Genomic DNA, 57,671 nt, shown 5'->3' with positions numbered 1-57,671 from the left:
GTTCGCACTCTCTTTCAACCTCCCTGTTGCGTGTTACGCGATGTACCGAAAGGAGAATATCGATAAGGGGGACCACCAGTCATATCGATAAAACCTGGAGAAAAACCTTTACCAGCAAAATAGGCGATGGCCTGTCTCATTTTCGGCAACAAGACCGACAAATGTCCAATGGGCCCCTCCGCCACAAACCCGTTGTTGAAGTAGACGTCTGCATCTCCATCATGGCTCACGTGTAGTTCGGAGACATTTTGCAAATCCAACAGCGGTAGATGCGCGATTTGCTCACACAAGAGCGAAACCGCAGGGGAAACCGTCGATCCTAAAGCCGGGTGGTCATTACTGGCAGTAATCAGTGGAAACGAAACAGCGGTAGTCGGAGTCGTTGACGTGTAGACGTCGCCATCATTGAGCAAATTATAGAATCGACCGTTCGCCATGTAAACTGCTACTACGTGTTTTTCTGCGACACGGATAAGAACTTTTCCGCTCCACCAGTCGGTGTGCACGGAGGCCGACTCCACTAACACCAGCGAGTGAGCCAAATCCCGCGACACAGAGCGCGCATTGACCTGCCACAGCGACATTCCTTTAGACAATCCGGAGTGGGCAACGACACTTGCCGAGGGAATGCCGCGATTGCCCTCCACGACAATCTGGCGAACTCTCGTGATAGGCGATTCCAGAGCAATCACCACGCCCAAAAACAGAAAAAAACCAACGACCAACTTGCGATTTCGAGACTTGCGACGAGCACGCTCCGCTTCCTCGAATCGAACATCGGCACGCGCCAAAAGCTTGTCCCTCCAATGAAAAGGCGGACAAACCGCCTTCCTCATCTCGATACCTGCGTACGAATCACGTCTGCCCCAAGCATGGACAATTGACGGTCGAGAAACTCATAACCGCGGTCAATGTGCTGGAGCCCACGCAACTCTGTCAGGCCTTCCGCCGCCAGTGCCGCCACGACCAACGCGGCACCTCCCCGCAAATCGGTCGCACAAACCGTCGCCCCGGACATCTTAGACACGCCCCGAACCACAGCGGTTCGCAGGTCTACAGAGATATCTGCACCCATGCGGACCAATTCGTCCACATGTTTATACCGCGCTTCAAATACATTCTCTCGAAAGACACTCGTTCCTTTTGCCAGAGCCGAGAGACTCATGAACGGCGCCTGCAAATCCGTCGGAAAACCGGGAAAGGGCTCAGTCCGAATGTCGACCGCAGAAAACTCGTCTGACATTTCGCACGCTATTATATCACGCAACACTCTCAGGTGTAACCCAGATTCTCGCATTTTGCCGAGAACTGCCATCAGATGAAGTGGTTCGACATTGCGCAGAACCACGCTCCCACGCGTCACGGCGGCGGCCAAGAGCAACGTTCCGGCAACAATCCGATCGGGAATGACACGGTGGCTTGCCCCAGACAGATGATGCACGCCATGAATCACCATTCGATGTTCGCCAGCCCCCGTGACCACGGCGCCACACGACTGCAAGAAACGAGCGAGATCGACAATTTCTGGCTCGCGCGCCGCATTTTCTATCACCGTCTCACCGTCTGCCAGAACGGCGGCCATCATCAAGTTTTCCGTCGCACCGACACTCGGAAAGTCAAGTGTCAATTCGGTCCCCACCAAGCGATGGGCGAAGCAGCGAATGTACCCATGACGCTCTTCAATGGAGGCACCTAGCTCGCGCATCCCGCGCAGATGGTAATCAATCGGACGCTGGCCAATGACACATCCTCCAGGCTTAGAAACTCTCACTTCGCCAAAGCGGGCGAGTAGCGGCCCCATCAGAAATATCGACGAACGCATCTTCTGCATCAACTCATCAGGCACGTTTGTTGACGAAATGTCCGTTGCATCGACTTCCACCAGACCAGCACTCACAAACTCCGCTTTCGCACCGAGCCGGCGGAGGATCTCCAGCATGACTCGCACATCTTCCAAATCCGGAACATCATCAATTCGCGTCACACCACGCACCATCGTGGTGGCCGCAAGGATCGGCAGGGCCGCATTTTTAGCACCGCAAACGCGCACCTCACCTTCGAGAGGAATACCCCCACGAACCTGGAACACATCCACGTTCGTCACCCCCCTTTTTCCGTTTCCCCAATAATCCGAACTTCCGTTTCCAGTTCTAATCCGAAACGTTCCCGAACGACTTCTTGCGCATGGTGAATGAGCCACAGCACGTCACTCGCCCGAGCGGCACCTCGGTTGACGACAAAGTTTGCATGTTTGTCGGAAATTTGTGCGTCTCCACAGCAAAGGCCCTTCAACCCTGCCATTTCAATTAACTCTGCGGCATGGGCGTTGGCTGGGTTCCGAAAGACAGACCCACAGTTTGGAAGAGATAACGGCTGCGTGGCAGCACGCCGACGCGACCAAGCTTTAATTTGATTCGCCATGTCCTGTTTGTCTGCCGGTTCCAATTGAAACTGCGCGCGCACGACGATACCAGGTTCGTCTTTGAGGCGGCTGTACCGATACGCGAAAGCCAAATCTGAACTCATCCACCGCCGCACTTCGCCAGAGCCGTCCATCACATCCGCCCAATCCAACACTCGCGATATCTCGCTTCCGTGCGCCCCCGCGTTCATCATCACCGCGCCGCCAACAGACCCTGGTATGCCCGTCGCAAACTCGAGTCCCCCAAGGCTGTCGCGTACCGCCAACCCGGCCAGCGATACAATCGACCGCCCAGCCAGAGCCGTCAACCTCGAGCCGGACACGGACACCTCGGAGAACTGGTCGTGGAGTTTAATCACCAATCCGCGCAGTCCTCCGTCCTGCACAAGTAAATTGGAACCTCGGCCGATCACGGTCCACGGCACGCCAAACTGGCCAGCCAGCCGAACCGCTCGCGACAGTTCCTCAACCGTTGACGGCAGCACAAAATAATCGGCTGGTCCGCCAATGCGCCAGGTGGTGTGCCGCGTCATAGACTCGTTGAGCAAAATGCGGCCAACGCCAGCTTCCGTCAAAGCACTTTCAAACGTCCTTCGGTTCATGTTGACCTCCACCTATTCCCCACTTGCCTTGGCCCATTCCCCGTGAGGCATCCTATGCGCCCTGCGCCGTTTGGTGCCTGCTCTTGCGACAAGGAGGAAAGCTTGTACTCATGGTTTGACAAGTCACAAATGGGCTCACGCGTTCATCCACGCGAGTAGCCACGGGCCATCCTCAAAAAAAGAGAAAAGCGCGGGGGCTGCCCGCGTTTGCTGAGCCTGCAATCAATATTCTGTCAAAAAGTATAAAGTGGATAAACGAAAGGATCAAAGCCAGAATGCTTCCATCTGTCAAGACCGCTTGGAGGCTGCTTCCATCTGTCAAGACCGCTTTGAGGCCGCTTCCAGCACCACACTCGCCAAGCGGTCGACAGCGTCCGGCGTGGCTAACTCGAGGGCCGCCGCATGCGCCTGTCGCCAATGTGACGATGACAGATAGTTCGCTACCGCATTCCATAAGGTGGGGGCGGTCAAGTCTTTTTCCAACAGCATCGTCGCGGCGCCATGTTTCACGAGCCGCGCCGCATTCGGTTCTTGATGATTGCCTGTCACATATGGAGAGGGAATGAGCACTGCAGGAATACCGAGGGATGCCACCTCTGCGACCGTCCCTGCTCCCGCACGCGTCACAACCACATCCACTTGGGGAAGGAGGGCCGGCATGTCGTCGACGAACGGTACCAATTGCACATTGTCGGGTAAGTCGGACCGCTTTGCCAGTTGCTCCATTTCGGAGTAACTAGCTTGCCCTGTGACGAGAATAAGTTGCACGTCAGGGCGTTCCGGAAGCTTCAAAGCAGCCATCTGCAAAACCGTCTGATTGACCGTCTGCGCACCACGACTGCCACAGAAGACGAGAATCACTTTTCGCCCCGGTCGCAGACGATACAGTTGTCGGGCCGCGCTGCGCCGCGCGTCGTCGGCGAGGCGAATTTCACTAGCACGCGGATGTCCGGTCAGAACCACTCGCCGAGCCGCTTTAAAGGCCCTCTCCGAACCAGGAAGCGCCACCGCCATCACGGTAGCGCGGCGCGCGCAGAGCAGATTCGTCAAACCCGGCTGCGCGTTTCCTTCCCAGACAACGCTGGGAATGCCCAACCCATGCGCCGCAAAAATGACGGGCAAGGTGACATAGCCACCTGTTCCGAGTACGACGTCCGGACAAAAGTTTTTGAGGATCCGCCGCGCTTCGAGGTAACCACGCACCGTTTGAAAAGCGGTCCGGAGCGCCGAGAGAGACAACTCGCGCCGCAGTCCTGCAGCGTGAATGGCCATAAAAGGAAGTCCAGCGCGCTGGACAATGTCTCGCTCCAAGCCGCGCTCCGTTCCAACGTACAAGACTTCAGACGCATCGTTCGTATCTTGATGCAAGTAGTTCCACACCGAGAGCGCAGGGTAAATGTGTCCCCCTGTCCCTCCGCCTGTCAATAAAATCCTCACGCCAAACCCCATCCTCGCATTTCACTGGGCGCACCTAGCCACGGATTTCTCTGCGCTTTGGCGCTACTGGAAAGACTGCTTGCTTCGATACATTCAACACAACACCGATGCCCGTGAGCATAAGAGTAAGCGATGAACCACCATACGACAAGAGCGGCAGTGTAATTCCAGTCGCTGGAATGCTACCTGTGACCACGCCGATATTGATTAAAACCTGAATGGCAATCATGCCGGTAATCCCAGCTGCAAGCAGCGAACCAAATGCGTCTTGCGCATAAATGGCCGTTCGAAATCCGCGCCATACTAAGATTCCAAACAAGAGAAGGACCATGACCCCACCTATCAAACCGAGTTCTTCGCCGAGGATGGAGAAAATAAAATCTGTTTGCGGTTCGGGAAGATACAAGAATTTCTGATGACTATGGCCGAGTCCTAGACCAAGAACACCACCTGACCCAATGGCATAGAGGGACTGAATGATTTGATAGCCCTCTTTGAGTGGATACTTCCATGGATTCAAAAAAGCGGTGACCCGGTCGAGCCGATACGGAGCGGCGGCCACCAGAGCTACAAATCCCAGTAAGCCCACGGCGGCCAGATACAGCAGATGGCGTATTCGCGCGCCAGCGGCAAACAAGAGGACGACTGCCGCACCAACAAGGACTACAGATTGCCCCAAATCCGGTTCCAACATAATTAAGAAAACTGCGGTTAAAGAGAGCAACAGAGGCGGCAACAGACCGCGCGTAAAAGACTCCATACGGTCGCCCGCGTCTGCCAAGTAGTGGGCCAAGAAGAGAATGATGGCGAATTTCGCCAACTCAGAAGGTTGAATGCCGAACGAGCCAATGCCAAGCCAAGCGCGGGAACCGCCTCGGACCGCACCAATTCCAGGAATCAACACCACGCCGAGAAATACGAAGGCGAGAAAGGCGAGCTTGGGAGCGATGGCGCGCAGGCGATGGTAGTCTACGTCGGAGAGCCAAAGCATAGCGGCCACGCCAAGCAGCGCCCATAGAAATTGGCGCTTTGCGTAAAAAAACGGATCGCCAAATTTACTGGCAGACAGGACGGAAGAGGCGCTGTGCACCATCGTGATGCCGATGCAAAGAAGAACGAGCGTCGTCACAAGAAGCGTCCAGTCGGCTTGAAACAAACTTTTACGGCGTTCGGACGAAGTCAGCACAGAAACTAGCGACCTCCTTCCAACCACGGCTCAAGTTTCGAGCCAGGCTGTCCTAGGGTGACGCTATAATCTATGCACCGCTTCTTTGAACATGCTCCCGCGTTCCTCAAAGGATGAGAACATGTCCCAGGACGCACAGGCTGGCGAGAGGAGAACGGTCTGACCCGATTCAGCAACCGACTGAGCAGCGAGAACTGCTTCCGGAATCGATGTGACGCAGCGAATTTGTGGCACACCAGCCAACTCGCAGACCGCGGCTAGGGAGTTCTGGCTCTGTCCAAGCAAAATCGCAGCTTCGACTTTGTTTTGCAGTGCGTCTACGAGCGGACTAAAGTCTTCACCGCGATCCAAGCCACCAGCAATCCAGATGACACCGCTCGCAAAAGCAGCCAAGGACGCCAGCGCAGCTTGAGAGTTCGTCGACTTCGAATCGTTATAATACGACACGCCAGCCACCGTGCGAACATACTCAAGGCGATGCTCCACGCCGCGAAACTCCCGCAGAACAGCAACAATCGACTGCGGGTTGACGCCGAGCATCAGCGCTGCAGCTGCCGCTGCCGCACAATTTTCAACGTTGTGGCGACCGACCAACCCAATCTCTTCAATCGGAAGTAGACGCAGCGTCTCCCCGTTGCGACGAGCGAACAGCGTGTCATCCCGAACAAAGACACCATCACCGTCTAATGCGCGCGAAGAAAATGGAAACACCCCTGCGGCAATTCGATTCGCGCCTTCACGCAACTCATCAAAATCCCAGTTCATAATCGCCACGTCATCGGACGTCATGTTTGCAAAAAGGCGCCATTTCGCCGCTGCGTAAGCTTCCCGAGAACCATGATAGTCAAGATGTGCCGAGTAAAGGTTAAGAAAAACTCCCAGGTGTGGGTGGAATCGCTCCGTGCCCATGAGCTGAAACGAAGAGACCTCCAAAACCAGCGGCTGGTCGGCCGTCATGTCGTCTACCACGGCAGCTACTGGCAAGCCAATGTTCCCGGCGACCACGGGTTGGCGACCCTCGTGGCGAAGCATCTCCCCAAGCAGAGTGGTGGTCGTCGTTTTTCCGTTCGATCCGGTGATGGCAGCCACAGTGACCTGCTTATCCCACAGAGCCACCTCAACCTCTGTATAGACTGGGATACTGCGTTCCATCGCCAGTGCAATCAGTGGCATTCGATAGGGAATACCTGGATTTTTGACAATAAAGGCAATGGGCTGGTCAAGCAGGTCCAGCGGATGCCCCCCGTAAACCCCGTCACACCCAAGCGTTTCAAGATGGCTCGCTGCGGGCTCACAGGCAGAACGCTCACGCTGTTCGTTGACCAAGACACGGTAACCGCGCCGCAGCAAAAGTCTCGCAATGGCTTCCCCACTTCGCGCCAGACCGACCACCAAAACGAGTGGTTGTCCGGTTGCTGCTGCTTGTCCACTCAAATCCGATATGTCTTCCCGCATGACCCTCTCTCCCTCCACACTGCCTAAATCCATACATCTTGCCTGAGGTCAATCTCTATACTCGACCCGTAGAAACTCAGCATGACTGGTCATCCTAATCGAGAAAACAAGGCAAGTGTGCCAAAAGCGGTGAGAAATGTGGCTAGCCAAAATCCAAGAACCACTTCCCATTCGGACCAACCGAGCAATTCAAAGTGATGGTGAAGTGGGCTCATTCGAAAAATGCGGCGGCCAAAGGCTTTGAATGAAGCGACCTGCAAAATGACAGACAAGGTCTCCACGACAAAAATCAAGCCAAACAAGACTAGGCCGAGTTCCGTATGTGTCAGGACGGCAACCATCGCGAGCGCGCCGCCAATCGCAAGACTTCCTGTGTCTCCCATAAAAACGCGCGCTGGATGTCGATTGTGTACGAGAAAGCCAAGCAGAGCACCGACCATCGAAGCACAGAAAATGGCCACGTTGTATTCCGTGTGCCACATAGCATAAATAGCATACGCAATGAAGACAATGGCCGCACAGCCTGCCAACAGTCCATCCAGTCCATCGGTCAAATTGACACCGTTCGAGGTGCCAACTAGAACAAAGAATAAAAACAACAGATAGAAGATGCCCATCGGAATCACCACGGTCGTGAACGGTACAGAGACGGAAAAACCGTCAAGTGACCGCCCGCGGACGTACCACATGACCACAAAGACGACGACCGTGACCGCGGTCTGCCAGAACAATTTTTGGCCCGCCCGCAGTCCTAAATTGCGCTTTTTCACGACTTTGATGAAATCGTCTGCAAAACCAATCAGACCAAAGGCGACTGTAGTGAACAAAATCAACAAGACGTCGACATTCGTCGCAGCAAAGCGCAGCGTCGTCAAAATCACGGCGACGACAATAAGAATGCCGCCCATGGTTGGCGTCCCCGACTTTTTTTGGTGATGCTTGGGCCCTTCATCGCGAATGCTTTGCCCAAATTTCAAACGATGCAAAAAAGGAATGCAGATGGGACCGAGCAGTGCCGCAATCGCGAACGCTGCCAGCGCGGTCAAGAGAAGCGCACGAAAATCCACCTAGGTCGCCTCCTATGCGTCTTGCCGCTTGGCCAGAATGGCTGCGCGAGCTTCTTCGCGATCGTCAAAATGAATTTTCGTTCGACCTAAAATTTGATAGGTTTCATGACCCTTTCCAGCGATGAGTACCACGTCTTTGGCACTCGCCAACGAGACGGCGCGGGCAATGGCCGTCTTTCTGTCAACGAGGCGTTCATGGGGCACGTTTATGCCAGCCTCCATGTCGTCGAGAATCCGCTCCGGGTCTTCGGTCCGCGGATTGTCGCTCGTCAATATGACGAGGTCACTATAATCGCCCGCTATCTTGGCCATGATTGGCCGCTTGGTCCGGTCTCGGTCTCCACCACAGCCAACAACAGTAAAAACACGCGCTTCAGCAAATTCGCGCACGGTTTGAAGCGCATTTTCGAGGCTGTCCGGAGTGTGTGAGTAGTCGACCAGAACCGTGAAGTCCTGCCCGGCGACAACCCGTTCAAAACGCCCTGCCACGCCCGCGACGGTTTCCAAAGCGGCCGCTGCATCCGCCAGCGGAATGCGCAGAGAAAGGGCAGTTGTCAGCGCCGCGAGCGCATTGTAGACATTGAATCGACCTGTCAGTTGCAGATGTACGTCCGCTTCACCAGCAAACGATTCGACCCGGAAAGACACACCTTCAGCGCGCACCAAAACGTCTTTTGCCATCACATCGGCGAGTTGCAAAATACCGTAGGTGAGCACTTCCTGAACCGTCTGGCGGCGATAATCGTCGCTTGCCTCATCGTCGGCATTGAGCACGGCCACTGGGCACTGTTCCAGATTGTCGGGAAACTGATTGCCAAGGCGCGAGAACAATTTTGCCTTGGCCGCTTTGTATGCCTCCATCGTCCCGTGAAAGTCGAGGTGGTCTTGTGTCAAATTCGTGAACACCGCCGTTTGAAAGCGAGTGCCTGCCAGACGACCTTCTTCGAGCGCGTGCGAAGACGCCTCCATGACGACGTGAGAGCACTTCGCATGAACCATCTCGGCAAGCATCTTCTGCAAAGCGATGGCATCCGGCGTGGTATTCGTCAACTCCGTCGTCTGCTCACCAACGCGCTTGCCAATCGTGCCAATCACACCGACAGTTGCACCACGAGTTTCTAAAATTCTCGCAATCAACTGCGTGGTCGTCGTCTTGCCGTTGGTCCCCGTGACGCCGACCACAGACAGTCGGTTGGACGGGAAGCCATAAAAGACGGTTGCGAGCTTGGCACTTGCCGCTCGCGTGTCCGGCAGTACGACTTGCGGCACTGGCAAGCCAGGCAGTTCTGTCTCCACGACCACAGCGCTCGCTCCCGCACGCACGGCATCTTCCACGTATTGGTGACCATCCACTGTATATCCACGCAGTGCAACGAACAAGGCTCCCGGCGTAACCTCCCGAGAATCTGCCGTAACTGCCGTAATTTCTGGATTCCCCTCGCCTATGACGCGCACTCGAACAAAAGGCACCAACAATTCCCGCAAGCGCACACAAAAACCTCCCCTAACTGCCTGCATCTAACCCACTCTATTCTATCTTGCTCTGTCAATTGCGAAAGCTGCGATGGCTAGAGCGCCGTTCAATTGGCAGACGCCGGCGGTTCATCGCCGAGAATCAAACGCACCGTCGACCCCTCTGGCACTCTCGATCCACCAGACGGAGCTTGAGCAACCACGTATTTCCCCGACCCGACGAGCGTCGTCTTGATTTGAGAACTATTCGAGATGGCCAACGCTTGGGCCTGCTTCAACGTCAAACCAACAAAATTCGGAAGACTGACAGGTATGACGTCGCCCCAGCGCAGTCGTTTTGCAGGTCCCTCGTTACTTTTCGGAACGCCCATATGCGCCAAGCTGTCCGCGAGAATACGACCGACAATCGGCGCCGCAATCACGCCGCCAAAGACGGGTTGATTCTTGGGCCGCGGATAATCAATCGCAATGTACGCGACCAACTGAGGATTGTTTGCAGGCGCCATGCCGATGAACGAAACAATGTAATGCCCGCTCTCGTATCGCCCATTTTTCGCCACTTGCGCTGTGCCTGTCTTACCCGCCACCCGGTAGCCGTCAATATAGGCTCCGCCGCCCGATCCGTTGGCGACCACGCTCTCCAGCGCCCCCCGAACTTCCGATGCTACCTGAGGCGTGATGACTTGGCGCACCTCTGTCGGCTTCGTCTCGTCGACCACTTGGTGATTCACTGGGTTAATAATATCTTGCACGACATACGGGCGCATGAGTTTGCCACCGTTCGCAATGGCCGACATCGCCATGACCTGCTGAATCGGAGTGACCGACACACCTTGGCCGAAAGAGGTGGTCGCGAGTTCGAGTGGCCCTACTTTATTGAGCTTAAAAAGGATTCCATTGCCTTCGCCCGGTAAGTCGATACCAGTCTTCGAGCCAAAGCCAAATTTCTTGATGTAAGAGAACAGAGAATCTTTTCCGAGTCGCTCTCCTAGAGCAATAAACCCGGGATTGCAGGAGTTCTCGACGACATTCAGGTAGCTTTCCGACCCATGTCCACCCGCTTTCCAGCAGCGTATGCGGTGCCCTGCCACCTCGTAATAACCCGGATCGTAAAACTTATCGCTGAGATTCACTTTGTGCTCTTGAAGGGCTGCGGACAGCGTCACAATTTTGAAGGTACTGCCGGGTTCAAACGTTTGCCAGATGGCGAGATTGTGATTATACGTAGATGCCGGGTAATTACGCCAATCGGCCGGATTGAACGTTGGATAATTGGCCATCGCCAAAATCGCACCCGTGCGAGGATTGGCTACAATCGCCGTCACCTTATCTGGATTGTACTCCGCAACCACGCGCTCAATCTCGCGCTGCACGTACTCCTGAATGGACTTGTCGATGGTGAGTTGAACGTCATCCCCGTTGACAGGCGGCAAAAAGTCATCGCCTTCTCCCGGCATGCGCTGACCTTTGTTGTTGGCATAATAAAGAATCGCCCCGCGCTTGCCGGACAGCACCTTGTCATATTCGCGCTCAATCCCCGTCAGTCCTTGACCATCGCCACCGGTAATTCCTACCACAGACGCAGCGAGATCGGCATAGGGATAGACGCGCCGACCTTCTTCAGTGAGATAGATGCCCGCGAGTTTTAGAGAGCGCACCTGTTCGGCTTTAGCATCGGTGAGACGGCGCCCGCCAGGATTAATGTAAACCATGGATGCCTTTTTTTGTAACTTGGCCAAAATTGCATCCACCGGCATTCCTAAGATGGGCGACAGCGCCTTGGCAGTGGTCACCTTGTCGGAAATTTGAGAGGGTACGGCCAGAACGGTCAACGCGGTCGCCGTATAGACAATCGCCTGTCCGCGACTGTCCAGAATGCTTCCACGAACGCCTTGGACGGGTATGTTCCGACTCCACAGTTCGCGCGCCTGGCGGCCGAGCCAGTTGGCTTGAACGACTTGAATATACATCAACCGACCAACGAGACCTCCAATGGCGAGTAGGAGACAGAGCAAAAGCAGAGATAGTCTACGTCGAATGAGTCTCGGAGTAACGCGCACGTTCCTCTCCTCCCAGCCTGTTTCATCGGCACTATCCTATGCGGACAATCCCCAGACTAGAAGAGAGAGCACTAGGTCGGCGCAGAGTCAGTTGGAAGAAGAGGCAGGAATCTGTAGCGGATCGATATATTGCATATGGTATTTTTTAGCCAATGCAAGAATGCGCGAGGGCCGCTCCAACGTGTCAACTTGAGTGCGCAAACTTGCATTGTCCGCGGACAGTTGTGCAATTTTTGTCTGCAGACCGACGTTTGCGTAGGTCAAGCTGTACGTCTTGGCACCCTGTCCTGAAATCAGCCACATGGCGACCAACGCAATGCTGACACAAAGAATCATGCTCGCAATGTTGCGCGACATTTTCATGCCCACTGCGGCATTTTGCGGCCGATGGACACGCCCCTGTTCTGACTGTCTCTGCGTTGCTGGACGCTCCACTGGTACCGCCATCTGTCTTGCTACCGACATTCTGTCATCTCCTCTGCGCTTTTCCTATGTGTCACTGCGCCCGAGCGCATCCGTTACAATTTTTCTAGAACGCGTAATTTGGCCGATCTCGCTCGCGGATTTTCCGCCACTTCTCGCTCGCTTGGAACGATGGCTTTGCGTGGCACCAGTTTCGCCATCGGCTGGCGTCCACAGCGACAAACGGGGAAATCTGGGGGGCAAATGCAGCCTTCTGCAAACTCGCGGAATAGGGACTTGACCATCCGGTCTTCCAAGGAATGGAACGAAATGACAGCGAGTCTACCGCCGGATGAGAGTACTTGAAACGCTCCACGAACTCCCTCTTCCAATGCCTTCAACTCTTCGTTGACGGCCATGCGCAGTGCCTGAAATGTTCGCCGGGCCGGATGTGGTCCGGTGCGCCGAGTGGCCGCAGGAATGGATTCCTTGACAATTTCCGCAAGTTCTTTTGTAGTCGTCAGCGGCTTCTGACTGCGTCGTTCGACTATGTTGGCAGCAATGCGCCGGGCAAATCGCTCTTCGCCATACTGGAAGAAAATTTGTGCCAACTCGTCTTCCGGCAATTCTGCCAACAAGTGCGCGGCCGTCACGACTTGGCGCCTGTCCATGCGCATATCTAGAGGGCCGTCTTCACGGTAGGTAAAGCCTCGTTCCGTCACGTCAAATTGAGGAGAAGATACACCCAAATCAAAAACAATGCCATCTGCTGGAGAAAAATCCGTGGAACGAGCAACCGACTCGATGTGCCGAAAGTTCGTGCGCACCAGTTCGAGACGGTCGGTGAATTCATGCAATCGGAGATTTGCTGCGGCCAGGGCTGCGTCATCTTGGTCCAACCCAAGAACTCTGCCCGTCGGCGCCGAAGCTCGCAACAACTGCTCCGTGTGACCGCCGCCTCCAACAGTGCAATCGATAAACGTGCCACCATCGGCGGGCTGCAGAGCCGTCAAGGTTTCCTGCAGCAGGACCGTCTCGTGAACAAACACGGTGGCTGGACCCCCTTGCAAAGACTGAAATGTGGTCTAAAACTCCAAGTCCGTCAATTGTTCTGCCAACTCGGCAAATTGGCTTTCTGCAACGTTGGCATAGGGGGTCCACCGTTCTTGACTCCACACTTCAACGCGGTTCGAGACACCGAGGACAACGCAATCTTTCTGTAAACCAGCGTGCTCTCTCAGCACCGAGGGAACCAATACTCTCCCTTGCTTGTCCAATTCACACTCGCTGGCACCAGAAAAAAACATTCGAACGAAAGAGCGGGCATCCGCACGAGTCATAGGTAGAGACTTCAACTTTCTTTCTATCGTCTCCCATTCCGCCGCTGGGTAGACAAAAATGCAACCGTCTAAACCGCGCGTCATGACAAACGTTCCATTCAGATGGTCCCGAAATTTACCGGGCATGGTGAGACGACCTTTGTCATCGAGCGCATGCTGGAACTCGCCCATAAACATCCGTCGTCACCCACCCATCCGACCCCACTTTGACCCACTTTACACCACTCGCCTATTGTTTCGTCTCCCGTTAGCAGATTCCTGCTTCATTTCCCAAAAGTTTTTCAGAAATTTGGTCCGCCAAAAAACAAGGCCCAGCGCAAAAAGAATCGCGCTGAGCCTTGCGGGAAATATGTCGAAATGCCCCTGTAGTCGTCAATCGATCAGAGCGAGATATCGTACACTGGAGGAACTTGTCGATAATCGCCCCAAGCTGGTAGTTGACTGAGTGCCCGTGTCCCGATGCGCGACCACGCATTGAGCGGGGACAGCCGGCGTTCGGCGGCATGGCCATCCGTCCACAACCAGCGTTCCACACTTCTCAAGCGATGAATCTGTTGCGCCTCCGTGGCCTCCACCAGCCGCGACAATTTGTTGACAAGGCCGCGCATCTGGTCTTCGTGGCGCACCTTAGCCGACTCCAGAACGCCTGACAACTGTGGTTGCAGCGCTGGCCAGGCCGTTGCAATCGCCTCCAGCTGTTCGTGAAACAGCGAACGGAGAACTGCCACTTGAGCTTGCATCTTGTCCACTCCCGCCGTGGCGAGGTGTTTCTCCACCAACTCGGAAATTCCTTTGTGGTCATTGGCCGATATCCGCAACTCTGTCAAACATTCGGCCACGGCCGATGGAAACAAGTTCATCCGCTGACGCAACAGCAGTGGCGGCAACCGTCTTCCGAAGGCGTGAAAGATGCCTCGAGCCAATGGATAATAGGCTAACTCCGATGGCCCGCCTACGTACGCCAAAGTCGGCAGTAGATGGTCTTGGATGACCGGCCGCAACAACACGTTGGAACTGAAGTGCGTGGCTTCGTCGAGTGCCTCCGCAATGAACTGTGCGCGACGTTTTGACAGCGACAGGTGGCGCGTCTCCAACATGTCTTCAGACGTTTTTTGCAAAACATAGCGATGTCCGTCGCGGACGTAGAAAACATTCGTGTTGGTCTTGTCTTCCAAAACTTCGGGCACATATCCAGCCTCGCGGACGGCGTGATAACACTGCGTCAATTCAGCGCGAACGTCGTCGTTTCGCTTCAACGTCTCCGCAAATACTGGTCCCACCAAGGTGCGCAATTCTGGCAGACACGGGTCGAGTAGCACCAATCCCCGGGAACCGAGCAATTGCACCATCGTTCGTGCGAACCAGGTAGACAAGGTGTCTTCCAGAGACCACTGCGCGCGAAGCGTCGCCATCATCTCCGTCTTGTACTCCGCCTGAGGCAGACGAAGATAGGCCTCGTCCAAGGCCGATTCAACGGCATCTCTCGTCAAAGGTGTATGGTAAACCATCCGATGCAATTCTGGTCGCATGGCCAAACGAATACGGCGCACGGAAAGCTCAGAATCGAGGATGAATGTGTGGTTGACTTCAGCCCAGTCGTGGTCTTCCGAAGCCACCCAAAAGACAGGGACTACAGGCCGCGCCAGTTCCTTTTCCAGTTGTTCCGCCACTCCGATAACGGTCAACGCTTTGGCAAGAGAATAGAGCGGACCTGTAAACAGTCCCGCTTGTTGACCCGTCACCAGTGCGACTGCCCGCGGATCGGCAAGTCGATGCGCATTCGCTCGACTTTCTTCGGGAGCAGAAAGCGTCTCTGCATAACGAACCAAGGTCCGCGCCAAGCGCTCGCGATGATGCTGAGAAAACTCTCCTTCCAACCACTCTGCTCGCGTCTCATAAGTTTGCAACTGGCGTGGGTCTTGTCCATCGTAGAGGTCACTCACGCTGGCAAATTCGGTAACCTGCCTATCTGTCAAACGATTTCCCGTCAGTTCTTGGCGAACTGTACAGTCCAATGTCCCTCGCCCCTTCACTTCACTCAATGTTCACCGAGAACCGTCCTTTTTCACATCTGATAAGCGCCATCTGCATCAATGTTGCGGGTATGCACGAGTATACGGCTTGGGCGGATGAATCGGGCGATGCAAAGCGATGGCTGCATCATGTCCCCAAGTTTTGTTGCGCAGAAATCCTCGCGCGACCGACACCAAATCGACTTGCCCCGACTGTACCAAATACTCACTCAGTTCAACGTTATCCAGCATCCCAACGCCACCCACACAAATGTCTGCCTCACGCCGAATCTGCGCGGCGGGCGCAATCTGATACCCCGGATAAACCGCAGATGGCATAACGGGAACGTTCCCTCCAGTGGACACATCCACTAAGTCCACCCCAGCATCCCGAAATCCACGGCAAAATTGAACCATCTCCGCCATGGAGTAGCCATTGTCCACATATTCTACCGCAGACACTCGCAAAAACAGCGGCATAGTGCTCGGAATGACCGCGCGAATGGCGGAGACCACCTGCAACGGAAAACGAAGGCGATTCTCGACAGAGCCGCCATATGCGTCTGACCGCCGATTGGACAGAGGCGACAAAAATTGATTCAGGAGGTAACCATGCGCCGCGTGTATTTCAATGACATCGAATCCAGCGGCGACCGACCGCTTTGCTGCAGACGCGAACGCCTGAACAGCCTCCTCAATATCCTCTTCTGTCATTGCCTCCGGAATCGCATACTTCTCACTAAAACGCACAGAGCTCGGCGCCACGATGGGTCCATCCACATCTGCCTTGCGCCCCGCATGATTGAGTTGTATGCCCATCATCGTCCCTTGGCTATGGCCAAAGTCGACGATGCGTAAAAGTCCCGAAACGTGGTCGTCGCTGTACAGTCCGAGGTCCTTTGTGGAAATGCGACCCCGTGCTTCCACAGCCGTGGCTTCCACAAAGACCAAACTCGCGCCGGACATCGCTAGTGAACCATAGTGAACAAGATGCCAATCGGTCGATACACCGTCCTCTAAGGCCTGATATTGGCACATGGGCGAGACAACAATGCGATTCTTTAACGTCATGCCGCGAAATGAAATTTCATCAAACAACGCAGCCATCTGCGACACTCCCTATCTTCGAATTTGAAACACAAGTCTTCTCAAAGCACTCAACAGATGCCCTTACAAGACAGAACACACCAGCCTATCATACCTTCTCAGTCCACTAAAGTAAAATAAGCGACCTGCGGAACAGGTCGCCAATCAAGCAGTCGTATTTGAAGAATTCCATTCCCAACATAGCCAATTGGCCCATGAAGGTTATGCTATGGAACACGGTGGTCGGCAGTCGAATGGCACGGCGAGACGGTCTTCACTCAGACCGGGTAGACCGCATGCTTGCGGCGTGGTGGCGACGCGACTTTCGTCTGATAAGCAGCAAGACGGGTTGCCAGTACGCCGCGCAATTCTTCCGGTTGAACTATGTCGTCAATCACGAGTTCTGCCGCCAATTTATAGAGGTCGATATCGGCGCGATACTCCGCACGCTTTTGTTCAATGAACGCTCTGCGCTCACTCTCTTCCAGTTCCTCAATTTTGTTGCTATAGACAGCGTTGACTGCCGCTTCCGGTCCCATGACCGCAATCTGCGCGCTCGGCAACGCGATGCAGACGTCCGGTTCAAAGGCGGGTCCAGCCATCGCATAGAGACCTGCCCCATAGGCTTTGCGGACGATCACGCTGATCTTCGCCACAGTTGCCTCAGACATAGCCGCAATCAATTTGGCACCGTGTCGGATAATGCCAGCACGCTCGACTTTCGTGCCAATCATGAACCCCGGTACATCCGCGAGAAACAGAAGAGGAATCGAGAACGCATCGCAGAGTGCAATGAACCGCGCCGCTTTATCGGCCGAGTCGACAAACAGTACGCCTCCCTTGACACGCGGCTGGTTTGCAACAATGCCGACCACATGCCCGTCCAACCGGGCAAATCCGGTCAAAATTTCCGGCGCAAACAACTTCTTTATCTCAAACCAAGAGTCTTCATCGACAATGCGGGCAATCAGGTCAAGCATATTAAACGGCGCATTTTGGTTCGCCGGGATGATGTCAGACAGCGTTTTGTCGTGTGATGCAACGCTTCGCGGCGCCTGCCGGCGTGGAGCCTGTTGACTGGAGTCGGGCAGATACGACAGATACGAACGGGCCATCTCCAAAGCTTCTTCCTCACTCGCTGCAAGAATGTCCCCACAACCACTGACAGAACAATGCATGCGCGCGCCACCCATTTCCTCAAGACTCACCTTTTCGCCAATGACCATTTCCGCCATCCGCGGCGAACCCAAGTACATGCTGGCGTTTTTCTCGACCATGATGACGACATCGCAAAAAGCGGGTATGTACGCCCCGCCTGCAGCCGATGGGCCAAACAACAGACAAATTTGGGGCACTTGACCGGACAATCGAACTTGATTGTGAAAAATGCGTCCAGCGCCGCGCCGCCCAGGGAACATTTCAACTTGGTCAGTAATTCGCGCTCCCGCGGAATCGACCAAGTACAACAGCGGGATTTGAAGCCGCTCCGCCGTCTCTTGGATGCGCAATATCTTTTCCACCGTACGCGCACCCCAACTGCCCGCTTTGACAGTACTGTCATTGGCCATGACGGCCACCGTGCGTCCGTGGATGGTTCCTAGCCCAGTCACCACACCGTCTGCTGGAAGTCCATCCGCCGTGCAGTTAGCGAAGAGTCCGTCTTCCAATTCCAGACCAGCGTCAAACAGAAGTCTCAGACGCTCCCGCACGAACATCTTGCCAATGCTCTGATTCTTCTCGTGATAACGCCTGTCGCCTCCTTGCAAAACTGCCTCTCGTTCTCTTTTCAATCGCTCATCCATGAAAGTTTCCTCACTTCCCTCGATAAACCGGTGGTCGCTTTTCCGCGAAGGCACGCAAGCCCTCCAAACGGTCCTCCGTATTCAACACTCGCTCGTAAGCTTCTTCTTCTATCTGTAAGCCTCTTGCCATCGGCTCACTGAGACCATGGTCAATAGCCCACTTTGCCGCACGAACGGCAATCGGCCCATTGGCCGCCACCTTCTGCGCCAATTCCTTCGCCCGCGTGAGCAGTCCTTCCGACTCCACGACTTCCAAAACGAGTCCAATGTGTTCGGCTTCCTCAGCAGAAATCCGCCGCGCGGTATAAATCAGTTCCTTCGCCCGCAAAACGCCGACCAAGCGAGGTAGCCGCTGGGTCCCACCAGCACCTGGAACGATCCCTAGGCCCGTCTCCGTCAATCCGAATTGCGCCTCCCGTGCGCAGATGCGCAAATCTGCCGCCAGGGCAATCTCCGTTCCGCCGCCAAAGGCGACACCATTGACGGCGGCAATCGTCGGCATAGGCAGTGCTGCAACCGACTCCACGACTTGCCGAATGCGATGAACCGCCACACGGACTTCTGCTTCTGCCATGCCCTTTCTTTCCTTCAAATCCGCCCCTGCACAGAACGCTTTCTTGCCTTGACCTGTCAAAACGACAGCGCGGACATCCGCCTCCTGAAGTTCTCCCATCGCCTCGACAAATTCCAAGCATAGCGCCTGCGACAAACTGTTTGCCGCTTGTTCGCGACACAAGGTCACCGTGGCCACATGCCCTTCCGTCTCTACATTAATCCACTGGTACTGTGTGGTCATACGGTTGTCTCTCCTTCCTCTCCCGACACCACCCGTCGGTCTCGACTTTCAAGCTTACGTCCGAGCTTCTGCTCCAACCATGCCGCCGTGCTCCGCAAGGTCGCAATAGAGACCGCGGGTGCCACACCCATGCCGTCGAATAGGTAAAATAAATCCTCGGTCGCTACGTTTCCAGAAGCTCCCTTGGCATAAGGGCAGCCGCCGAGACCTCCAATCGATCCGTCAAATGTCCGGACACCACACCGATACCCGGCATATGCGTTGGCAATGGCCATCCCACGCGTGTCGTGGAAATGCAGCGCTATCTGACTCATCGGCACGTCTTTGGCGTCCAACTCCGCGAGCAGCCGCTCGACTTGCGTGGGCACAGCAACGCCAATCGTGTCGCCAATGGAAAGCTCTTGAATGCCCATGTCAAGGAGCCGCAAGGCCACGTCGACCACTTCTAGTGGATTCACCGCACCTTCGTAAGGGCAGCCGAACGCCGTCGACACATACCCACGAACCTGTTTTTTTGCCTGCAACGCTTGGGTCACGACGGGTGCCAAGACCGGATACGTCTCGGCCCGGGTCTTGTTGATGTTTTTCTGGTTGTGGGCCTCGCTCGCGGACATAAATACGCCCACGCTGTCCACGTCTGCCGCCAGTGCTCGCTCCAGTCCCTGGAGATTGGGTACCAGGGCACTCAGTTCTACACCTCGACGGCGCCTCATTCGCTGAAATACCTCGGACGCATCCGCGAGTTGTGGAATCCACTTCGGCGAGACAAAGGAACTCACTTCAATGCGCGTCAATCCAGACTCCATCAACCTCTCCAGCAGTTCCACCTTGACCTCCGTGGCCAAAGTTTCCGGTTCATTTTGCAGCCCATCGCGCGGACCAACTTCAAACAAAGTGACCTGAGCCGTCGACGCTTGGACCGTTGTCATGACAGCAACTCCCCCCTCCGAGCGGTATCTATCACAATACCTTCATTGAAGAAACTTCAGTCTAAAACGACCAAGAAGAAACTTCAGTCTAAAACGACCAAGAAGAAACTTCAGTCCAAAACGACCAAGAAGAAACTTCAGTCTAAAACGACCAAGACATCCTCTTCATTGACAAAGTCTCCGACAGCAATACGAACCTCCCGAACCGTCCCGGAACTTTCCGATGTCACAGGAACCTCCATTTTCATCGACTCCAAGACCACCACATCTTGTCCAGCCTGCACCGAGTCTCCGACTGCCACCAGCACTTGAAATACAGTTCCCGCCATACTTGCGCGCACATCACTCATCGTTTCGTCATCCCTTCTCATCTTCGTAGCGCGGTCCTCGCAAGCGATGTGGCTTGCGAAGAAAGTGCGTGTCATTCCTTCGTTCCTACAGTCAAAAGCCCTTCATTCCTACAGTCATAAGTCCTTCGTTGCTACAGTCATAAGCCCTTCGTTCCTACAGTCATAAGTCCTTCGTTGCTACAGTCATAAGCCCTTCGTTCCTACATTCATAAATTCCGACATGCGCCCATCGTTTGCTTGGAAAATCACAAAGTCAACGAACCGAGTCGTTCAAGGTCATCGTTTCCAAAAAATCCGTCGTAGTAACACCTTCCAAAAAGCGCGGATCTTTCGCAATGTCCACGAGTCTCGGCAAATTCGTCTTAATCCCTTCCACTCGACACTGGGCCAGAGCCTTTTGCAACAATTGAACGGCCCCTTCCCGCGTTTCTGCCGTAACAACAAGCTTGCCGAGGAGCGGATCGTAAAATGGAGTGACCACATCTGACGCCCGATAGCCCATCTCCAAACGAACCGCCGGGTCCTTTGGCAAATCGAGCCGCGTCAGTGTCCCTGGGGAGGGCAAACCGCGAATGGGGTCTTCCGCATAAAGCCGCACTTCAATGCTGTGCCCATTCAACTGAACTTCCGACTGACGCATGGGCAACGCCTGGCCGCTCGCAATCGCGAGTTGCCACTCCACGAGGTCGACTCCGGCAATTTGCTCCGTCACCGGATGCTCGACCTGAAGGCGCGTGTTCATCTCAAGAAAGTAGTATGACAGATTGGCATCGACAAGAAATTCAAAAGTCCCCGCTCCAACGTAACCAATGCTCGCGGCAGCTCGAACTGCCGCTTCGCCCATGGTCTCCATGAGCGAAGTCGGGACAAACGGACTAGGTGCTTCTTCCACCACTTTTTGATGGCGACGTTGAATCGAGCACTCCCGGTCGCCGAGATAAATACCATTGCCCATTTGATCGAAAAACACTTGAATTTCCACATGATGCGGGTGCTCGACGTACTTCTCTAGAAACAGTTGGCCATCCCCAAAGTAGGACTTCGCCCTAGCGCTGTTCCCTGCAAACGCTTTCTTCAATTCGTCGTCCGAACGGACAATCTGCATGCCAATGCCGCCACCGCCACTCGACGCTTTCAACATGATGGGGTAACCAATGCGGTTCGCCACCAGCACCGCATCTTCTGGAGAATCCACTCCTCCGGTCGATCCCGGTACAATCGGCAAACCTGCTGCCTGCATCCGTTGGCGCGCTTCCACTTTGTTGGCCATCGCCCTCATTGCCTCAACGGGCGGCCCCACAAACACAAGACCCGCCGCTCGAACTGCCTCTGCGAAGTCCGCATTCTCACTGAGGAGACCATAGCCTGGATGAATCGCATCGGCTCCCGTTTTGACAGCCCCTGCGACGATGGCTTCGATATTCAAGTAACTGGCGGAGACGGGCGGCGGACCAATATGTACGCTCTCATCTGCCTGCTGAACAAACAAGGCGTCTTTGTCTGCATCCGAGTATGCAGCCACTGTCGGAATACCAAGACGCTTGCAGGTCCGCTGAATGCGACAGGCAATCTCGCCGCGATTCGCGATGAACAATTTCCGAACCAAACTCTCTCCCTCCCACCTTGCAAACCCCTGAAAACCCAGATCGGTTCTAGCGTATCAGGTTGCCAAAAGGTTTGCAAAGGAGGAAGGAAGTCTGTCATTTGTGAGAGTATTCTATCTTTATTGGCCCGACCTTAGCACTCGGCGACAATCCGTTACCCTTATTGCACAGGCGGTTCGGATGCTTCTGCGATGGCCGTTTCCAAAGATTTCGTTCGGCGCCCGCTGGCAATGCCCCAGAAAAAGAAGACAATAGATCCGACTGCCACGACAATAATGTCGAGCGGATACGAGAGAACCTTCTTTCCACCGAAACTTCCGTAGTAAGACACTACAAACATAAAGATCAAAAACACCAGTATCCAGATGGACGAGACGAACGATTGGCCCAAATTCTCCCGCAAATTGGGGGCGAACAGCGCGATAACTAGAAAAATGACCAGTCCAATGAACTCCAGAATGATGAGCGGTTCAACGTTGGCCCAGCCCGTCCAGTAGATGATGTTGCTGCCAAGGATGAAGGCGATCACAGAGATAATTGAGAGTCCTCTGAGACGAACCGGTCGATGCGCTTCCGGTGCGAGCCTACGAAAAACCATCGCGTTGACGGGACCAACCACGTAAGTGAGCACCGAGGCACTCGACGCAAAGGCTACAAGTTTGTTCCACAAAGGAAATGGCCCAGTCCAAATGACGCCCAAAATCAACGTCAACCACATAGCCGCCCTCGGTATACCCGTCCGTTCATCGACCTTGCCGAACACTTTAAAAAAATATCCGTTGTTTGAAAAACCTAAGATGGCTCGAGCCGTCGATGCAAAGTAAACCCAGCCAGCACCGAGCGGAGAGACAACCGCCGAGACTTGCATCAACCACGACAACCAGGTCAGTCCTAGCAACAGAGAGACGTCAACCAGTGGTCCCTGAAACGTCAATTTAGCCCAACCCCCCGCCAAGAGATGAGGAGGAATGGCACCTATGAAGACCACTTGGACCAAGATATAGACCACGGCGACAATCAACAGTTCTAACACAATAGAACGAGGTACATCCCGCCCTGGATTTTTCGCTTCGGCTGACATATCGACAGCTTGCCGAAACCCGAGCATGGAAAAGATGATTCCGGACGTCGCGACAGCTGTGAGAATGCCTGGAAACCCATACGGTGCAAATCCATGTGATGTAAAGTTGGAGACGTGAACACTGAACAACAAGGTGACGACCGTCACGACTGGAACCGCGACTTTAAAGATGGTGACGGCGTTGTTAATGCGAGCCAACAGTTTGACTCCATAAAAATTGATGAGAAAAAACACAACGACTAACATCACTTCAATGACCCAACCCGTAAATGTAGGAAGTCCAGTCTTGGCGTTAAAGAGTGACTTCGGGCCAAGGTATTGGACGGCTGCTTCCGCCTCGATGGGAGGAATAGTGGAATAGGCGATGATGGTTGCAATCGACATCAAAAATCCGAGGATGCTGCCATGAGAATAATCCGGGTAACGCACCACTCCACCCGCAGCAGGAAGCATAGCAGACAACTCGGCATAGACCAGTGCGATGAAGATTAACGACACGGCGCCGATGGCCCATCCCAGGATGGCCGCTGGACCGGCATCGTTGGCCGCATACTGCACACCAAATAGCCACCCGGAACCAATCGCTGCGCCAATTCCAATCAATGTCAAATCCCACATCGACAAATTCTTTTTCAACTTCCGGTCCTGACTCGGCACGGGCCATCACTCCATCCGATTCCGCTGATTTTAACATCGACTTCGCAAAGCTCCCACATAGGCTCTTTGACTTAAAATATCTCAAAATTGAATAATCTCAGAAATTATAAGATGATTGTGAGGAATGCACAAGCCTTTTTGCGAATTTCCCGAGTATGGCGCAGAATGAGGTTGGAGGTGCAGTAGATGGCTTTAAGAGAACAGACGGCCCTCGTGACTGGGGCTGGACGCGGCATCGGCAAAGCGATAGCAACGCTACTCGCGAGCGAGGGCGTGCACGTTGGAATGTTGGCCAGAACGTCTAGCGGGATCGATCCATTGGCAAAACAACTCGCCGAGGAGTTTGGCGTCCGCACCGTAGCAATTGCAACAGACATCTCCGCACGCGAAGAAGTAGAGCAGGCGGTCGCGGCGGTTCAAGAACATCTGGGCTCATTGGACATTTTAGTAAACAATGCCGGTATTGGTACGTTCGGTTCACTGGTAGACATGCCGGTCGAAGAGTGGGAGCGAATTGTCCGAGTCAATCTGTTTGGTACTTATTATGTCACTCGCTCCGTCCTGCCGTCGATGATAAAGGCTGGCCATGGAAGTATCGTAAACATCAGTTCCACTTCCGGAGAACGCGGAGCCGCCACCACCAGCGCTTACTCCGCTTCGAAGTTTGGCATCATGGGGATGACCGAATCTCTGATGCAAGAAGTCCGCAAACACAATATCCGTGTAACGGCGCTTACTCCGAGTACGGTCAATACGGAACTTGCGGCGAAAGCCGGGTTGAAGACAAGTGACGAGGATTGGATGATGCAGCCAGACGATGTTGCGGAACTCGTCCTTGCCTGTCTGAAGCTTCCCGACCGAGTCTTTGTTAAGACCGCAGGACTCTGGATGACGAATCCACGCTGAGTCGCAGGCCTGTCAGACGAAACTGATAGCGCACTATGGACGGCCTACAAGGTGACTGTCAGGTCAGGGACCGAAAATATTTCCTGACCTGCATCCTCGGATGACCGTCTCCCTGCGCTACTTTGAACGGTTTACCATGCTTTGTGGCGCAAGTACAGCCACCACTACGCCTTGTGCACAGACTTGCCCGGCGACCACAACGTCACTGTGCACGGTAACTTTACGATCCGTCACTTCCACGATTCTCCCTTGCACAGTGATGAGTGGTCCGAGCGGCGTCGGCTTGCGGAAATCAACATGCAGTGAGGCAGTGACGGTTCGTGGTACGGGGCAACCATCGCCAAGTTCACGTCCGGCTTGGCGTAGCAATGCAAGCGCCGCGCTACCCGTACCGTGACAGTCCACCAAAGACGCCATCAGGCCCCCGTACGTAAACCCGGGGATGGCGATATGTTCGGAGAGCGGCGTGTATTCGGTCAGCGTCTCGTCGCCGTTCCAGCGCGTCTTAATGTGGAGGCCATGTTCATTCAAACGTCCGCACCCGTAGCACCACGCAAAGTCGTCCGCGTAATGGTCTTGGACAAACACGCTGGAGTTTTGAATCGACGACCGTTCCGCACCGTTTTGTTCCATCATCTTACACAACCCCTCCTTATGGCTAGCCCTCCTATTATCGCAAAAATTTCCGACTCGCACGAGCCACAGCGCGGACAGGTGACGACCGCAAGCACTTCGAATACACTACTGTAATAGCGACAACATCGGCTACGCTTGGTCTTTGTTCTCGTGTCAGAGAAACCACCCCCAAGGAGCGAACAGTGTGTCCATAAACAACCATCGCAACCGAGTGAGGGAACTCGCGGGTCAAACTGCGATTGTCACCGGATCGTCCCGTGGAATAGGTGCTGCATTGGCGGTCGCGCTTGCCGGGGCAGGTGCCAATGTGGTAGTCAACTACCGACAATCTGCGGCCCTGGCCGAGCAGGTCGTCAACGCCTGCCGCAATCTTGACGTCTCCAGCGTTGCTGTGGAGGCAGACGTGTCTCGTGAATCGGATGTCCAGACTTTGATGCAAGCAGCCGATGGACTCGGCGGGGCACAGATTCTCGTCAACAACGCGGGTGTAGGTCTCACCAAACTCCTTATCGACACGACGTCGACAGAATTTCAAGAGGTGCTCGCACACAATTTGACTTCTTGCTTTCTCTGCTCGCGCGCTGTTTTACCAACGATGATGCAGCGCGGCTACGGACGAATCATCAACATGTCTTCGGTCTGGGGGTTGTCGGGGGGCTCCATGGAAGTTGCCTATTCTGCAGCCAAAGGGGCTGTCTTGGCCATGACGAAAGCTCTGGCAAAAGAAGTCGCGAAGTCTGGTGTCACCGTCAACGCAATTGCACCAGGCGCCATCTCCACGGAGATGCTGAGTCCTTTGGATGCACAGGACATATCCCAATTGACTGACGAAATCCCAGTCGGACGATTGGGCGATACAGCCGATGTCGTGAGTGCTTGTTTATATTTGGCAAGTCCGCAGAGCGGGTATACAACGGGGCAAATTCTGTCCCCGAATGGCGGACTGTACACATAGTGCTAGAGGCTGTGGAATCTTTGTTGGGAAGGAGGATTGCTGTGCCAGCGGAGCATCGAAAATCGAAAGCGAGCCCCTCGTCCAAAAGACGCCAACAGAAGCCTGCACCGCTTCCTCCGGACATCCTTCGACGTCTGCGAAAAGAGGCTTCTTCGCTTGGACTGAGTTCGAGCGAGTTCCTTCGGATTACGCTGCGGATGTCAGAACTGTTGCGTAGCGGCGTTGGAGACTCCGCCAGCATCGACTTGCATCCGCTCGTTCCACTTGTAGACTCCCCGCTCTTCTCATTCGCGGCCAGGAGTCTCTTGGAGTCGTTTATGAACAACAGTGGCGGATCTACTGACGAAGGCGGCACTTCACTTGAGGCAAACGCGCAGAATCCAGCACCGCCTGCGACAGTGCCCAGGCAGCCAGTCAATCCACCGTATCCAGAATGGATGTTTCAGCACCCTGCATCAGAGAGGCAGCCCTCTGCAGAGCCGTATCCACAGGGCATACCGCCAAGGGGTGTGCCGCCAAGGGGTGTGCCGCCACAGGGGCCACCGCCCCCGGCTTATCCTCCAGAGTGGATGACCTTTCGTGGGCCCTATTTCCCGTAATGCGGCGCCGACTTTTGAAAAATCCTCAGGGCCAGCAGTGACGTTGCTGGACTCACTGGCCATTCAGGGACTGCAGTGGCTCCACCTGCGTCCCAAAGCGGCGGACATGAATCTCACTCTGCACATCAATGATGGCGTGTTGCATCTGTTTTTCCCAAGGATACGCGGCGAATGACGGATAGGTCGCAAATTTGGGTCGAATGTACCTAGACACTGGTACGCAGTCGCTGCGGTCTCGAACCAACAAGCGCTCGAGGAGCGCTGTTTCCTCGGCATTCAACTGTTTCTCCATACTCTTCTCTAGTCGCAACTGTGCAGAGGGAGTCGCAAAATTGTAGCCACTCTCAACATTGATGATATCCGCATCGAGCGGAAGTCGAATCCGAATGCGCACGGGATGGGTCAAGTTCACGAGAATGGTAGGCATTCGTTCGGAGTGCAGAGCAACACCGAGGTCTGCAGCGGGTTTGAACGGATCGTCAAAATCAAACTTACCATTTTGCAATCCTCCGTGCAGAAGTGAAAACAGCAGCGCCTGCCGCGTATTCAATGCGTCTACCATACGGTCACCCCGAAAAACTGCTGCCCCGGCAAAATCCACCGGATTTCCGCCGCTACGCACAATCTCTCCAGCACCGCGGCGAGTGACGTCTTGCTTCTTCCCGGACTGCTCTGACCGTCCCGATGATTTGTCTGACTGACCCTCCGAAGAAGGCGTACCGGACGATGAGGAGTCCTCAGAGGTGGTATCGGATGCGGCGCCATCGGTCGCTTTGGCATAGTGATTCATCGCATAGAGCGGCGTGCAGAGGCCTTCATGAGGCGTTTCCAACGTGGACGTCAAATCGTGCAAATAGGCAACCGGAAAGAGACCTGTCCGTTTGCCGACAATCGCAATGCTGTCATTGATGCGCCCCGCCGATTGCTCCAATACGGGATGAAAATTGGCAATAACGTCCCGCGCTGTACCCTTGCTGACACTGACGGAAACCGTCTGTCGAAATTCGCGAAATCGCACGAGCGGACGAAGCGCATCGACGACCCCGCTCTCAGCCAGTTTCTGTCCGAAAATAATTCCTGCCAAATGAGAAAAAGTAACCGTTCGCTCGAGGGAAGTATTGGCCATCAACATGGCCTCACTGACCGAGCGGGCGTGAATCGTAATGGGCCCATTTTTTTTCGAGTCTTCTTTGCTCGATCCGCTCGCAGGATTGACGGGCACAGCAATTCGAAACGTGCAGTCAAGTTGACCGTCGGGCGCTTTGTCGAGACCAAGTGTCGTCACGAATGCTTGCTGCTCTAACTCCTGACGGTCGTAGCACCCGGAGAGCGCAAACGGCCCACCGCTGAGCAGAAGCAACGCCAGCGTCTTGTGAACGAATGGAGCAGAGCGTCTTTGCTCCTGGCTCTGCAACCCGCCCTTCTGTCGCCGTGTTGGCACGTGAAAATGCAGTTTGGCACGCAACCGGTTCACCACCCAGTCATAGGATGGCACCCTTGGTACAACTTATGCAGCCGAGGTAACGACGGCTTTGCTCAAAACAGATGGATTCACTCTGCCTGTTCAATATCGAAATGCTCTGACAAGCGTTCGAGATTGCCATTCTCGTCGATTTTATAGAGAAATCCATCGGACGTGGTCTCGTCACTCAGCACGGTTGCCTTGCGCACTCGCTCCATAATTTGAACCAGAGCCCGGTAGTCGTTGACCACCGTCTCGTATTCTTGGCGCATGTTTCGAAATGCCTCTGTTTGTTTGCGATGCTCGCGCTCCAATTCGGCAAATCTCTGTTTCCACTCGCTGCATTGACGCTCCGCATTGCGCCAACGCGAAGCCCACTGACCTGCCGTGTTTTTTTCCTGCCTTAAAAACCGCAACACCTGTGCCCAACTCATCAAGGTTGCCGTTGGATGGTCGAGGTCGCCCCCTTCCAACTGCGCCTGAACTCGCTCTGCTTTTTTGTCTTTGCGCTCTTCTTTGGCAACTTCAATGATGTTGCGTTGTTGCTTGCGAACGCACGCATTCCATCGAAAGCCGCAAGCTGCGGCCGTGCGCCCGAGCCTCCGACTGGCTTCGTTGAACCCAGCCAACTGCGTGCTACCATCTCGAATGTGACGAAGGACAATTTCCGCCAAAATCGCGTCGTCTTCCGACGTCCAAGCATCTTGTCTCATGGTTCGTAGAGTTTGTCGCATCAGTAGCCCCCCGCGGACGCCAATCCTCTTTGCGCTGGTCGCGAAAAGTGCGGCGTCGTCTGTTTCAAACTACTCTTGTTATGTCCATGTTCGCGAGGAATTAAACTCTTTGCGCCATCAAGAGAGTCCATTGACCAAACAAGCACCACCTACCCCTCAGTTGCACGCAGGTTTGACCGACGTGTGTGGGCGCGGAGGGGCCTGGTTGTTACTGACTTTTACTTGAAAACTCCACAACCTCTATCGGCGTTGGCGCACCTTGCGCCAGCCGAGACGGCGCCACAGGAGCGGATCGGTCGAACGCACAAAGCGCACCGCCGCAGCATGGCGAGGCGTCTTCCGACCTCTGCGACGGATGACAGATTCTACTATCGTGCCGGCCAGAGCCAACGCGGCAGGCCGCCACAACGGCTTAGTCACGCGCAATGTGGTCCGCGTCCAGCGATACACCTTCCAAGCGGTTCGCAGCTTCATCGCCACACCTCCGCAGTTACGATGCACAAGTATGGCCCTATTTACGCTCCCTGCCACGCCATCAGTCCAAAGCGCACTCGGCACCGTCCCGGTAAAGTTTCACCGTCGCCAGTGCCGCTGCGACTAAACCATCCACATCCAGATGCTGCTCGGCCGCTCTGACTTCGTGGCGCTGCGGGCGCGTGCGGGGACTTTTTGGCGCAAATAGCGTGCAGCAATCTTCATATGGGAGAATCGAAATGGGATAAGTGTGCAACTGCTCGGCGATGCGAATGATGTCGAGCTTGTCCATCGTCACGAGTGGCCGAAGAACAGGCAAATCGGTCGCCGTGTCGAGCACATGGAGTGCTTCCAGTGTCTGTGATGCCACTTGTCCAAGCGAATCCCCCGTGACCAGCGCGAGCCATTGTTGCCTATCCGCCAAAGAAGTCGCTACACGGAACATCATGCGTCGAAGAAGAATGGTGTGAAGCATGCTTGGACATGACTTGCGAATGGCCGACTGAATGTCGGTCACCGATATCGACCAAAGCTCGTGCGGCGCACCATAGTCACTGAGACGCGAACTGAGGCGCAAAACTTTATCGAGCGCGCGGTCACTCGTAAACGGCTGACTGTGAAAATGAACCGCATGGATGAGCAGACCGCGCCTGAGAGCTTGCCATCCTGCGACCGGACTGTCTATGCCTCCGGACAACAACAACGCCGCATGACCGCTCATTCCGACTGGCAACCCGCCTGCCCCGGCAAGCGTCTGATGATACAAAAAAGCCCGGCGCTCGCGAATCTCGACGTTTAAGATGGCATCGGGCCGATGTACATCGACCGACAATCGCTCAAAATGCCGTAGAAGGATGGCACCAAGCTCTCTGGCGAGTGCCGAACTGTCAAGCGGAAATTGTTTATTGGCCCGGCGCACTTCGACTTTGAACCGACGGATGTCTGCCCCCCAGTGCCACTCGACATACTGAATAGCAGCGCGGTACAAGTCCTCCAACTCTAAACTCGTCGACTGGGCCGTGGAGAGCGAACTCACGCCAAAGAGCGTCTGAAGACGGTCGAGAGCCCGTGAAAAATGTTCCCCGTCTGCATCTGACAGAGTAATGACCATGCGGCCAGAGAGCCGCTCCACCCGTACCGATGGCAGTTCGCTGAGGCGCTCTTGTACTTGGCGCTGCAAGAGACGTTCAAACTGCCCGCGGTTGTTTCCCTTGTTGCCAATTTCACCATACCGCACAAGAATCGTGTCCACGCTTCAACTCCGTCCAATCGTTTTCAAAATCCACGAGATTCTCTCTCGCAGAGTTGCCAACACAAACGTCACATCTTGTTCAGAAAGCGCTGCATCAAAAGACAAGCGAAAGGCGCTTTGCTGCTCTTCGTCAGACCACCCCATAGCGGCAAGGACGCGATGCGATGTCGAACGCTTTTTTCGGCGCGACGAACAGGCGCTACCCGTCGAAACATAAATCCCCTGCTCTGCAAGTGCATGGACCATGACTTCGGCGGGAATGCCGGGATAGGCCGCTGTGACAATGTAAGGCGACTTGGACATTGGACGTGCAACACGGCACCCCAATGCTTCCAATCCAGATACCATCGCGTCGTGTATGACAAAACTCTCGGCAAGGCAATTGGAATTCGCGTACGTCCTGGCAATCTTGGCCGCCGCACCGAAGCCAACGATGCCAAGGACATTTTCAGTGCCAGAACGAAGTCCCTGTTCTTGCCCCCCACCGAGAAACATCGGCTTCAATGGACTGCTCTTTCTTGCATAGAGTGCGGCCACCCCTTTGGGACCGCCAATTTTGTGCGCGGATACGGTGTAAAAGTCAGGCTCCGACGGCGGCCGCCAGGAGGGCATTTTACAAAACGCCTGGGTCCCATCGACGTGCAGCAGAGCACGGCTATGTTGCCTGAGATGTCGCGACAGAGCTTCGACAGGAAACAGCGCCCCCGTCTCATTGTTGACTTCCATCACAGACACTAACACAGTGTCTTGGCGAAGGGCGGCGACGGCCTGCTCCAGCGCCAGGTCCCCATCTGCATTCACCCCAACGACCGTCACGTCGAACCCTGCTTCTTTGAGCGCATGGGCGGGCTCCCACACGGCGGGATGTTCGACAGCCGACACGACCACGTGACCTTTCGACTTGAAGAAGCGCTCAAAAACCGCGCGAAAAACCCAATTGTTCGATTCTGTTCCGCTACCCGTAAAATAAACAACCCCGGACGAAAAACCGAGAGCGCGCTCAACCTCGCGTCTCGCCTCCTCAACCAGGCGTTCGGCGGCTAACCCCTTCGTATGCAGACTCGACGGATTGCCGTATTCATCCATCGCCGCAATCATTGCCTCTCGGGCTTCGCACCGCAAGGGCGCAGTCGCCGCCATATCCAAATACATCTCTTTCACCAAAAACCCCTCATCTACATGCTTCTTTCCGTATCTGCAGAAGGCATCGTTCGACGTTTTGCGCGTCCTCTAACGCTTGTTCTCCATGATTCTCATCCCCGACACCACGAAAAAAGGTGGGGGCGCATAGCACTCCCACCATTGTACCACCACTCGCCGCTCCTTGGCAGACGATCCCGGTTGACCTTCAAACCCACTCGACTTCGCAACGCAAGAAGACTAAAGAGAGATACTAAAAAACGGTGACTGGGGAGGACTTCTCCGGAACATCACTCTGCACCGATTTCGCTGCCCCCTCACCCGCGCCCATGTATGCCGCTGTTTCGACCATGCGGCAGGCGTAAGCCCACTCGTTGTCGTACCAAGCCAACACTTTAATCGTAGAGTCCGCCACAACGCGGGTCATGGCCGCGTCAACCACAGCGGATCGACCATCGCCATTGAAGTCCACCGAGACGAGGGGCTCTTCCGTGTATCCAAGGACACCACGAAAACTCGGGTCGAGGGCCGCGGTCGCCAGCGCTTCATTCACCATCTCCGTGGTGACGGGCATTCGCACCGTGGCCACCACATCAATCAGGGAAACATTCGGCACGGGCACTCGCACGGAAATGCCGTCGAGACGGCCCGCCAAATCTGGAAGGACTTCTCCGATGGCTCGCGCCGCACCCGTCGTGGTCGGAATCATGGACTGATGACTGGCACGGCCGCGGCGAATGTCTTTGTGAGGATTGTCCAAATTATTTTGGTCATTCGTAACGGCATGAACGGTCGTCAAAAACCCATGTTCCAGGGTGAACGCCTGATGAATGGCCTTGACAACCGGACCAAGTGCATTGGTGGTACAGGATGCCCCGGAGACCACATGGTGAAATCTCCGGTCATAATGCTCTTCATTGACCCCCATGACCAGCGTAAAATCCGCTCCGGGTGTCCCTTTTGCTGGGGCCGTAATGAGTACTTTCTTCGCCCCTTGCCGAAGGTGTTTGGAAGCGCCTTCATAGGTCCGAAATGCGCCAGTCGCTTCAATGACGACATCGATATCGAGTTCCTTCCAAGGAAGTTCCTCAATATTGCGCGTTGCAAACAACCGCGTCGTTTGACCGCCACAGGTCCACTGACTTTCTCCGACGTGCAGAGGTATTGGCCATGTGCCGTGCACGGAATCGTAGGTCAGGAGATGGGCCATGGTCTCTGCGTCTGAGGTTCCATTGACCGCTACCACCTGAAACGCCCCCGTTTCCACGGCACGGCGATAGACCATGCGACCAATCCGGCCAAATCCGTTGATTGCAACACGCAAATTCATCAAAAGCGCCCCTTTGTGATAAATGAATAGACCACTCAATCATTATATATCACATAATGGCACATTTGTGACGTGTTATTTTTGAGTTAGAGGTTAAAATTCTGTTCCATCTCGCTCGATTCCACTCGACTCTTCCTCGTGGTAATTTCGAGACATGTCGTCTACCATGGGGTCCACTATGGGGGTCTATCATGGGGTGCCAACCAACAACTTTCCGCGGAGGACTTCAAAACGCTCGCCCATGCCTTGTGGCATCACCAGCTGTTTGAGTGTGGTTCGAATGCGAAGACTTGTCGTCAAATCGGCGCCTGCCAAAGCATTCTCAGCCGCATCGACGATGCCGCGTTCCATCAAAAATTTTCCTTGCGTCGTCAAGCTTGTCTCATAGCCTTGTTCGCGCGCGGCATTCCGGACGGCATCCCAATGCACATCTGCCGTCCAATCTAGAGAGCTGCTTGGCAGCGTAACATTCATCGGATCGATCAACGTCTGTTGACGGAACCCGCGGACCGTACCGCTAGGGCGCAGTCCAACCGCTAAATCGTCCAGAGTGAGACCGTAGTCTAAAAAAAGGAAATCATCCGCATGGACGCCACGACGCAGCCACTCCATCCATCGCCGGTACTCAAGACACAATTCCGCGCATTCGCCTCGCGCAATCGGCAACCAGCGTTCGGCGATCCCGCCGAGCCAGCCCGGCGCTCGTTGCCAGTCGACTGTGCCATCCGCTAGCATGACCATTCTCTCCCAGCCATTTTGGCTCCTCTTCAGTCGCTCGACGGGCAATGCGTCGAGAACTTCGTTGCCATAGACGAAGACGTAGTCCGCGCTGGATATGTGCTGAACATTTTGTTGAACTAAGTTTTCCATGTGTTCTAAGCGACGCAGTTGACGGTGCCCGAGCATTGACGACACATCGACCGGAAAATAACGTAGTTCCGTTTCGAACGGCAGCCGTTCCCGCAAGTATGGCAGCAAGTTCTCCGCGAGCACACCCTCTCCTGGACCCATTTCCACCAGTTGAAGCAACCTTGGTGCTCCTGCAGCAAGCCAAGCAGACAGCACCTCATGGCCAATAGCCGCAGCAAAAAGGCGGCTTTGCGCCGCCGTGTAAAAATCGGCCCCCTGACCGCCTATATGGACGTGCCTTTGATAGTATCCACCCACTCCATAAAGAGCATGGCGCATCCATGCTGCGAAGGACACGCCGCCTGAAGCAAGCAGACTCTTAGAGGGCGAAGCGGAAGCCTTTAGAGGATACCTAGCGGACGATGACATCATCAATCAAGCCATAGGCTTTGGCTTCGTCGGCCGTCAAAAAATTGTCTCTATCCGTGTCTTTCTCCACTTTCTCCAAAGGTTGCCCTGTTCTCTCCGAAAGAATTTGATTCAACCGCTGTCTCGTTTTCAAGATGTGTTCTGCGTGAATCTGAATGTCGGATGCCTGTCCGCGCGCGCCGCCGAGTGGCTGATGAATCATGACCTCAGCATTTGGCAATGCGTAGCGTTTACCCTTTGCACCCGCTGTCAACAGCACAGCCCCCATGCTGGCGGCCAATCCCACACACATCGTCGAGACAGCAGGTTTTATGTGCTGCATCGTATCGTAAATCGCCAAGCCAGCGGACACCGAGCCACCTGGGCTGTTAATGTACATCTGAATGTCTTTCTCAGGGTCATCGGCTGCCAAAAATAGCAACTGGGCCACGATGGAATTCGCAACATCCGAATCAATCGGACTGCCGAGGACAATGATACGGTCTTTGAGCAGGCGGGAGTAGATGTCATAACTGCGCTCTCCGCGACTGGTCTGCTCGACAACATAAGGAATTAGGCTCATTTCATTCGCCTCCATCTCGTGTATGCCACGTCTCAATACATGCCCAGTATCTCACGTCCATGATCATTCGTCAAGGTCAGTCAAAGTCAAATTTTCTTGCCGGGATTGCCAGTTATAGTGTCCATCGCCCCGGAGCACATTACACCTGATGGACATTCAACGTGCAGAGGGGAGGAAACTTCGATGGAACAAAACATCAGCACCCTGAGTCGCTACTCTCGATTGGTAACAGGCATTGTCACTGTGGCAGCTGCATCGTCGGCGAGTCGCAATCGCAATATGTCCCTAGCCATGACATCCTTCGGGGCCATGAAGATGGCGGAAGGCATACTTGGCTGGTGCCCCATGATGTACGTGTGTAATCGGCTGTTTGGAACAGAGCAAAGTAAAGGTTCTGCCTCTTCTCAGGAAACACGGCGCAATGAATCACAATCGGCGACTATGCACTCTTCATCCCAAACCACAGCCGCATCCCGTCAGGCTTCACCTAAGGACGCGCCTCGGCGAGAGTCCTCGCAATCCCACCAAGGGTCAGATGACGAAAGCTCAGAGACGGAAACAAGGGCATACACAGAGCACACATTGATGTAAAGCATACTCCATTGTCAACAAAGCGGAGCCTCTTACGAGTGGCTCCGCTTTGATTCGCACGTGTCGCCCGAGGTGACAACGCTCCAGTCAGAGACTATCCATCACACATGTTCTTCATATTCGAATTTCCGGAACTTCACGCCATATTTGCCGCGCCTCGTCTGATAAACTTGGACGTCCCCAGGATGGTTACTGCCGCGAATTCGGTCATCTGCCTCCACCCACATCACGGCGCAATACGCTTCAAACTTCGAATCGTACAGACCAGCGAAATAAACCCAATCCTTGGCCATGGAGTTCCTCCCCCCTCATCCTCAGTATTCCACCCCCGTCGGAGCTTGTTCCCGGCAATGCTTGGAGCCGCAAGAGGAGAATGACATGGACTGGTCGAGAACTGGCGATTGGAACGAAACGTTGTGTTGTTGGCTCGTGACGGTGCTCATCCCACTGGACGGACGCAAACTCGCCATATTTTCCACTTCTCTTTCCCGAGCGTTTTTGTTAGAATCACAGTATTCCCATCTCACACCTGTGTCGTTTGGTCAGCAAATCGATATTCGAAAAATTCGAACTTCCGTATCGCTTACGTCGCCCATTCTGCTTCATGGAACTCGACAGATACGGTTTCCAGCCCAGATAAAGCGAATCTGCCGAATCATACAATGACATTGCAGCGACTTTCGTTGTGAGGAGTGACTTGCATGATTCCGAAAGAAGAACTCATCGAACTGAAGACCAAATTGTTGCCAGCGGGCGCCGAGGGCATTATTGAATATTTGTCGATGCATGCCGAACAACTGGAATTGACACAGATATCACTGGAGAACGTACCTTCGCTCATCATCGGTAGGTTGGGCATGATTGCACGGCTTCCGGTCGACGGTAAAATGCAAAAAATCAGCCAACCGCCTGAAATCCTTAAAGCTCTGCAGCGGTTTTTCGAGAAACCAAATCTGTTGTATCTGTTCATTAATCTTCCTGATTTGCCCGTTCCGGCAGAAGTCGTTGCCATCATTGAAGAAATTGGTGCACGCGCTGAAAGAAGAGAAAGTCTCAGAAAACAAATTGACGACGCGCTCGACATGCGCGACCGCCTTGCGTTTGAAAGGGCAGCTCGAGAGTTGGCTCGGCTCGGCGAAGTTCAGCGAGACGGCGCATGGCGAATCCGCACGAGATTGGAACGGTAGGTTGTGCGAGAGAGGACGGAATTCTGTGCACGAAGATGCGCTGCTTTATGAAGAGACGGAAGCGACCGAATCGCGCTTCGTTGGATTTCTTGGGACAACGGAGCGTTTGGATTTTGTCATCACGTCAACAAGTCATTTTTATGGAAAAAAGTTAGTCACGTGTCTACAGTCGAGACGCTGCGCGATTCTCGATGCTGCGGAAGCGGAAGACGTCGACCTCATCAAACAACAGTTTGACTTAGACGATGAGGAGTCCGCGGTGTCTCTTGCCGCATTTTTATCTTCCCAACTGTCGTCTTAGTTTCAGCAGTACAGAGCGAGTTCCTCCATCGGCCTCGCTCTTTGTCGTTACGTGGATACGAATTTGCTTGGTTGTGGAGTTGTCCGCTGGAGCCGTATAATGTAGGCGAGCAGAGCTTAATTTACAAAGGAGACCTTTCCATGCAACGGACTCGTTCTTTGCGGTACACCTTGTTTATCTGCATGTTTGCAGTGGTATTGGCGGGGCTGTTTTCGCATTCCTACCTTCTGCTGGCTGCTGCTGTCGTCTTGGCTATTGTCCTCGGCGTTGTTGCGGACGTCGTAGAAAATCGCCCGACCAATCCTTTTCGTAAGTACAATGCGTTGCACGACCATCACGTCTCTGTAGGGGAATAGAGGATTGACAAGCAAACCGTTAGACATCAATGAACTGTTGTCCAAAGCTGAAGATTTGGCGGATGCTGTCTTGGATTCAAGTGCAGTTCGACAGTATCAGCAAGCTGCAGACGCGCTTCAGAACAACCCACACGCGCGCGCTTTGCTTCGCCAGACCAAAGACTTGGCAGACGAAGTCATGGATATGCAAGCACGCGGCGTACCAGCCATACACACATCAGGACTTCTTAAGAAATTAGAGCAACTGTCGGAAGCATTGGCGCAATATCCGGAGGCGCAGGCCATGCAAGACGCACAAAAAAACGTCGATCAACTCTTCACAGAGATTGCCGAGCGTCTATCTCAACCACTTGTGGAGAAGCCTGCAGACGGAAACCTTGAGCCGCTGGACCGTGCCTCGCGTTGACCAGTTCCGGTTGAGAATGATATGCTACACCAGTCGATAAGCCTGCGGGCAGAAAGTAGGATGAGAATGGCAGACGAACACAATCACGAACTCGAACTTGACGAGCACGAAATGGATGACGAGGTCATTGTCCTCGAAGACGAAGACGGGACAGAACATAATTTCATTCTCGGTGAAGTCTTAACTGTGGATGGAAAAGACTATGCCGTCTTGTTGCCTGTGGACGAAGACCTCGAAGAAGGAGTTATCTTCCGCATTGATGGCGAAGATGGAGACCAGATGGTCTTGGCCGACATCGAATCGGACGAAGAGTGGCAAAAAGTTGTGGATGCCTACAATGAAGATTTGGAAGACGAGGAAGAGGACGAGGAGTGACCATCGTTCTTTTCTCCGCTCGGCAGCAAAAGAAAGGCAGGTGTGTGGCGTTTGCCGCTCCTGCCTTATTTTTTGTGCACCGTCGCTCGTCGCCCCCCTACTTCTCAGGGCTTTTGCTGAGAAAAGCCACCACGGTTCGACTCAAGGAACCAGTAATGTCAACCCTCCATCCAACGCGATGGTCTGTCCACGGACCATTTCTGCCTCCTGAGAGCATAAAAAGAGGGCTAGATTCGCAACGTCGTCTGCATTGACCATGCGGTGATAAGGTATTTTCTTCTCAATGTCCGACCACGTCTTTTCAATTTCCGGAAAGTGCTCCAAGGCACCCGTCTCCACCGCTCCTGCTGAAATAGCGTTGGCATTAATGCGACGTGAGGCTAACTCCACGGCAAAATATCGAACCAGTGCTTCAATCGCAGCTTTCGTCGCGCCAACACTCGTGTAGTAGGGGAAAACGCGCTGAGAACCGAAGGAAGAAACCGCCAGAATGGCACCGCCAGACGATGGCATAAGGCCAACCGCTCGCTGAGTGCCGAGTAAAAATGCCCGCGCATTCACATCGACGGTCCAATCAAATCCTTTAGCATCGACTTCCATGGCTTTGCGATTGCGCCCAGAGGCTGCATTGTGTACAAAGACGTCGAGCGTGCCAAAATGGGCCGCAACTTCGTCAAATAGATGATCAATCTTCGCCTCATCAGCCAAATTAGCACGGACCAAGAGCGCTTGCCGTCCCATGGCTTCTACCTCCGCCACAACAGACCGCCCCGCGTCCCCATTGCGAAAGTAGTGAATCACCACATCGGCACCTTCCGCCGCAAAGCGAAGTGCAAGCTGCCGACCAATCCCGCGAGAACTTCCTGTGACGAGAACTCGTTTCCCGTCATAACGACCCGATGCCCCACTTTTCAACCGCTTCGCCTCCTCATTCCCTCATTCGCCACCTGGCTGAAACACCATCCGCCCGACGGCGTGGGAATTTCCAGTAAGAGCTTCCGCTAACCGCCCCATCGGCACGCTCCGCCCAACCAGCAATCCACTGTCCAACAAGCCTGCCGACGACCACTCGAGCAGCAACGCACATTCCTCTACCGTGGACGCGTAGCTACCAACCACGGTGATGCCAAGGCGCACCATCTGGGAAAGCGGGAGCACGGCACGCGCAGGCGACATTCCCACGACACACACCCTGCCTCCAGGGCGGACCACTTGCAAGGCCGCGTACAGAGACGACTCCGAGCCTTCCGTATCGAGTACCACGTCCACGCCACCGCCGGACCAGCGACGCACTTCGCGAGCCGTGTTTCGGACGTTTTCTGCGTGGCCGATGAAGACCGCCGCTGCTCCGAAGCGAGCCCCCATCTCTCGCATCGACTCGCGGCGGGTCCACAGCGCGACAGGTCCGTTAGCAACCAAAGGTACCAACTGTATCGCGGCTAAACCGAGTCCCCCGCCACCCATAACCAAAACAGACTCCTCTGCTTGAACGTCTGCCACCGATTTCAGTGCGTGCAGCGGCGTAGCATATGCATCCACAAGTAGCGCAGACGCCGCAGCACTTCGATTCGGTGGACGCGCCAAAAGCACCTCGGCAGGAACCACGACCTCTTCTGCATAACCACCGTCGCGATGGTACCCCACGATGTGTTGGCGCATGCAAAGATTGGGTTGCCCTGCTCGACAGGCACGACAGGCGGAGCACGAGATAAACGGGTAGACGACCACTCCCTCACCGACTCGAACTTGGGACACTTCGCCGCCCACTTCCATCACGGTGCCGGAGATTTCGTGACCCATAACGACCGGATCGACCATCCCGACCGGAGCATCTTGCCCGCGAGACTGCACGACCGCCCGGTCCGACCCGCACACTCCGCAGGCATCCACCGACAACCGTACCTCATGGGCGAGGAGCGTCCTTCGCTCCAGGCGAACTTCCTTGAGCCCCTGATGGCGCTGGAAGACCCATGCCGAAAATGTCCCCTCCACCCTCACTGCCTATTGCTCCGCTCCGCGCGCCGCGCCGTCTGGAGGAGACTCTCGACGATGGTCATTTTCTGCATCTCTGCAGTTCCTTCTTCAAACCAGAGAGACCGCGCGTCACGGTAGAGTCGCTCGACCGGGCTCCCCACACAGTACCCAATTCCACCATGCAGTGACAGTGCCCCATCCGTGACATCTCCGACCATCTGGATGGCAAACGCCTTGGCCATCGAAGAGTCGACTTGTAGCTCTTCACCAGCATCAAACTTGCGCGCCGCCTCACGACACAACAATCGTCCCGCCTGAACTTGAAGAGCCATCTCGGCCAACCGCATTTGTACCGCTTGTCGACTCGCCAATGATTTTCCAAAGGTCGTCCGCTGCAGCACAAAGGAAATCGTCTGATGCAGCGCCTCAGCAGCCACGCCGACAGCACTTTGTGCAATGCAGGCCCGGCTCTGGTCGAGGAAGCCGCGCAAAGCGAGATCGAACCCACCACCCACTTCGCCGAGTACGTCATCTTCCTTCAACTTGCAGTCGACAAAGCGAAGTATCGCATGGGAACATCCTTTATCGCCCATCATGTGGGGCATGTCTTCCATCGTCATGCCTGGTTGATTCTTCCGAACCAAAAACGCTGTCAGCCCTTGCCTGCCGAGTTCCGCATGGGTCTTCGCAATGACCACAATCACATCGGCTCGGTCTGCGAAGGTGATGAGGTGCTTTGTACCATTCAAGATATAGTGACCCTTCTCATAGGTCGCCGTGGTCCGCAAATCGATGCCCGTTCCGTTACCGGGCTCCGTCAGAGCAAAGGCGACCAAGGCTTCCCCGCGAGCAACTTTCGGAACCCACTCTTCTTGTTGCTCTTTCCGACCATTTCCGACCGTCCGCCAAATGCTGTTGTAGGCGTGAACGACCATGCGGATGGAGCCGTGACAACGAGCGATTTCCTCTAGAATCGGAAAGTACTCGACAAGACCAAGACCTAAGCCGCCAGCCCACTCCGGTTGCGTCAGTGAAAGGAGCCCCAACTCCCGCAAGCGCCCCCAAAGGCCCTCCGGAATGGTGCTTGTACGCTCAATCTCAGCCCCCCAATCGGCAGCCTCGGTGCGGCGAAACTGCTCCGCCACCCGCAACATCTCTTCTGCTTTGCTCACTTTATTCGCTCTCCTCTATTCACCCACTCAGTGCGTCTCCTCTAGGGCGGTATAGTGTCTGCGTAATTCACGCTTCATAATTTTTCCGGAGTGAGTCATCGGCAACACCGTCAAATATTCGAAGCGGTCTGGAATCTGGAATTTAGCGAGACCCTCTGCACTCAAGAATGAGCGCAATTCTTCCTTGTCCGGGGGCACTTGTCCGTCCCCAAGCAAAATGCACGCGACGGTGCTTTGACCGAGTGTCTCATTCGGCACGCCGATTACGGCGGCAGTCGCAATCGCCGGATGTGCCGCGAGTGCGTCTTCGACCAGCTTCGGGTCAATTTTTGTTCCACCACGATTGATGATGTCGTCGGCTCGACCAATGAATCGGTATCGCAATGACTCGTCCATCGTCAACACGTCTCCGGAATGAAACCATCCGTCTTCGTCCCACTGCTTAGCCGACGCTTCCGGATTGCCATAGTACCCAGCGCTAAAATTGGGTCCACGCGCCCACATCTCTCCCGGTTGCCCACAGAGGACGTCTTTGCCGTCTTCATCAACCAGTCGGATCTCGATGCCAGGCACCGCCTGTCCAACCGTCCTGCTGATGGCCTCGATGTCATCGTCCATGCGCGTGCAGCAGGCCACAAATCCTTCCGACCAGCCGAACATACCACCCACCGTGATGGAGGTCTGCTCCTGCAGTCGGCGCAAAACGGCAGCCGGAACTGGCGCACCCGCGTAGAGAAAGACGCGGACAGAGGACGTATCTGCGTCCACCAATCCGGGAGCGTTTGCCACATGAATGACGTGTGGCGGCGCGCCGACGAGATACGTCGGCCGTTCCTCCCCCATCCAGCGCAAGGCGCGAGCCGCTGAAAATCGCTCCATGAGAAGAATTCGTCCGCCGGTCGCAATGGGCATCATGACACCAGCGAGCATCCCCGTCTGGTGACAAATAGGAGCCATGTCCAACGTACCTTCGCCTGGACTGTAACCATAAATGGCAGCATAGGCACGCGCCGACCACAAGTAGTTGGCGTGCAACTGCACCACCCCTTTGGGCGATCCGGTCGTGCCTGAGGTAAACACCATCACAAACGGATCGAGCGGTCCCGGTTGGCTTTGGATGATCTCCGCCTCCGTGCACCGATCTTTGTTAGCGGCAAGATCGCGAAAACGGAGAAGGTCAGCCGGGGGTGCTGGTGTCTCGCCTTGTAGGACAATGTGGGTCAAGTCGGGCAGGGATTGGCGTACCGACATCGCGGTGTCAAGAAGCGACTCCCCGCGAAAACTGTCCGTCACCACCCAAACCTTCGCTCCAGAGGCTTTCAGGCTGTACAAAAGTTGGTCACGCCCTAAGTCGGTTTGCAGCAGAACGGACACAGCACCGAGACGCGCCGTCGCAAAGAGCGCCACAACATAATCCAGGCAATTGGGCAGTTGTAGCGCAACACGGTCTCCCTTTCGCACGCCGAGTTGATAAAGCGAAGCGGCAAAGCTCTCCACCTCTTGCCACAATGCATGGTAAGTGAGGGTGCGGTTTTCATCGCGGTGCTCGACGTTCGGATGGGCAGCGACTTGTTTCATGAGAACGTCCACGTACGACTCGTTCGCCCATATCCCCTGCTCCAGATATGCCTTGGCGCGCGCCTCCGTCAACACCATTCCGGGAAAGTGATGCATGGCAGTCGTCTCCTTTACTTCATCCTCCGCTCGACAGAATGTACCCAAATGCGAGCACGTCAGGACTGCTGAATGCGCTTTTCAAGGTAATCGACAACCCCACGAACGGTCGTCACATGATTGAAATCCGAGTCTGGAATCTCCAAATTGAACTCATCTTCAAACGCAACCACAAGCTCTGTCAAGTCTAGGGAGTCTGCACCGAGATCGTCCACAAAGTGACTGTCCGGCTGAATGGAATCCTCGGACATTTGAAGTTGTGCGGTGATGACCTTGGCAATCCGGTTCTGAATTTCTTCTCTCGTCATGGTGAAAGCACCCCTCGCTGTGTGTCTGTCGTCTTAGAAACTCTCGAATCCTCCGGTCGTAAGCGTCAAACCGCCATCAACGCGAATCGTCTGACCGGTGATGAAACGCGCCGCATCACTCGCTAAAAACACCGCTACATCCGCGATATCTTCCGGTTCTGCAAGCCGTCCTAGCGGCGTGTGAGCGAGTACATCTCGCTCGTAAGCGTCGTAGTGGTCCGCTCCGTAAAACTTCGCGGATTCGGTCGCGACCACGCCAGGATTCAAGGCGTTGCAGGTGATTCCCTCTGGACCATACTCTGCCGCGATGTAACGGGTCAGAGACTCCAGTGCGGCTTTCGCCGTGCCAAGCGCAGCATAGCGCGGCAACGTGAAGCGACTGCCCATGCTTGACATGGTGATAATCCTGCCTTGGCGGCCAGCCATCAGTGGTACCGCCAACTGCACACACTGCACCAGGCTGTGTAACACGACGCGATATGTACGGTCTAAATGATAACCCTTAAGGTCGGCAATCGGCTTAAAGGCGCTGGCCGCAGCATTGGCCATGAGCACATCGAGGTGCCCAAATTCGTCCTTGATGCGGTCAAACATCGCACGAAGTTCGTCCTCTGACTCGATTTCCGCTTTCAACACCAGTGCTTGTTTACCCAAGCCGCGGATTTCATTCGCTGTCTCTTCAGCTGCGTTGCCGTCTCGTCGATAATGGACGACGACGTTTGCTCCAGCCCGCGCCATCGCAAGGGCTGACGCCCGGCCAATGCCACGACTGCTGCCCGTCACCAGAACATTTTTCCCTTCGAGTACACCCGTCATCAACCTCGGTAGAACCAGGCAAACGAGGACCAGGCACGTGCGCGGGGCCTACCTCGATGCACGTTTCTACCTCCCCCCCAACATCTGATTTTTTACTGTGTCAAACGGCCTGTCCGTCTTCAGCAGTCTCCTGCCCCAGTCGGTAAGCCGCATCAAAACCCTCGCGTATCGCCCTTGCCGCAGTCAGCCCTGCGCTGTCCCGCGCGCCGCCGATGCAAAGAACGCGTGGGTCGTCTCCGAGTTCCTGAAGCACCGCCTGTTGTGGTCGCTGTCCGGTGCAGAGCACGACTAAATCCGCGCCAATCAGAGTCGCTTCTGTCACGCCTTGACCTTGAACGCGAAGGCCTCCTGGAACAATTTCCACTGGCCTACACTCCGTCAATATGCGGACCCCACTCGCCGTCAACTCGCTGCGGACAATCCATCTTGTCGTCCTGCCAACGCCGGACGCAACGCGCTTCGACCGAGCGACCATCGTGACGTTGGGCCTGTGAACCGACGTCAACGGAGCGCCAATCTCCGTCAAAAACTGATTCACCGCCGCATTCGGCCGAACCCGCTCTGTTATATATTTGGCCACATCACAGGCAATTCCTCCTGCGCCGACCAAGACAATCTCTTGTGCATCAGCAAAGCCTTGCGTCAAGATGTCGACGTAGGTGCGCACGTGCGGAAGCTCCGTGCCAGGCAAGTCTGGGATGTGAGGACGCACACCCGTCGCCACCAGAATCGACTGAAATCCCTGCAAGTCGGCGGCCGTTGGCTCGGTCTCAAGGCGGACGTCCACTCCCAACTCTGCCAACATCACGCGATAATAGCGCAAGGTCTCGTAAAATTCTTCCTTGTCAGGAATACGCGCTGCATACCGAAACTGCCCTCCGAGTTCCGCAGCCGCTTCAAACAGCGTGACGGCGTGGCCGCGCAGCGCCGCCACTCTCGCCGCTTCCAAGCCTGCCGGACCACCGCCAAGGACGGCAACCCGAAGTGCAACGTCTGCTTTTGAAAGCGGGCGCTCCGCCTCAAACCCGGCGCGAGGATTGACCAGACAACTGGCCGGAATGAGCGGTCTCACCAGCGTGTGGTCGAGACACGATTGGTTGCAGGCAATGCACACATTCATTTGACTGCGCCGACCCTCCAACACTTTTCGGCCAAACTCCGCATCTGCCAGCCATGGTCGAGCTGCTGCCACAAAGTCCACCTGACCCGATTCAAACAGCGGCTGAAATGCCTCCGGTACATTCATCCGATTGGCCGCGATGACTGGAACTTGCACGTGCTGACGAATGGCCGCAACAATAGGGGAAAAGGCGGCGCGGGGAACGACTGCAGCGACCGTCGGCACGGTCGACTCATGCCAGCCAACGCCGATGTTGAGCGCATCCACCCCCGCCTCCTCGAGCGCGACAGCCAAATCATAGGTTTCTTCGAGAGTAGTGCTTCCCGCCATCAAGTCCACACCAGACATCCGAAAAATGATTGGAAAGTCGGAACCGACCGCCGCTCGTATCCCTTTGACCACATCGAGAGGGAATTTGCGCCGCTTCTCTGCAGAGCCGCCATAGTCATCCTCCCGATGATTCGTCAGCGGCGAGAGAAACTGATTGAGCAGATATCCTTCAGAACCCATGATTTCAATCGCATCGTAGCCCAGCTGACGAGCCTTGACGGCCGCCGCCGCATAACGCCCGACAAGGTGCAGGATGTCCTCGACGCTCAGTTCTCGCGGCATTTCTCCGGTCAATCGCGAGGCGACCGGACTGGGAGCAACCGCCGCTTCCCCAGTCTCCGCTGAATGGGCGTAGCGACCCGAGTGAAAGAGTTGCATAGCGATACGGCCGCCAGCTTCATGCACTGCCCCAGCCAGTTTCTGAAGCATAGCAGCGTGCTCTTCTTCGAGTAGACAGAACATGCGATGCGATGAACCTTCTCGAGAAACCGCGACGCCTCCCGTGATGATGAGTGCCGCTTGCCCTCGAACGCGCTCGACATAAAAAGCGATAAGCCGCGGCAGATGTTCGCTGCTCGCCTCCAATCCGAGATGCATCGAGCCCATCAACAAGCGGTGGGGCAACTCCAGAGTCCCGATTTTCCCCGGTTGGCGCCATCGCTCACTCCCGGAAGCCGTATACCATTTATCTTCAAACAACTCTATCACCGTTCCTTTTTCCCAAAGAGGCGCACTAGGGACTCACTGCTGGCAACCGTTCAATTATTACTAGAATTCTTGCTGTATTATACTATCACTAGACTGAAAAACGAATCAAAGCATCGCGCTTTGCACGGCCGAAAGCGCGCGTTCACGCGACAACGTGCACCCAAGGAGTGTTGCTTCATGTCATCCATTCATGCTTCTGAAAGCATCCAGCATTGGAACAACGAAACGTGCCATTCCCGAGAAACCATCCTGTCCCGTATCGATACCGTCGCGGCGGCGACGCCAGAGCGCACCGCCATCGTTGACCTGCTCCCCAAAGGAGAGGCCTGGCAACTGTCTTACGCCTCACTGGTCGATAAGTCCTATCGAGTTGCAGAGCAGCTTTTGGCGCGTGACATTCAACCCGGAGAAGCTGTCTGCTATCAGTGGCCAACGGGTTGGGAGTTTATCGCCCTCACGCTCGGCATCTGGAGGATTGGCGCCCTGCCTTGCCCAATTCTGCCCAGTTTGCGCGAACGCGAAGTGAGCTATATTGTCGAACAGTCCGGCAGCCGCCTGCTGGCCGTCCCCGACTCATTCCGGAATTTCGATTATCGACCGCTCGCCGAGAACATAGCAGCTACCGTTCCACAGACACTGGAAATCTGTATTTTGCCGATGGACAACCGCCATCCAGAGAAGAGCAACCTCGGCACACTCATGGCAGATAGTTATAACAAATCCGCCATTGACGCTAGGTCCCCGGACAGAGATGCTCTCGCGGAGCTCCTCTTCACATCCGGCACCACGGGTGCACCGAAAGGAGCCCTGCACACCCACGGGACCTTGTTGGCTGCGCTTATGCACCATACGCAAACCCTGGCCTTGACCGATGCTGATTCGGTCTACGTCCCCTCTCCGCTGGCCCACCAGACTGGATTTCTTTACGGCATGATGGTTTCGCTGTATCTCGGCAGCACCGGAATTTATCAAGCCATTTGGGACACCGAGACAGCCCGCAGAGCCATCGAGCAGCATGGGGCACGATTCGTGCAGGCGGCCATGCCTTTTTTGGCGGATCTCGTTCGTCAAAATACCCCTCCCCAGGGATTGCGGACTTTTGTTGCGACGGGTGCCGCCATTCCGCGCGCTCTCGCCGAGCGCGCGTCCAGCCTCCTCGCCTGTCAAGTGGTAGGCGGTTGGGGATCGACCGAAGCGTGTCTCGTTGCCGTCGGTCGTCCGAGCGACCCACCACAGTCTCTGTGGGGAACGGACGGTCGCGTCATGGACGGCATGCAGATGCGCGTTGTAGACGATGCGGGACGCGAAGTACCTGCTGGCGTCGAAGGCAACTTCCAAGTCAAAACACCGGCCATGTTCGTGGACTATCTGCACCGGCACGACCTGTACGCTGCTGGATTTACGGAGGACGGTTTCTTTGACACCGGCGACTTAGCCACCATCGACAGCGCAGGATTTTTGCACCTGACCGGCCGAAAAAAGGACGTGATCAACCGCGGTGGCGAGAAAATCCCCGTCGCCGAACTGGAAGATATTCTGTATCAACATCCTGCTGTGGTGGATATGGCCCTCGTGGCTATGCCCGATGAGCGGCTCGGCGAACGTGCCTGTGCGTACGTCGTCGTCCAAGCAGGACAGTCTTTGTCGTTGCAAGACCTGACGGATTTTCTCGAATCGCGTGGCGTGGCCAAGATCTATTGGCCAGAACGCGTCGAATGCGTCTCAGAATTGCCGCGAACGGCGAGTGGAAAGGTGCAGAAATACATTCTGCGCCAAGACATTGCAGGCAAACTCCAAGAGGAGCAGACAGTCGGACCAACAAGCGAGGTGCAGCACTGATGGAGCACGAAAATTTCCTTCAATTGCAAGAGCGGATTGAACAATTTGTAAACGGCCCAGCTCGCGCGATGTCCGATTCGATTGAAGCGGACGGCGTGGTTACGCCCAACATGCGCCGGGAACTGGAACGGCATGACTTGTTCCGCCTCGCCCGGCCGACCACTTACGGCGGCCTTGGTCTGCCTTTCGCCGACTATCTAGAACTCCTCGGTACCTTGTCCGAAATGCATGGGTCTTTGCGCGTTCTCGTGCATGTAGCAAACAGTATATGGAGAACCTTGGACGGCCATTTGACTGAGGCCCAGATGCGAAGTTTTGGGCAGTCCCTGCTTTCTGGCGAACGGTGGATGACGTTCACGCTCTCGGAACCCAATTCAGGGTCAGGCACCGACATCCGGACGACCGCACGGCGACAGACCAACGGTTACACCCTTCGAGGCGAAAAGTGGATGATTATTTTCTCCGACTTCACCGACTACTTTCTGACCTTTTGCCGCCTCGAAGGGACGCGTGGCAAGGAAGGGACGATGGCCCTACTCGTCCCCCGCGATACGCCCGGACTGACCGTCGAACCGATGGCAGGCGCGATGGGCATTACCGGCACCGTACATGGACATCTCCGCTTTGATGACTGTTTTGTGCCGGAGCAGTATCGCATTGGGAGCGAAGGCGATGGACTGCGCGTGGCCTTCGACGGCTTTCTCCATCCAAGTCGGACCGCGATTGCGATGACTTGTGTGGGACTCGCAAACCGGGCACTTCAAATAGCCGTGGCACATGCCAAAGAACGCGTCACATTCGGAAAATCCTTGGCAGACCGACCCACGATTCAATTTTGGCTCGCGGAAATGGCGACCGATATTGAAGCGGCCCGTCACTTGACACGAGCGGCAGCTAAATCCTTCGATGACGGCCATCTGCCTCCAGATATGGCGGCCATGGCAAAATACTTTGCCGCCGACATGCTTCAGCGTGTCACGGACAAAGCGCTGCAGATTCACGGCGGCATTGGCTACTTCAAATCGTCCGAAATGGAGCGAATTTACCGGGATGCGAGGATGCAGCGGTTTGAGGAAGGCACCGCAGAGACGCAGAAGATGGTCATTGCTCGGCGACTGCTCACAGACGCGTGAGCTTTTGGGGCGGCGAAACGTCAAGCGCTGGCCGCCCTCGGCAGCGCCCGTCACCGCTTGAACGATGCGGCGCCATCATCCACAAAAAACTCATGCCCATTCACAAAGGACGCTTCGTCGCTGGCCAAGAAAGTCACTACGGCGGCAACCTGTTCTGGCCGGCCAAACTGTTGGCGCATCTGCGCTTTGCGAACCGTGTTCCAGACTCTCTCATCGGATCGCCACGGGTCAATCAGTGGAGTGTCAATCATACTCGGTGCGATCGCAACCACGCGAATGTTGTATTTCGCCAAATCCAGAGCCGCGGCTCTCGTCATTCCGACGACGGCGGCTTTCGTCGCATGATAGGAGAATTGGCGACGGTCCGCGATAAACGCGTATATCGACGCGGTGTTGATAATCACGCCGCCCTGCTCTTTCATGGCCGCGCCGGCAGCCTTGATGCCATAAAAGACACCGTCTTGATTGATGCGAACGGTGCGATGGTACTCGTCCAGTGAGAGGTCTGTGACATCGCGTTGACCGTCGCCAAAGATGCCCGCATTGTTGAAAAGAATGTCGAGGTGCCCGTAGGTCTGCTCTGCAAATTGAACTGCCGCTTGGACGCTGTCGTAGTCACTCACGTCAACTCGGACAGCGGTCGCCGCGCCACCGAGGCTGACAATCTCCTCAGCGAGTTCCGTTGCTGCCTCAAGGCGCAGGTCGGCGAGCACCACCTGTGCTCCTTCTCGGGCAAACTGGCGAGCGGTCGCTGCCCCAATCCCTCCTGCAGCTCCCGTGATGAGCGCGACTTTCTGATAGAGCCGACCGTCTCTTTGCGACGCTTCCTGAGAATTCATCGGTCTCCCTCCCTCTTCTCGGCAGCCGATGGGTCGAGGCTTGTTCGACCCTCATAGCGCAGAATGGTTTCGCGCCAGTCGTCCGGAACAGGAGCTGGCCGCTTGGAATCTTGATGGATGTAAACATAGGTCGTCTCCGCCGTCGCCAACAACTCTTCGGACTCGCCAACCACTCGCAGTACCGCAAATTCGACTCGCAAGCTGGTGCGGCCAATGTGAGCCGTTCGCACAGACACCAACAAGTCGTCGTCGTATCGAGCCGAGTTTTTAAACTCCAACGTCGTCCGGGCGATCACGGTCCGCGGCAGCCCCTCCTGCCAAACTTGTACGCCTCGTTTCAAATAGGCGGCAAAGGCGATATCCAAGTATGTAAGATAGTGCGCATTGAAGACGACCTGTTGCGCATCCACCTCTGCAAACCGCACGCGCAAGGGATGTGCAAAATGATATCCGTCCAACGTTCTCATCAACTCCCACAAAAAAATAGACCAAGTGCGAACGACACGCACCCAGTCTACCATGTTTCTCGCCATCCGACAGAAGCGAGAAAAAGCATTCTTGTCAACCTTTGACTCCCTCTCCTCGAGAGATACCGCGGATGATGTGCTTTTGAAAAATCAGGAACATGATTACCACTGGAAGCGTGGTAAACACACTCGCCGCGGAGAGTCGCCGCCAATCGACAGAATTGCCATCCAAGAATCGGGCTAACGCCACCTCGACAGGTTGTACGTGGTGACTTTGCGTGACCATCAAGGGCCACATCAGGGAGTTCCACGAACCAATAAAAATGTAGAGGCCAATCGTGAACAAAATTGGCTTACATTGTGGTAACGCGACGCTCCAGAGAAACCGCAGGTGCCCGCAGCCGTCCATGCGCGCAGCTTCCCAGTAGTCTTTCGGCAACGTCAAGAAAAATTGGCGCAACAGAAAGATGCCGAAGACCGACGCACCATATGGCAAAATTTGAGCCCAATACGTATCGACCAAATTCATTTTAGCCAGCGTGATGTAGTTCGGGATGAGATGCGCCTCTGCCGGAATCATCAGCACAAGCAAAATGAGACTAAACACGAGATTGCGTCCACGAAACTCTATGAAACTCAGCGCATATGCGGCCAAGATAGACGTCGTCAAGGCCAACGCAATCGTCACTGCAGCAATCAATACTGTGTTGCCAAAATACATGGGCCAACGAAACATGTGCCAAGCCCGCGCGTATACACTCCATTGCCAATCAAATGTCAAATGTGGCGGAAAACGAAAAACGTCTGCCTTCGTGTCAAGTGACGTGACCAACGTAAAATAGAGGGGGAGCAGAAATGACAGCCCGATGAGTAATCCGAACACAGGACGCGGTATTTTTTTCAAAGCGCGCGCCACGATTCAACCTCCTTCAATCAACCAAAGTTCCCTACGGAAGCAGCATTCGAGTATGCGTTTATTGATAAAAGACAAACCTCTTAGAAGCATAGCGCTGCGTCAGCGTAAGCACGATGATGACAATAACCATCAAAATGGCCATCGCAGACCCGTAGGACAAATGACTGTATTTGAAGGCAGTATCGTAGATGAGAAGCAACGTTGTCATCGTCGAATACTCTGGTCCACCCGTTCCTCCAGACAATGCATATATTTGCGAAAAACTCTGGAGCGTACCGATGGTCGTGATGATGAGAATGAAAAACATCGTCGGCGAGATCAGCGGTAGAGTCACTTTCCAAAACCGCTTCCAAGCAGACGCACCGTCTACAGCCGCCGCCTCGAGCATCTGCTTCGGAAGTCCAGCAATCGCCGCAAGTACGATGATCACGTCGAATCCCACTCCATGCCACAAAGAATAAATGGCGATAGATGGCATAGCCATGCGAGGCGACTGTAACCACCCGGAGACAGGTAGTCCGAGCCAGTGCAGAAAACCATTGGCTAACCCGTACGTTGGATTGAAAATCCACAACCATCCAATCGCCGTTCCAACAGCTGGCGTTGCATACGGCAAAAGGACCAACGTTCTCAAAAAGTTGTAGTACGTACCGACTCGATTCAGCAGTAGCGCGAGACAGACCGAGACGATGAGAATACTTGGCACCATCAGCAATGCATAGTACCCAGTATTCAGAAGTGACTTTTGAAAAATGTTGAACTGCAATGCGTCGCTAAAATTCGTCATACCAATGTAGGGGCTTGATGCTCCCCCCAAATGGTAGTGAAAAAAGGCAATAGCCAAGGCAACGAACGACGGCAGATAGACGAAGACCAACAAAAACAGAGCCGCTGGAGCAAGAAACAAAAGTGCCATCCAAGCCTGCCGAAGACGAGCGGCTCGCTTCTTGCGAAGAAGCGAGCGTTCGGCCTCCAGTCCAGAAACGTCCGACACCGGAGTACTCTGCAATATTCCCATCGAATCTTACAGCCTCTCGTTACCTGACATATATTTGTCGCCAACCTTATCCATCATCTGCAAAGCCTGTGTCACGGGCATTTGACCATTTAATGCCTCCAAGAAGTCATTGGTCATCGCCGTTTGTGCTTCCGAATAACGGTTACTGCGCGGTTTCATAATCCAGCCCGCTGGGTCAGAGAAGGATGCCGCATATGCCTTGTTGGTTTGGTAGAAGGAAGCCATCTTTGCATCCGCTGCGGGTCCGAGTGGCAAGTAGTTCGTATGCTCATTCCAATAAGCATTGTTATCCGGGCTAGACATCCATTTCATGAACGTCCAAGCGGCATTCTTCTGAGCCGTCGTTCCCGTGTTAAACATGATGAGCGACCCGCCATTAATCCAATTGTAAGGTATGGGTGCTGTTCCTCGCGGAGCAGGAGTCGCAAGCATTGGGAATTTTCCACCTACGGAGCCGTAGTCATACGTCCAACCTGCGGAAGCATCGACGAGCAAGCCAATATCTCCCGTCCCAAAGTCTTGCTGGTATTCATATTTCTTTCCCACAATGACATCTCCGCCTGCCACGAGTGAGCGCAGTTTTGTCAAGACTTGCGTCGCCTGCGGGCTGTCCATGTCAAATTTTGTATGTTCGGAGTTTTTGTAAATGTGTCCTCCATAGTCTTTCACCATTACGAAGAACTCGCGCAACAGCGGTGTCCACGCCCAACCATGAATTTTCCCGCCGAGAGCCGTAATTTTTTGAATGTCGTCAAAGACCTGGTTCCAAGTCTGTGGAGCAGAATGGATACCTGCCTTTTTGAAGAGCGTCTCGTTGTAATAGATGACCACGGCAGACTTTTTCTCAAGCGGCATTAAATACTGAGCGCTCCCTGGGCCCTGCATATCTTTCCACACAGACGGATAGTAAAGTTCCTTGATTTGCGACGCCGACAATCCATTCGACCCACTGACATACGGGGCCAAATTGACAACGGCACCAGCATTGATGAACTTTTTAATGGACGCAGTCTCAATTTCACCAACGTTCGGCGCCTTGTGGGCGATAAACGCGGGAATACCCTTGTTGGTAACATGTACGATTTTTACATCGACGTGAATCGTCGGATGGGTGTCGTTAAAGTGTTTGACCTCTGCAAGAATCGCTTTGTGGAGTGCTCCTGAAGGATGTCCTACCCAAAACGTGATATCCGTGACACCGCTGGTAGTCGTCGAACTGGTCGTATTCGAGGTATTGGTAGCCGTTTTGTTCGAACTGGTATTTGTAGCGGCGCTGTTCGAGGAATTCGCACTCGTCGCAGCCTGAGTACCGCAGCCAGCCACCAGAGCGGTCATCGCCAATGCACTCACCGCAAGGCCAACAGACTTCACTTTCACAGATATAACCCCCTCGTTTATTGGTCGAAACACATCACGTTTTTTATCATAGGATTCTAAGATTAAGTTTCCGTGAAATCCTTGTAAAACTCTTGTCACGTCTATGTAAAGCAAACGTAAAGAAAGGACGAAAACAGACGACCGAATTTCTCCGGCCCAGTGTTCTCGTCCGATAAAACACTCACGACCCTTCGGGACATGAGCTATGACAAAATTCTCCGCCCGTTACACGGTCGTTATAGAGTAATAGGCTTTCTGAACTTTTCTTGCAGGCAAATTAAGGCGTGGTTACGGAAGTTGGAGAGGTCTCGAGGAGAAGGTGTGAATGGCAGACAATGCCTCGAATGTAGCGAACCGTTCGCTTGGTGGCCTCCTCTACAGTGTAGCTCCTCCGATTGTTCAAAAACAGAGAAAACATGCCGTGATACACTAAAACGACCAGTTCGTTAATTTCTGCTGCCTCACTTTCCGCGACATATCCGGCGGCAATGCATTTGCGCAGAGAAATCTCTGACCGTTTCTTCAAGTCCGGCTCTAAAAACATAGGAATTAATTCACTTTGAAAGTTATCCAGGTCTTCCGGGGACTGGTTATAGTAGGTTCTGAGAATGTCGCCTGGAACATCCCCTAAATTCGCTCCAAAAATCGCGTGATAAATCTGCGGCTGGCGAAACGAATGGTGACAAAAACATTCCCAGATTAACAAATATTCGTCCAAAACATCTTGGGCTCGAGCCATGTAATGGGGTAAATCGTCCGTATAGCGCTTCAGGAATTTCATGGACGCAAAAAACACGAGGTGTGACAACTCGTCAAAATAATTATAAATGGTCGCGCTATTGAATCCCGCTAAATCAGCAATTTTTCGGATGGTGACGTTCTCAATACCTTCTTCTTCGATGATGCGCGCCGTTGCGTCAATGAACAACTGGCGAATCTGCGCCTTTTGCGACTCACTGTGTGCCAAAGTCCATCACCTTTGTCTAGCAAATTCTCAAAGAGAGTGAATGTTGCGCTCATCGTCCTGGTTGTTCATCCCACGTTCGTCCATCGAGAGTTCTGCCAGTCCGATGTTTCTGAACGCCGCCCCACTGCTTAAAGAAGAATGCAACCTCCGCCCGAACACAACTATCACGCAGTTCACGAACCCAGTCTGGATGCACAGGTCTAGCTCCAGGGCCAGACTCGCCACCTGTGATAACCCAGTCTACATCAGTTAAATCTAATTCTGCAAGCGAACCGAGCAGCGGTTCACAAGAAAGAAAGCGAATTTGAGCGGGAACCACTCTTAAAAAATCTACTCTCCGCGCGACTTTCATGTCTTCAACACTGGTTCCAATCCATATATTCGAAGTCCAAGACAGAGCACTGGCCATTCTGGCCAATCGTTCTGGCCTCTTGGTCAATACTTGAAAAGTATGTTGTGTCGCACGATTCATCGTTTCGAAGATCCGAAAGACAAAGTCATCGGGTACGTCTTTGTGAAACACATCCGACATGCTGTTGACGAAAATCCGCCGCGGTTTCTTCCAATGCAAAGGCAACTCCAGCAAATCTTCGTGCAGCGTCAACTGAAAGCCTTTCGCATATCGAGACTGCCCCATCGCATGCAGCCGTTTCGCCATCGTTTCCGCGTAGCAGTGTCGGCAACCTTCGCTGACCTTTGTGCACCCAGTCGTCGGATTCCACGTCACATCCGTCCACTCAATGTGGGTGTTCATGACTGCCATACAATCCCCTCGCCTCACCGCGAAATTCGTTTCAACCCAACACACCGCGCACGTTCCAAGAGGACGGAGCAGGCGGCATGCACGAAGGCATGCCGCTCTTGCTCTTAATTTTGATAGGTCTAAATTCATACGTTTTCGAAAAAGGCAGATTTTTCGTTGCGAGAACGTTTTCTATGACAGACTCTCAAACGCAGCGACTGCAGCCTCTGCAACGCGCACGTCGTTTTCCCATGAACTACCACTTACACCCACGCCACCCACCACTTTGCCGTCTTTGACGAGTGGTATGCCGCCACCAAAGACGATAATTCTTCCAGAATTTGTTGTCGTCAATCCGTACAATTCTGCACCCGGCACGGTTGCTTCCGCAAGTCCTGAGGTAGGTGTCTTCAGTGCCACCGCTGTCCATGCCTTAGACTGGGCAATTTCGACACTCGCCAACCATCCATCGTCCATGCGCTGGCAAGCAACGAAGTTTCCACCTTCGTCAACAACAGCGATAATCATCGCCACACCTAATCTGTGCGCTTCCTGCTCTGCACTCTCTATTAACTTTTTAGCTACTTCCAAAGTTACTTTTGACATTTTCTCAACTTCCTCTCCGATAATTTGGGTGCTCTTCTATCGTCACAGGTTGATAACCTGGCCACCCACAGCATTTGCCTGACGACTAGTCGGCTAACTCATTGCGAACATAGTCACTAAACTTACCTACACGCCAGTCGTTTGGAATCAACACGCCACCGTGCTCGTAAGCCTTGGATTGATTTCCTTGTTGAACCAGTTCACTTGCTTTCCAATCTTCGACACTCGTAATATCCCAAAAGTCGACGGCATCCGAAATATCATATTCGGGATTTTCCAGAACTTCTGGTTCAAACAACCAATGTCCTACGACCAGTGTCTTATCTCCAGCCATAGGCCAAGCAGAGAAATAGAATACGTAGTCCGATGCCACGGCGAAGAAAAGATGAGGGAAAATAAAGAAATAATAAATTCCTTTGCGGTCCTGCTCCGTAATATCAGGAAAGAACGGGCGTCGCCCCACCCCGTCCATCGTCATACGCTCAAATCCTGGCGCCAACTGCATGGCTCCTGCATGCATCAAAATTTTCGTACCGGGAACTTCATCGTGAACCCAGTGACGAGCGATGGTTGGCGGTGTGCAACGACTCAACTCTGGATGAATCGTAGAACAGTGGTAACACTCCAAAGCATTTTCCATGATTAATTTCCAGTTTGCTTCGACCACATACGATTTTTTATGCCCTAACCGCAATCTCTGAAAATGATATCGCTCATAGATGTCAAACGATTCGGGCAGTCCCAGCGCTTGTTCCAGAGATTCCGTATCCTTGTCAAAGTTAATGAAAACAAAACCGTGAGCCGTCTCGGTCCGCACCTGAAAGAGACTAAAATCATCACGACAAAAGCCTTCTAAGTCGTCTGGTAGATTGGGTGTGCGAATTAAGGCACCAGAGTCAGCGTTGTATCCCCAACTGTGATAAGGGCAGAAGATGCGCCCCTGATGGAAATGTCCTGAAGACCCCTCGCACAGGCGAGAGCCCTTGTGCCTACAGACATTGTAGTAAGACTTTATCTGGCCATCGCTGGTCAACACACTCATGACGTTCTCGTGGGCCACTTGAGTCGTTATAAAGTCACCAGCGTTCTTCCACTCTTCAACCCGGCCTATACAGAGCCATGTCCGAAACCAGATTTTCTCCAACTCTCTTTGATAGTTTTGAACGTCGTAATAGTCTTTTCCCGGCAAAGTGGGACGGACAATCGTCCCTTCAGGCCATCCGCCTTCCACAAGCTTAGTTGCCATATAAAATTCCTCCTCACAATTGGGTAAAAGACAGTGCTTCGTTTTCCAGTTGCATGCGGTCGACCGGTCGCCTTGCATCAATCAATCGACGGAGGCTCATCACATCTTTGGGCC

The 57,671-nt window shown here is 54.4% G+C and carries 60 protein-coding genes (2 of these 60 only partly in view); 12 read left to right on the top strand and 48 right to left on the bottom strand.

Features of this window, described 5'->3' with window-relative positions; translation table 11 throughout:
• From M4I36_RS09395 to M4I36_RS09295, 21 genes are all read right to left on the bottom strand, one after another.
• On the bottom strand, positions 1 to 8 hold the 5' end (the start) of the coding sequence (locus M4I36_RS09395; protein WP_258111458.1) for a DUF881 domain-containing protein. 745 nt of this gene lie to the left of the window's left edge; only the first 8 of its 753 coding nucleotides appear in the window; it begins with the start codon at positions 6 to 8; the stop codon falls past the left edge of the window.
• A gap of 6 nt (positions 9 to 14) precedes the next feature.
• Complete coding sequence (locus M4I36_RS09390) at positions 15 to 791, bottom strand: cell division protein FtsQ/DivIB (RefSeq protein ID WP_258111457.1); 777 nt, start codon at positions 789 to 791, stop codon at positions 15 to 17.
• A 41-nt stretch (positions 792 to 832) separates the two neighbouring features.
• On the bottom strand, positions 833 to 2,095 hold the full coding sequence (gene murA / locus M4I36_RS09385; protein ID WP_258111456.1) for a UDP-N-acetylglucosamine 1-carboxyvinyltransferase: 1,263 nt from the start codon (positions 2,093 to 2,095) through the stop codon (positions 833 to 835).
• Between the two features lie 5 nt (positions 2,096 to 2,100).
• The gene (gene murB, locus M4I36_RS09380; RefSeq protein WP_258111455.1) at positions 2,101 to 3,024 is read right to left on the bottom strand and encodes a UDP-N-acetylmuramate dehydrogenase; all 924 of its coding nucleotides are present in this window, start codon (positions 3,022 to 3,024) and stop codon (positions 2,101 to 2,103) included.
• A 318-nt stretch (positions 3,025 to 3,342) separates the two neighbouring features.
• Positions 3,343 to 4,461 carry an undecaprenyldiphospho-muramoylpentapeptide beta-N-acetylglucosaminyltransferase gene (gene murG, locus M4I36_RS09375; RefSeq protein ID WP_258111454.1) on the bottom strand — a complete coding sequence of 373 codons (1,119 nt, stop codon included), beginning with the start codon at positions 4,459 to 4,461 and terminating at the stop codon, positions 3,343 to 3,345.
• A 34-nt stretch (positions 4,462 to 4,495) separates the two neighbouring features.
• Positions 4,496 to 5,644 carry a stage V sporulation protein E gene (gene spoVE / locus M4I36_RS09370; RefSeq protein WP_258111543.1) on the bottom strand — a complete coding sequence of 383 codons (1,149 nt, stop codon included), beginning with the start codon at positions 5,642 to 5,644 and terminating at the stop codon, positions 4,496 to 4,498.
• Positions 5,645 to 5,710: 66 nt separating this feature from the next.
• Entirely contained in the window at positions 5,711 to 7,102 is a 1,392-nt protein-coding gene (gene murD / locus M4I36_RS09365; protein WP_258111453.1) for a UDP-N-acetylmuramoyl-L-alanine--D-glutamate ligase, read from the bottom strand.
• Positions 7,103 to 7,191: 89 nt separating this feature from the next.
• On the bottom strand, positions 7,192 to 8,169 hold the full coding sequence (mraY, locus tag M4I36_RS09360; protein ID WP_258111452.1) for a phospho-N-acetylmuramoyl-pentapeptide-transferase: 978 nt from the start codon (positions 8,167 to 8,169) through the stop codon (positions 7,192 to 7,194).
• A gap of 12 nt (positions 8,170 to 8,181) precedes the next feature.
• On the bottom strand, positions 8,182 to 9,660 hold the full coding sequence (locus tag M4I36_RS09355; protein WP_258111451.1) for a UDP-N-acetylmuramoyl-L-alanyl-D-glutamate--2,6-diaminopimelate ligase: 1,479 nt from the start codon (positions 9,658 to 9,660) through the stop codon (positions 8,182 to 8,184).
• An 89-nt stretch (positions 9,661 to 9,749) separates the two neighbouring features.
• Complete coding sequence (locus tag M4I36_RS09350; RefSeq protein ID WP_258111450.1) at positions 9,750 to 11,702, bottom strand: stage V sporulation protein D; 1,953 nt, start codon at positions 11,700 to 11,702, stop codon at positions 9,750 to 9,752.
• A gap of 87 nt (positions 11,703 to 11,789) precedes the next feature.
• Positions 11,790 to 12,167 carry an FtsB/FtsL family cell division protein gene (locus M4I36_RS09345; protein ID WP_258111449.1) on the bottom strand — a complete coding sequence of 126 codons (378 nt, stop codon included), beginning with the start codon at positions 12,165 to 12,167 and terminating at the stop codon, positions 11,790 to 11,792.
• Positions 12,168 to 12,220: 53 nt separating this feature from the next.
• A complete protein-coding gene (gene rsmH, locus M4I36_RS09340) occupies positions 12,221 to 13,153 on the bottom strand; it encodes a 16S rRNA (cytosine(1402)-N(4))-methyltransferase RsmH (RefSeq protein ID WP_258111448.1) in 933 nt (310 codons plus the stop codon).
• 36 nt (positions 13,154 to 13,189) lie between these two features.
• On the bottom strand, positions 13,190 to 13,621 hold the full coding sequence (mraZ, locus tag M4I36_RS09335; RefSeq protein ID WP_258111447.1) for a division/cell wall cluster transcriptional repressor MraZ: 432 nt from the start codon (positions 13,619 to 13,621) through the stop codon (positions 13,190 to 13,192).
• A gap of 203 nt (positions 13,622 to 13,824) precedes the next feature.
• Positions 13,825 to 15,459: a bacillithiol biosynthesis cysteine-adding enzyme BshC gene (gene bshC, locus M4I36_RS09330; RefSeq protein ID WP_258111446.1), complete on the bottom strand. Its 1,635-nt coding sequence runs from the start codon at positions 15,457 to 15,459 to the stop codon at positions 13,825 to 13,827.
• 75 nt (positions 15,460 to 15,534) lie between these two features.
• Positions 15,535 to 16,563, bottom strand: coding sequence for an NADH:flavin oxidoreductase/NADH oxidase (locus M4I36_RS09325; RefSeq protein ID WP_258111445.1), 1,029 nt, complete (start codon positions 16,561 to 16,563; stop codon positions 15,535 to 15,537).
• A gap of 257 nt (positions 16,564 to 16,820) precedes the next feature.
• The gene (locus M4I36_RS09320) at positions 16,821 to 18,344 is read right to left on the bottom strand and encodes an acyl-CoA carboxylase subunit beta (protein ID WP_258111542.1); all 1,524 of its coding nucleotides are present in this window, start codon (positions 18,342 to 18,344) and stop codon (positions 16,821 to 16,823) included.
• Positions 18,345 to 18,354: 10 nt separating this feature from the next.
• Complete coding sequence (locus M4I36_RS09315; RefSeq protein WP_258111444.1) at positions 18,355 to 19,140, bottom strand: enoyl-CoA hydratase-related protein; 786 nt, start codon at positions 19,138 to 19,140, stop codon at positions 18,355 to 18,357.
• Positions 19,137 to 20,069, bottom strand: coding sequence for a hydroxymethylglutaryl-CoA lyase (locus tag M4I36_RS09310; RefSeq protein WP_258111443.1), 933 nt, complete (start codon positions 20,067 to 20,069; stop codon positions 19,137 to 19,139). The genes M4I36_RS09315 and M4I36_RS09310 overlap by 4 nt, the downstream gene beginning before the upstream one ends.
• Before the next feature lie 137 nt (positions 20,070 to 20,206).
• A complete protein-coding gene (locus tag M4I36_RS09305; protein WP_258111442.1) occupies positions 20,207 to 20,419 on the bottom strand; it encodes an acetyl-CoA carboxylase biotin carboxyl carrier protein subunit in 213 nt (70 codons plus the stop codon).
• A gap of 253 nt (positions 20,420 to 20,672) precedes the next feature.
• Positions 20,673 to 22,025 carry an acetyl-CoA carboxylase biotin carboxylase subunit gene (locus M4I36_RS09300; RefSeq protein WP_258111441.1) on the bottom strand — a complete coding sequence of 451 codons (1,353 nt, stop codon included), beginning with the start codon at positions 22,023 to 22,025 and terminating at the stop codon, positions 20,673 to 20,675.
• 158 nt (positions 22,026 to 22,183) lie between these two features.
• The gene (locus M4I36_RS09295; protein ID WP_258111440.1) at positions 22,184 to 23,761 is read right to left on the bottom strand and encodes an APC family permease; all 1,578 of its coding nucleotides are present in this window, start codon (positions 23,759 to 23,761) and stop codon (positions 22,184 to 22,186) included.
• Between the two features lie 186 nt (positions 23,762 to 23,947).
• On the opposite strand from M4I36_RS09295, the gene M4I36_RS09290 reads away from it, so the two are divergent.
• Positions 23,948 to 24,667 carry a 3-ketoacyl-ACP reductase gene (locus tag M4I36_RS09290; protein WP_258111439.1) on the top strand — a complete coding sequence of 240 codons (720 nt, stop codon included), beginning with the start codon at positions 23,948 to 23,950 and terminating at the stop codon, positions 24,665 to 24,667.
• A 117-nt stretch (positions 24,668 to 24,784) separates the two neighbouring features.
• Here M4I36_RS09290 and M4I36_RS09285 read toward each other — a convergent pair whose 3' ends face one another.
• Positions 24,785 to 25,303: a PaaI family thioesterase gene (locus M4I36_RS09285; protein ID WP_258111438.1), complete on the bottom strand. Its 519-nt coding sequence runs from the start codon at positions 25,301 to 25,303 to the stop codon at positions 24,785 to 24,787.
• A gap of 184 nt (positions 25,304 to 25,487) precedes the next feature.
• Here M4I36_RS09285 and ymfI point away from each other — a divergent pair, with 184 nt between their 5' ends.
• Together ymfI and M4I36_RS09275 are read left to right on the top strand one after the other, a co-directional pair.
• The gene (gene ymfI / locus M4I36_RS09280; RefSeq protein ID WP_258111437.1) at positions 25,488 to 26,258 is read left to right on the top strand and encodes an elongation factor P 5-aminopentanone reductase; all 771 of its coding nucleotides are present in this window, start codon (positions 25,488 to 25,490) and stop codon (positions 26,256 to 26,258) included.
• 41 nt (positions 26,259 to 26,299) lie between these two features.
• Positions 26,300 to 26,857, top strand: a complete 558-nt coding sequence (locus M4I36_RS09275) for a hypothetical protein (protein ID WP_258111436.1) — start codon at positions 26,300 to 26,302, stop codon at positions 26,855 to 26,857.
• Positions 26,858 to 26,909: 52 nt separating this feature from the next.
• On the opposite strand, the gene M4I36_RS09270 is transcribed toward M4I36_RS09275, so the two are convergent.
• The 8 genes from M4I36_RS09270 to clpP form a co-directional block, all read right to left on the bottom strand.
• Positions 26,910 to 28,322 (bottom strand): Ger(x)C family spore germination protein, encoded by a 1,413-nt coding sequence (locus M4I36_RS09270; protein WP_258111435.1) that lies wholly within the window; start codon positions 28,320 to 28,322, stop codon positions 26,910 to 26,912.
• Between the two features lie 86 nt (positions 28,323 to 28,408).
• On the bottom strand, positions 28,409 to 29,053 hold the full coding sequence (locus M4I36_RS09265) for an RsfA family transcriptional regulator (RefSeq protein WP_258111434.1): 645 nt from the start codon (positions 29,051 to 29,053) through the stop codon (positions 28,409 to 28,411).
• A 240-nt stretch (positions 29,054 to 29,293) separates the two neighbouring features.
• Positions 29,294 to 29,527, bottom strand: a complete 234-nt coding sequence (locus M4I36_RS09260) for a hypothetical protein (RefSeq protein WP_258111433.1) — start codon at positions 29,525 to 29,527, stop codon at positions 29,294 to 29,296.
• 61 nt (positions 29,528 to 29,588) lie between these two features.
• Positions 29,589 to 30,779, bottom strand: a complete 1,191-nt coding sequence (gene thiI, locus M4I36_RS09255; RefSeq protein ID WP_258111432.1) for a tRNA uracil 4-sulfurtransferase ThiI — start codon at positions 30,777 to 30,779, stop codon at positions 29,589 to 29,591.
• A gap of 3 nt (positions 30,780 to 30,782) precedes the next feature.
• The gene (locus M4I36_RS09250) at positions 30,783 to 31,931 is read right to left on the bottom strand and encodes a cysteine desulfurase family protein (RefSeq protein ID WP_258111541.1); all 1,149 of its coding nucleotides are present in this window, start codon (positions 31,929 to 31,931) and stop codon (positions 30,783 to 30,785) included.
• A gap of 241 nt (positions 31,932 to 32,172) precedes the next feature.
• On the bottom strand, positions 32,173 to 33,249 hold the full coding sequence (gap, locus tag M4I36_RS09245; protein ID WP_258111431.1) for a type I glyceraldehyde-3-phosphate dehydrogenase: 1,077 nt from the start codon (positions 33,247 to 33,249) through the stop codon (positions 32,173 to 32,175).
• 189 nt (positions 33,250 to 33,438) lie between these two features.
• Positions 33,439 to 34,455 carry an SAM-dependent methyltransferase gene (locus tag M4I36_RS09240; protein WP_258111430.1) on the bottom strand — a complete coding sequence of 339 codons (1,017 nt, stop codon included), beginning with the start codon at positions 34,453 to 34,455 and terminating at the stop codon, positions 33,439 to 33,441.
• Positions 34,456 to 34,510: 55 nt separating this feature from the next.
• Entirely contained in the window at positions 34,511 to 35,104 is a 594-nt protein-coding gene (clpP, locus tag M4I36_RS09235) for an ATP-dependent Clp endopeptidase proteolytic subunit ClpP (RefSeq protein WP_258111429.1), read from the bottom strand.
• 168 nt (positions 35,105 to 35,272) lie between these two features.
• Here clpP and M4I36_RS09230 point away from each other — a divergent pair, with 168 nt between their 5' ends.
• Positions 35,273 to 35,680 carry a YgaP family membrane protein gene (locus M4I36_RS09230; RefSeq protein WP_258111428.1) on the top strand — a complete coding sequence of 136 codons (408 nt, stop codon included), beginning with the start codon at positions 35,273 to 35,275 and terminating at the stop codon, positions 35,678 to 35,680.
• A 101-nt stretch (positions 35,681 to 35,781) separates the two neighbouring features.
• On the opposite strand, the gene M4I36_RS09225 is transcribed toward M4I36_RS09230, so the two are convergent.
• A complete protein-coding gene (locus M4I36_RS09225; protein ID WP_258111427.1) occupies positions 35,782 to 35,973 on the bottom strand; it encodes a hypothetical protein in 192 nt (63 codons plus the stop codon).
• Positions 35,974 to 36,058: 85 nt separating this feature from the next.
• On the opposite strand from M4I36_RS09225, the gene M4I36_RS09220 reads away from it, so the two are divergent.
• The 6 genes from M4I36_RS09220 (at position 36,059) to M4I36_RS09195 (ending at position 38,305) form a co-directional block, all read left to right on the top strand.
• The gene (locus M4I36_RS09220; protein WP_258111426.1) at positions 36,059 to 36,346 is read left to right on the top strand and encodes a hypothetical protein; all 288 of its coding nucleotides are present in this window, start codon (positions 36,059 to 36,061) and stop codon (positions 36,344 to 36,346) included.
• Positions 36,347 to 36,381: 35 nt separating this feature from the next.
• Positions 36,382 to 36,867 carry an IDEAL domain-containing protein gene (locus tag M4I36_RS09215; RefSeq protein WP_258111425.1) on the top strand — a complete coding sequence of 162 codons (486 nt, stop codon included), beginning with the start codon at positions 36,382 to 36,384 and terminating at the stop codon, positions 36,865 to 36,867.
• Between the two features lie 25 nt (positions 36,868 to 36,892).
• Positions 36,893 to 37,168 carry a DUF3055 domain-containing protein gene (locus M4I36_RS09210; protein ID WP_258111424.1) on the top strand — a complete coding sequence of 92 codons (276 nt, stop codon included), beginning with the start codon at positions 36,893 to 36,895 and terminating at the stop codon, positions 37,166 to 37,168.
• 140 nt (positions 37,169 to 37,308) lie between these two features.
• Entirely contained in the window at positions 37,309 to 37,524 is a 216-nt protein-coding gene (locus M4I36_RS09205) for a hypothetical protein (protein ID WP_258111423.1), read from the top strand.
• A gap of 4 nt (positions 37,525 to 37,528) precedes the next feature.
• A complete protein-coding gene (locus tag M4I36_RS09200; RefSeq protein ID WP_258111422.1) occupies positions 37,529 to 37,930 on the top strand; it encodes a YlbF/YmcA family competence regulator in 402 nt (133 codons plus the stop codon).
• Between the two features lie 66 nt (positions 37,931 to 37,996).
• Entirely contained in the window at positions 37,997 to 38,305 is a 309-nt protein-coding gene (locus M4I36_RS09195) for a DUF1292 domain-containing protein (protein WP_258111421.1), read from the top strand.
• A 141-nt stretch (positions 38,306 to 38,446) separates the two neighbouring features.
• On the opposite strand, the gene fabL is transcribed toward M4I36_RS09195, so the two are convergent.
• The 7 genes from fabL to M4I36_RS09160 all read right to left on the bottom strand — a co-directional run bounded on the left by fabL (position 38,447) and on the right by M4I36_RS09160 (position 46,407).
• A complete protein-coding gene (gene fabL / locus M4I36_RS09190; protein WP_258111420.1) occupies positions 38,447 to 39,220 on the bottom strand; it encodes an enoyl-[acyl-carrier-protein] reductase FabL in 774 nt (257 codons plus the stop codon).
• Positions 39,221 to 39,241: 21 nt separating this feature from the next.
• Positions 39,242 to 40,303 (bottom strand): alcohol dehydrogenase catalytic domain-containing protein, encoded by a 1,062-nt coding sequence (locus M4I36_RS09185; protein ID WP_258111419.1) that lies wholly within the window; start codon positions 40,301 to 40,303, stop codon positions 39,242 to 39,244.
• On the bottom strand, positions 40,300 to 41,451 hold the full coding sequence (locus tag M4I36_RS09180) for an acyl-CoA dehydrogenase family protein (RefSeq protein ID WP_258111418.1): 1,152 nt from the start codon (positions 41,449 to 41,451) through the stop codon (positions 40,300 to 40,302). Before M4I36_RS09180 ends, M4I36_RS09185 begins: the two co-directional genes overlap by 4 nt.
• A gap of 27 nt (positions 41,452 to 41,478) precedes the next feature.
• A complete protein-coding gene (locus tag M4I36_RS09175; protein WP_258111417.1) occupies positions 41,479 to 43,125 on the bottom strand; it encodes a class I adenylate-forming enzyme family protein in 1,647 nt (548 codons plus the stop codon).
• Positions 43,126 to 43,184: 59 nt separating this feature from the next.
• On the bottom strand, positions 43,185 to 43,433 hold the full coding sequence (acpP, locus tag M4I36_RS09170) for an acyl carrier protein (RefSeq protein ID WP_258111416.1): 249 nt from the start codon (positions 43,431 to 43,433) through the stop codon (positions 43,185 to 43,187).
• Between the two features lie 33 nt (positions 43,434 to 43,466).
• Complete coding sequence (locus M4I36_RS09165) at positions 43,467 to 44,249, bottom strand: SDR family oxidoreductase (protein WP_258111415.1); 783 nt, start codon at positions 44,247 to 44,249, stop codon at positions 43,467 to 43,469.
• A 100-nt stretch (positions 44,250 to 44,349) separates the two neighbouring features.
• Positions 44,350 to 46,407 carry an oxidoreductase gene (locus M4I36_RS09160; protein WP_258111414.1) on the bottom strand — a complete coding sequence of 686 codons (2,058 nt, stop codon included), beginning with the start codon at positions 46,405 to 46,407 and terminating at the stop codon, positions 44,350 to 44,352.
• Between the two features lie 177 nt (positions 46,408 to 46,584).
• Between M4I36_RS09160 and M4I36_RS09155 the strand changes: the two genes are divergently transcribed.
• Together M4I36_RS09155 and M4I36_RS09150 are read left to right on the top strand one after the other, a co-directional pair.
• Positions 46,585 to 48,246, top strand: coding sequence for an AMP-binding protein (locus tag M4I36_RS09155; RefSeq protein ID WP_258111413.1), 1,662 nt, complete (start codon positions 46,585 to 46,587; stop codon positions 48,244 to 48,246).
• Positions 48,246 to 49,379, top strand: coding sequence for an acyl-CoA dehydrogenase family protein (locus M4I36_RS09150; protein ID WP_258111412.1), 1,134 nt, complete (start codon positions 48,246 to 48,248; stop codon positions 49,377 to 49,379). The genes M4I36_RS09155 and M4I36_RS09150 overlap by 1 nt, the downstream gene beginning before the upstream one ends.
• Positions 49,380 to 49,429: 50 nt before the next feature.
• Here the strand turns inward: M4I36_RS09150 and M4I36_RS09145 are convergent, their stop codons facing one another.
• The 10 genes from M4I36_RS09145 to M4I36_RS09100 all read right to left on the bottom strand — a co-directional run.
• Positions 49,430 to 50,218: an SDR family NAD(P)-dependent oxidoreductase gene (locus M4I36_RS09145; RefSeq protein WP_258111411.1), complete on the bottom strand. Its 789-nt coding sequence runs from the start codon at positions 50,216 to 50,218 to the stop codon at positions 49,430 to 49,432.
• Entirely contained in the window at positions 50,215 to 50,739 is a 525-nt protein-coding gene (locus M4I36_RS09140) for an acyl-CoA thioesterase (protein WP_258111410.1), read from the bottom strand. The genes M4I36_RS09145 and M4I36_RS09140 overlap by 4 nt, the downstream gene beginning before the upstream one ends.
• A 40-nt stretch (positions 50,740 to 50,779) precedes the next feature.
• Positions 50,780 to 51,601: a carbohydrate ABC transporter permease gene (locus M4I36_RS09135; protein WP_258111409.1), complete on the bottom strand. Its 822-nt coding sequence runs from the start codon at positions 51,599 to 51,601 to the stop codon at positions 50,780 to 50,782.
• A 58-nt stretch (positions 51,602 to 51,659) separates the two neighbouring features.
• Positions 51,660 to 52,619, bottom strand: coding sequence for a carbohydrate ABC transporter permease (locus tag M4I36_RS09130; protein WP_258111408.1), 960 nt, complete (start codon positions 52,617 to 52,619; stop codon positions 51,660 to 51,662).
• Positions 52,620 to 52,625: 6 nt separating this feature from the next.
• A complete protein-coding gene (locus M4I36_RS09125; protein ID WP_258111407.1) occupies positions 52,626 to 53,996 on the bottom strand; it encodes an extracellular solute-binding protein in 1,371 nt (456 codons plus the stop codon).
• A 277-nt stretch (positions 53,997 to 54,273) separates the two neighbouring features.
• A complete protein-coding gene (locus M4I36_RS09120) occupies positions 54,274 to 54,963 on the bottom strand; it encodes a TetR/AcrR family transcriptional regulator (RefSeq protein WP_258111406.1) in 690 nt (229 codons plus the stop codon).
• A 49-nt stretch (positions 54,964 to 55,012) separates the two neighbouring features.
• Positions 55,013 to 55,726, bottom strand: a complete 714-nt coding sequence (locus M4I36_RS09115) for a DUF5131 family protein (RefSeq protein ID WP_258111405.1) — start codon at positions 55,724 to 55,726, stop codon at positions 55,013 to 55,015.
• 171 nt (positions 55,727 to 55,897) lie between these two features.
• Positions 55,898 to 56,311 (bottom strand): GlcG/HbpS family heme-binding protein, encoded by a 414-nt coding sequence (locus tag M4I36_RS09110; protein WP_258111404.1) that lies wholly within the window; start codon positions 56,309 to 56,311, stop codon positions 55,898 to 55,900.
• A gap of 85 nt (positions 56,312 to 56,396) precedes the next feature.
• The gene (locus tag M4I36_RS09105) at positions 56,397 to 57,557 is read right to left on the bottom strand and encodes an aromatic ring-hydroxylating oxygenase subunit alpha (protein WP_258111403.1); all 1,161 of its coding nucleotides are present in this window, start codon (positions 57,555 to 57,557) and stop codon (positions 56,397 to 56,399) included.
• Positions 57,558 to 57,570: 13 nt separating this feature from the next.
• A protein-coding gene (locus tag M4I36_RS09100) for an NAD(P)/FAD-dependent oxidoreductase (protein ID WP_258111402.1) crosses the window boundary here: on the bottom strand, positions 57,571 to 57,671 show its 3' end. 1,114 nt of this gene lie beyond the right edge of the window; the window shows 101 of its 1,215 coding nt (coding positions 1,115–1,215); its start codon lies beyond the right edge, outside the window; the stop codon is at positions 57,571 to 57,573.

The sequence above is a fragment of the Alicyclobacillus sp. SP_1 genome (assembly GCF_024706985.1).
In the GTDB taxonomy this organism is placed as follows: Bacteria; Bacillota; Bacilli; order Alicyclobacillales; family Alicyclobacillaceae; genus Alicyclobacillus_I.
Note: the sequence above shows the minus strand (reverse complement) of the source record. Positions and strands in the feature narration are given on the sequence as shown.

Bases quoted from the DNA above. Each gene is read 5' to 3' on its own strand.
- M4I36_RS09250 (WP_258111541.1), bottom strand. From the start codon at position 31,931: ATGTATTTGGATATGGCGGCGACTGCGCCCTTGCGGTGCGAAGCCCGA.
- M4I36_RS09345 (WP_258111449.1), bottom strand. From the start codon at position 12,167: ATGTCGGTAGCAAGACAGATGGCGGTACCAGTGGAGCGTCCAGCAACG.
- gap (WP_258111431.1), bottom strand. From the start codon at position 33,249: ATGAATTTGCGTGTTGCAATCAACGGATTTGGCCGGATTGGTCGCATG.
- M4I36_RS09115 (WP_258111405.1), bottom strand. From the start codon at position 55,726: ATGGCAGTCATGAACACCCACATTGAGTGGACGGATGTGACGTGGAAT.
- M4I36_RS09215 (WP_258111425.1), top strand. From the start codon at position 36,382: ATGATTCCGAAAGAAGAACTCATCGAACTGAAGACCAAATTGTTGCCA.
- M4I36_RS09325 (WP_258111445.1), bottom strand. From the start codon at position 16,563: ATGGCTGCGTTGTTTGATGAAATTTCATTTCGCGGCATGACGTTAAAG.
- M4I36_RS09110 (WP_258111404.1), bottom strand. From the start codon at position 56,311: ATGTCAAAAGTAACTTTGGAAGTAGCTAAAAAGTTAATAGAGAGTGCA.
- murB (WP_258111455.1), bottom strand. From the start codon at position 3,024: ATGAACCGAAGGACGTTTGAAAGTGCTTTGACGGAAGCTGGCGTTGGC.
- M4I36_RS09310 (WP_258111443.1), bottom strand. From the start codon at position 20,069: ATGACAACGGTCCAAGCGTCGACGGCTCAGGTCACTTTGTTTGAAGTT.
- M4I36_RS09105 (WP_258111403.1), bottom strand. From the start codon at position 57,557: ATGGCAACTAAGCTTGTGGAAGGCGGATGGCCTGAAGGGACGATTGTC.
- clpP (WP_258111429.1), bottom strand. From the start codon at position 35,104: ATGGAGGCGAATGAAATGAGCCTAATTCCTTATGTTGTCGAGCAGACC.
- M4I36_RS09290 (WP_258111439.1), top strand. From the start codon at position 23,948: ATGGCTTTAAGAGAACAGACGGCCCTCGTGACTGGGGCTGGACGCGGC.
- M4I36_RS09320 (WP_258111542.1), bottom strand. From the start codon at position 18,344: ATGGATGAGCGATTGAAAAGAGAACGAGAGGCAGTTTTGCAAGGAGGC.
- M4I36_RS09175 (WP_258111417.1), bottom strand. From the start codon at position 43,125: ATGCATCACTTTCCCGGAATGGTGTTGACGGAGGCGCGCGCCAAGGCA.
- M4I36_RS09305 (WP_258111442.1), bottom strand. From the start codon at position 20,419: ATGAGTGATGTGCGCGCAAGTATGGCGGGAACTGTATTTCAAGTGCTG.
- M4I36_RS09260 (WP_258111433.1), bottom strand. From the start codon at position 29,527: ATGAAGCTGCGAACCGCTTGGAAGGTGTATCGCTGGACGCGGACCACA.
- M4I36_RS09150 (WP_258111412.1), top strand. From the start codon at position 48,246: ATGGAGCACGAAAATTTCCTTCAATTGCAAGAGCGGATTGAACAATTT.
- M4I36_RS09225 (WP_258111427.1), bottom strand. From the start codon at position 35,973: ATGGCCAAGGATTGGGTTTATTTCGCTGGTCTGTACGATTCGAAGTTT.
- M4I36_RS09205 (WP_258111423.1), top strand. From the start codon at position 37,309: ATGCAACGGACTCGTTCTTTGCGGTACACCTTGTTTATCTGCATGTTT.
- M4I36_RS09315 (WP_258111444.1), bottom strand. From the start codon at position 19,140: ATGACCACACAGTACCAGTGGATTAATGTAGAGACGGAAGGGCATGTG.
- M4I36_RS09285 (WP_258111438.1), bottom strand. From the start codon at position 25,303: ATGATGGAACAAAACGGTGCGGAACGGTCGTCGATTCAAAACTCCAGC.
- M4I36_RS09265 (WP_258111434.1), bottom strand. From the start codon at position 29,053: ATGCGACAAACTCTACGAACCATGAGACAAGATGCTTGGACGTCGGAA.
- M4I36_RS09155 (WP_258111413.1), top strand. From the start codon at position 46,585: ATGTCATCCATTCATGCTTCTGAAAGCATCCAGCATTGGAACAACGAA.
- M4I36_RS09195 (WP_258111421.1), top strand. From the start codon at position 37,997: ATGGCAGACGAACACAATCACGAACTCGAACTTGACGAGCACGAAATG.
- M4I36_RS09230 (WP_258111428.1), top strand. From the start codon at position 35,273: ATGGAACAAAACATCAGCACCCTGAGTCGCTACTCTCGATTGGTAACA.
- mraZ (WP_258111447.1), bottom strand. From the start codon at position 13,621: ATGTTTATGGGCGAGTTCCAGCATGCGCTCGATGACAAAGGTCGTCTC.
- M4I36_RS09140 (WP_258111410.1), bottom strand. From the start codon at position 50,739: ATGGTAGACTGGGTGCGTGTCGTTCGCACTTGGTCTATTTTTTTGTGG.
- murD (WP_258111453.1), bottom strand. From the start codon at position 7,102: ATGCGGGAAGACATATCGGATTTGAGTGGACAAGCAGCAGCAACCGGA.
- acpP (WP_258111416.1), bottom strand. From the start codon at position 43,433: ATGACGAGAGAAGAAATTCAGAACCGGATTGCCAAGGTCATCACCGCA.
- M4I36_RS09130 (WP_258111408.1), bottom strand. From the start codon at position 52,619: ATGGGAATATTGCAGAGTACTCCGGTGTCGGACGTTTCTGGACTGGAG.
- M4I36_RS09165 (WP_258111415.1), bottom strand. From the start codon at position 44,249: ATGACGGGTGTACTCGAAGGGAAAAATGTTCTGGTGACGGGCAGCAGT.
- M4I36_RS09220 (WP_258111426.1), top strand. From the start codon at position 36,059: ATGGACTGGTCGAGAACTGGCGATTGGAACGAAACGTTGTGTTGTTGG.
- M4I36_RS09145 (WP_258111411.1), bottom strand. From the start codon at position 50,218: ATGAATTCTCAGGAAGCGTCGCAAAGAGACGGTCGGCTCTATCAGAAA.